The sequence below is a fragment of the Streptomyces cylindrosporus genome (assembly GCF_022698165.1).
Lineage (GTDB): Bacteria > Actinomycetota > Actinomycetes > Streptomycetales > Streptomycetaceae > Streptomyces > Streptomyces cylindrosporus.
In genome coordinates, this window is sequence record NZ_JALDAY010000018.1 from 112315 (window position 1) to 168406 (window position 56092).

Consider the following 56092-nt stretch of genomic DNA (forward strand, 5'->3'; position numbering starts at 1 on the left):
GTCGCCCGACGAGTCGGACACGTCCACACCCACGGCCACGCCCGCGGACGGACGCGGGGGACCGTCGGCGGGCCAGGTGCCGGGCACCAGGACCACCGGTCCGAGGGACCGCGACGCCAGGTCCGTCGCGGTCGAGCCCACGGTGATCCCGGCGTGCCCGCCTTCGCCGCGCAGCCCCACCACCAGCAGCTCGGAGTGCCCGCCCGTCGCGCGCAGCACCGGCCCCGGCGTCCCGGTGAGGCTGGTCGGCCGGGCCGTCAGGGCCGGATGCCGTGCGGTGAGCTCTGCCACCGCCCGCTCGGGCACGGTCCGGGGCCGGTACGGCCACTGCTCCACGGGATCAAGGGGCGGCGGGGGTGCCACATGCACCACTCGCAGGGGCAGCGCCCGCAGCAGCGCCTCGTGCGTGGCCCAGTCGGCGGCGGCACGGCTGCGTGCCGACCGGTCGACACCGGCGATGATCTCTCGTTGCATGGCCTGCCGCCTTCCGTGCCGTGGGCCTTCCACGCTCCCCGTGCGCTCCCCGTGTGCGCAGGGGCCGAACGGTCCCGGTCGGAGACCTGGCGGCCCATACCTGTCGGCGGGGCCCGGGACGAGGCTGGAGGCGAGGAGCAGACCGAGCGCTGGAGGTGCGCATCATGCTTCCGCCCGTCATCGCCGCAGTCGACGGATCCCCCGAGAGCCTGGCAGCCGCGGAGTGGGCCGCCCGTGAGGCGGTCCGCCGTGACCGGCCGCTGCGGCTCCTGCACGCCTGGAACTGGCACCCCCGCCAGGAGGACGGCGAACCCGCGACGGCCACCCAGCGGTACGTCGCGCGCCGCTGCCTCCGCGAGGCGGAGAACCGCGCCCGCCGTGCCTGCCCCGAAGTCCGGCTCGCCCCCGACGCGCAGGTGGAGGGCCCCGCCACCGCGGCCCTGCTGAAGGCCTGCGGGGACGCCGACCTGCTGGTGCTGGGCTCCCGCGGGCTGAGCGGGTTCACCGGCTTCCTGGTCGGCTCGGTCGCCCTGGGAGTCGTGGCGAAGGCCGAGCGGCCGGTGGTCCTCGTCCGGGCCGGCGAGGAGGCCGCCGACGAGCACCTGCCGGACAGCGACGGGGGCGGGTCCACCCGTACCCGCTACCGGGACGTCGTCCTCGGCATCGACCTCGGTGACCCCTGCGACGAGGTGATCGAGTTCGCCTTCGAGGAGGCCAGGCTGCGGGGCGCGCGCCTGAGGGTCGTGCACGCCTGGCAGCAGCCCTCCGCGATCTCGCTGGGCCCCGGCGACGTCGCCCTGGTCGACCCGCCCGAGCGGGCCGGGGAATGGCTGGGTTTCCTCTCCGCCGTACTACAGGTCTGGCGGGAGAAGCACCCCGGTGTCGAGGTCGTCGAGACCGTGACCGAGGGCCGTCCCCAGTCCGTACTGGTGCGGGCCGCCTCCGGAGCGGGGCTGCTCGTCGTCGGCCGCCGTACCACTGAAAGCCCCACGGGTCCGCGCACCGGCCCCGTCACCCATGCCGCCATCCACCACGTCGGCTGCCCCGTGGCAGTCGTCCCGCACGCCTGAGAGGCCACTGGAATGAGCAAGCCGACGAAGTACGTGTACGCGTTCGCCGAGGGCGGCCGGGACATGGCCGCCCTGCTCGGCGGCAAGGGCGCCGGACTCGCCGAGATGACCAGGCTCGGACTGCCCGTCCCGCCCGGCTTCACCGTCACCACCGACGCCTGCAAGGTCTACCTGCGCACCGGCGAGGAGCCGCCCGAGCTGGGCGTCGAGGCCGCGCAGGCGCTGGCCGGCCTGGAGCGGGCCATGGGCCGCGGCCTCGGCGCCCCCGACGACCCCCTGCTGGTGTCCGTGCGCTCGGGCGCCCGCTTCTCCATGCCGGGCATGATGGAGACCATCCTCGACATCGGGCTCAACGACCGCTCCGTCACCGGCCTCGCCAAGGCGTCCGGGCAGGAGAGGTCTGCCTGGGACTCCTACCGCAGGCTCATCCAGATGTTCGGCCACACCGTGATGGGCGTGGACGGCGACCTGTTCGAGCGGGCCATCGCCGAGCACAAGGAGCGCCGCGGGGTGGCCGACGACCACCTCCTGGACACCGGCGAACTCGCCGTGCTGACCGAGGAGTTCAAGGCGATCATCCGCAAGGAGACCGGCGAGGACTTCCCGCAGGACCCCGCCGAGCAGCTGGCCCGGGCCGTCCGCGCGGTCTTCGACTCCTGGAACACCGAGCGCGCCCGCGTCTACCGCCACCGCGAGCACATATCCGAGGACCTCGGCACCGCGGTCAACGTCCAGGCCATGGTGTTCGGCAACCTCGGCACCACTGAGACATTTAAAAGCAGCGGCACCGGAGTCGCCTTCACCCGCGACCCCGCCACCGGCGAACGCGGCATGTACGGCGACTACCTGCCCGACGCCCAGGGCGAGGACGTCGTCGCCGGAGTGCGCGACGCGCTTCCCCTGAGCGAGCTCAAGACGCTCGACCCGCGCTCCTACGTCGAACTCGGCGACCACCTGCGCACCCTGGAGAACCACTACCGCGACCTGTGCGACGTGGAGTTCACCGTCGAGCGCGGCAAGCTGTGGATCCTGCAGACCCGGGTCGGCAAGCGCACCGCCGAGGCCGCCTTCCGCATCGCCCACGACCTGCGTGAAGAGGGTACGATCAGCGCGGACGAGGCCGTGATCCGCGTCGACGGCGCCGAGCTGACCCGCCTGATGTTCCCCCGCTTCGACACCACCCCCGACGACATACCCCTCGCCCACGGCGTGCCCGCCTCGCCGGGCGCCGCGGTCGGCGCCGTCGTCTTCGACTCCGCCGAAGCGGTGCGCCGGGCGGCGGCCGGCGAGGCCGTGGTCCTGGTCCGCCGGGAGACCACCCCCGACGACCTGCCCGGCATGATCGCCGCACAGGCGGTGCTGACCAGCCGTGGCGGCAAGACCAGCCACGCCGCCGTGGTCGCCCGCGGCATGGGCAAGGTGTGCGTGTGCGGCGCCGAGGCACTCACCGTCGACCCGGACGCCCGCCGGTTCACCACGACGTCCGGGACGGTCGTACGGGAGGGCGACACCGTCTCCGTCGACGGCACCGCGGGCACCGTCCACCTGGGCGCGCTTCCCCTGACCGCGTCCGACGTCGGCCGGGCCCTGGAGAACGGCACCGCGACCGGCCCGCTCACCGAAGCGGTCCTGGGCGCCCTCGCCCACGCCGACTCCGTACGGCGCCTGGAGGTGCGGGCCAACGCCGACACCCCCGAGGACGCGGCGCGCGCCCGCAGCCTCGGCGCACAGGGGATCGGTCTGTGCCGCACCGAGCACATGTTCCTCGGTGAGCGCAGGGCCCTGGTCGAGGCGATGATCCTCGCGCCCGACGACACCGCGCGCGAGCAGGCCCTCGCCGCGCTGCTGCCGCTCCAGCGCGCGGACTTCACCGCCATCCTGGAGGCGATGGACGGGCTGCCCGTGACGATCCGGCTCCTGGACCCGCCGCTGCACGAGTTCCTGCCCGACCGCACCCAGCTCGCCGTGCGCCTGGCCGAGGCCGCCGAACCCGACCCGCGCGAGCGTGAACTCCTCGCCGCCGTCGAGCGCATGCACGAGCAGAACCCGATGCTCGGCTTGCGCGGCGTCCGCCTGGGTCTCGCCGTGCCCGGCCTGATGGCCATGCAGGTGCGGGCCGTCGCCGAAGCGGTCACCGCCCGCCTGAGCGCAGGCGGCCGCCCGCGCGCCGAGATCATGATCCCGCTCGTCGGCACGGTCGAGGAGCTGCGGCTGGCCCGGGCCGAGACGGAACGCGTCCTCGCCGAGGTGGCCGCCGAGACCGGTAGGGCCCTCGACTGCCCGATCGGTACGATGATCGAGCTGCCGCGGGCCGCGCTCACCGCCGCCCGCATCGCCGAGGCCGCCGACTTCTTCTCGTTCGGCACCAACGACCTCACCCAGACGACCTGGGGCCTGTCCCGGGACGACGCGGAGGCCTCCTTCTTCCCGCTGTACCTGGACAAGGGCGTCTTCGAGGTGTCGCCGTTCGACTCGATCGACCAGGAGGGCGTCGGGCGGCTGGTGGAGATCGCCGTCGAGGCCGGCCGTGCCGTCCGCCCGCGTCTGGAGACGGGCGTGTGCGGCGAGCACGGCGGCGACCCCGACTCGATCCACTTCTTCCACCGGATCGGCCTGGACTACGTCTCCTGCTCCCCGTTCCGGATCCCGGCGGCCCGGCTGGAGGCGGGACGCGCGGCACTCGCGGACGGCACCGAGCGCAGCGACAGCAGGTGACCCACGCCGGCCGCGCTCAGGTGCGGTCGCCCTTCGGCTTGCCCCGCTGGTCGGGGGTGCCGTGCGGCGGCGGGCTGAAGGGCTGCGGCGAGGTCGCGGGGGAGACCGGCGAGCCGGTGCGGTGACCGCCCTGCTCGGGGCGGAGCGCACCGGGATCGCCGGACGTCGGTTCGGCACCGGTGCGCAGCTGCTCCAGGCGGGCCGAGAGGAGTTCCGTCACCGGCAGCCGGTCGGCGTGGGCCTGCTCGTACGTCAGCAGGCTCTCGACCTCCTCCTCGGTCAGCGACCGTACGCGGCTCTCCAGGCCGCCGATCGGCAGGTGGTCGTAGTCGGGCAGGGGCAGGGTGCTGCGGATGGGGTCGGTCATGGGTCTCGATTCCTCCCGTGACGGATGTGACGGTCCCGGCGTCAGCCGACGCCCGGACCGCCGCTGCCGAACGACCCGCTGCCGCCCTCGCGCCAGCGGGGCCGCGGCTTCGACGGGGCGCTGCGGCTGGGCGAGTTGCCGTGCCCCGGCAGCTCGTGCGGGGTCAGCCGGGTGTCACTACGGGGCACCTCGTCGGGCTCACGGCTCTCCAGCACCTCGCGCACCGGACCCTCGTCCGGTACTCGCGGCTGCTCCTCCGGGCGCGGCGGGCGCGGCTCACGGCGCCGGATGCGGGCGCCCAGCACGAAGGCGCCCAGCAGCAGGGCCACGATGACCACACCTGCCGCGATGAGCCCCATCGCGGAGGCACTGCTTGCGGCGATGTGCGTCCATGTGCTGTTCATGGCACGCGAGTACCCGCCGCCTCCACCATGAACCCGTCCACCACGACTCCCCGCACGGGCCCGGGAACCCGGGGTTTGACGCGATGGTCACCGGCTACTCGCGCTGTGTGACTTCGACTACATCCCAGCAGGAGCTCTTCCGGTTCCTGGAGGACCGCTTCGCGTGCGCCCAGGCCTGCACCGAGTGCGCACGGGCGTGTGCGCTGCGCGCGAGCCTCGTGGATCCGGACGGGACACAGCAACATGAACTCGCACGACGCAAGGGCATCATGTGCGCGGAGGTGTGCGACGCGACCTGCCGCGTGCTGTCGGAGCAGAACCGGCTGGACGAGGCCGGCATGCGCATGCAGGTGGAATGGTGCCGCACCGTGAGCCTGGAGTGCGCGCACGTCTTCGACGCGCAGCCGAACGCCGAGGACGGCGCGAAGGCCTGCCGTGAGTGCGCACAGGCCTGCACGGACTTCCTCGCCACGCTGAACTGAAGCTCAGGACGCCCTGGCGCTCAGCGGGTGACCGAGCCGGACGTTCCAGCGTCCCGACCTGCCGCTGAGCTCGACGGCGGTGAGCGGCGGAACGTCCGTGCGCCAGAAGGCCGACTCCGGCGCACCGAGCGCCCGTACCACCGCGGCCCGTACGACCTCGGGCTCGGCAACGGCCAGCGTCCGCCCCTCCGGTACCGACCCGAGCCAGCCCTCGACCCGGTCGCACAGTGCCGACACCGACTCCCCGCCGTGCGGGGCGGATCCGGGGTCGGACAGCCAGCGGGCCAGTCCCTCGGGCTCCCGCTCGCTCACCTCGGCCAGCGTCGCCCCGCGCCAGCGTCCCGTGTCCAGCTGCGCCAACTCCGGTGCGTCCACGGCGTCGAGGCCCAGCGCGCCCGCCGTCTCGCGGCAGCGGACGGTGGGGGAGGAGACCGTCCGGACGGCTTCGGGGAGCGTGCCGGCGGCCGCCCGTGCCTGCCGCAACCCCGTGGCGTCGAGGGGGCATCCGTCGTCGAAGCGGGCCTCCCTGAGGGCCGCCGTGATCGCCGGTGAGATCAAGATCACTCGGCTCGTCATACGTCCACCCCGCGCTCGACATCCCTTCAAGTCCCTTGATCCACCGGCGAAAACCGCTCCCCAGGAGCGCTCACGCCGGTTTCACGCGCTCTTGGCCGCGCCCCGGCTTCGCGGTACGGTCTCGTGGATATTGACGACGGCACAGCGGAAGCCGGTGAGATTCCGGCACGGTCGCGCCACTGTATGCCGGGCACGCACCCTGGGTGCGCGCCGGGCAAGTCAGACCCGCCCCGTCGTCGTGTGCACCACCGAGACGGGACGCGAGTTCCCCAGGAGGGCCTGCCATGGCGCAGTCTGTCGCTCAGCCGACCACCACCCCCACCGCCGTACCGGCGAAGCTGCCGATCGGCGCGATCGTCCCCTGGGCGGTCTTCTTCGGCATCCTGATGCTGGTCCTGCTCTACTTCGTCGGCGCCGAGCAGGGCGCCACCACCGTGATGAGCGGAGACAACGTGCACGAGTGGGTGCACGACGCCCGCCACCTGCTCGGCTTCCCCTGCCACTGACGGCGGGAGAAGAACGTACGAGCCCATGAACTCGGCAACCGTCCGCAACCTCCTGGTGCGCGGCATGCTCGCGGGACTCGCCGCGGGCCTGCTCGCCCTCGTCGTCGCCTACTTCCTCGGTGAACCGCGCGTCGACGCGGCCATCGCCTACGAGGAGGCGCACTCGCACGAACACGGCGTCGAAACCGTCAGCCGCACGATGCAGTCCACCGCGGGCCTGTCCACCGGTGTCCTCGTCTACGGCATCGCGTTCGGCGGCATCGCCGCCCTCGCGTACTGCTTCGCACTGGGCCGCATCGGCCGCTTCGGGGCGCGCGCGAGCGCACTGCTCCTCGCGGCCGCCGGCCTGATCGCCGTGTACGTCGTGCCGTTCCTGAAGTACCCGGCCAACCCGCCGTCCGTCGGCGACCCCGACACCATCGGCAGGCGCACCGCGCTGTACTTCCTGATGGTCCTGCTCAGCGTCCTGCTCGCGGTCGCCACTGTGATCCTCGGCAGGCGCCTCGCGCCGCGCCTGGGCAACTGGAACGCGACCCTTGCGGCCGGGGCGTTCTTCCTCCTCGTGGTCGGGCTCGCGTACGCGTTCCTGCCGTCCTTCAACGAGGTCCCGAAGACCTTCCCGGCCACCCTGCTCTGGCAGTTCCGGCTGGCGGCCCTGGCCATCCAGGTCACCCTGTGGACCTCCTTCGGGCTGGTCTTCGGACTGCTCGCGGAACGGGAGCTCGCGCCGAAGCCGGCCCGCGCCACCACCGCCGCACAGGCAACACCGGTCGCTCACTGAGCACTTCACCGGCGAAGGGCCCCCGGACAGCGACCGGGGGCCCTTTCTCCATCCCGCGCCATTCCTTATTTCTGGAACACGTTCTACGGTGTGCGCCGTCAGGACCGGACCGGCAGGCCTGGAGGCGCCGTGCACCTCGAATACACGCCCGAGCAGCAGCGGCTGCGTACCGAACTGCGCTCGTACTTCGCCGAGTTGGTGCCCGACAACGCCTACGCCCGGCACGGCGACCCGGCCGCCCAGAAGCGGTTCTACCGCGAGACCATCCGCCGCCTCGGCACCGACGGCTGGCTCGGCGTCGGCTGGCCGAAGGAGTACGGCGGGCGCGGGCTGACCGCGATGGAGCAGTTCATCTTCTTCGACGAGGCCGCCCAGGCGGGCGTACCGCTGCCGCTGATGGCGCTCAACACGGTCGGCCCGACGATCATGCAGTACGGCACCGACGAGCAGAAGGCGTACTTCCTGCCGAAGGTCCTCGCCGGCGAGATCGACTTCGCGATCGGCTACAGCGAGCCCGACGCCGGGACCGACCTCGCCTCCCTGAAGACGCGCGCGGTGCGGGACGGCGACGAGTACGTCGTCAACGGCCAGAAGATCTGGACGACGAACGGCGACACGGCCGACTGGGTCTGGCTGGCCACCCGCACCGACGCGGACGCCCCGCCGCACAAGGGCATCTCCATGCTCCTCGTGCCGACCACCGACCCCGGCTACTCCTGCACCGTCATCCGCACCCTCGCCTCGCACGACACGACCGCCAGCTACTACGAGAACGTCCGCGTCCCCGTCTCCCGCCGGGTCGGCGCCGAGAACCAGGGCTGGCGGCTGATCACCAACCAGCTCAACCACGAACGCGTCACCCTCGCCGCACACGGCACCATGGCCATCCGCGCCCTCCAGGACGTGCAGCGCTGGGCGATGGAGACCAAGCTCGCCGACGGCCGCCGGGTCGTCGACCTCCCGTGGGTGCGCCGCCGCCTCGCCCAGACCCACACCAGGCTCGACGCCATGAAGCTCATGAACTGGCGCATGGTGAACGCCGTCCAGAACGGCACCCTCACCCCCCAGGACGCCTCCGCGGTCAAGGTCTACGGCTCCGAGGCCCGCCGGGACGCCTACGCCTGGCTGATGGAGATCGTCGGCGCCGCGGGCGAACTGAAGGAGGGCTCGGCGGGCGCGGTCCTGCACGGCGAGCTGGAGCGCGGCTACCGCTCGGCGGTCATCTTCACCTTCGGCGGCGGCAACAACGAGATCCAGCGGGAGATCATCTCGTGGATCGGTCTGGGGATGCCGAGGGTACGGCGTTAGCCTGCCCGTATGGGTGATCCGGGGCTGTTCACACCGAAGTCGGTCACATGGCAGATGCACGCCGACCCCATGATGTGGGTCGCCGGCGTCCGCGCGCTCTACCTCCAGGCGCTCCACCCGCGCGCGGTGCGCGGGGTCATGCAGAACTCCGACTTCCGCAAGGACGCCTGGGGGCGGCTGATGCGGACCGCGAACTTCGTCGGCACCACGACCTACGGGACGACCGAAGCGGCCGAGCGGGCGGGCGCCCGGGTACGGAAGATCCACAGCATGCTGGGGGCGACCGACCCGGACACGGGGGAGCGGTATGGCGTCGACGAACCCGAGCTGCTGCTGTGGGTGCACTGCGCCGAGATCGACTCCTATCTGCAGGTCGCCCGGCGTTCCGGATTCCGGCTCACCGACGAGCAGGCCGACCGTTACATCGGCGAACACCGCACGAGCGCCCGCCTGGTGGGCCTCGACCCCGACGCCGTACCCGCGAACCAGGAGGAGATGGCCGCCTACTTCGAGAAGGTGCGACCCGAACTCGCCGCCGGACCCGAGGCACGCGAAGTGGACGACTTCCTCCTCCGCCCGCCGACGCACCCCCTCCTCGTCCCGGCGCGCGAGGTGCTGTGGCGGCGCGTGGCACAACTGGCGTACGCCGCCCTGCCGCCGTACGCCCACGAGCTGTACGGCAGACCGGCCCCGAAACCCGGGACCGTCACTCTGCAACTGCGTGCCACGGGCAACCTGCTGCGCTGCGTCCCCGCACGTGTGCGCTGGCAACTTCCGCCCAAGCACATCATCCGCGCCATGTCACGGCTCGGCCCCGGCTCGCGCCCGGCACCGTACAAACTCGGACGATAGCTCGCCATACTGGACGAGCCAGGGGAGGGCGGGGCGCGGACCGGCGGGGGGCGATCGCGGGAGATGGGGGACAGCAAGCTGATCCAGGGCCGGTACCGGCTGCTCGACCTGATCGGGCGGGGCGGTATGGGCGAGGTGTGGCGGGCCCGGGACGAGTCGCTCGGCCGGCATGTCGCCGTGAAGTGCCTCAAGCCGTTGGGCCCGCACCACGACCAGGCCTTCACCCGCGTCCTACGAGAACGCTTCCGCCGCGAGGCCCGGGTCGCCGCCGCCCTCCAGCACCGCGGGATCACCGTCGTGCACGACTTCGGCGAGTCCGACGGCATCCTCTACCTGGTCATGGAACTCCTGGACGGCCGCAACCTCAGCCAGCTCCTGGAGGACAACAAGCACCACCCGCTCGCCGTCGCCGAGGTCGTCGAGATCGCCGACCAGGTCGCCGCCGCCCTCGCGTACACGCACCAACAGGGCATCGTGCACCGCGACCTGAAACCCGCCAACATCATGCGGCTCACCGACGGCACGGTGAAGATCTGCGACTTCGGCATCGCCCGCCTCGGCCACGACATCGGCTTCACCTCCCGCCTCACCGGCACCGGCATCGCGATGGGCACCCCGCACTACATGTCCCCGGAGCAGATCGGCGGTTCCGAGGTCGACCAGCGCAGCGACCTGTACTCGCTGGGCTGCGTGCTGTACGAGATCGCCACCGGCGCCCCGCCCTTCGACCTTGAGGACGCCTGGGCGATCCTCGTCGGCCACCGCGACACCCCGCCGCAGCCGCCGCGCAGCAGGCGCGCGGAGATCCCCGAGTACCTCGAGAAGGTCATCCTGGACCTGCTGGCCAAGCGTCCCGAGCAACGCCCGCACGACGCACGGGAGCTGGGCCGCCGGATCACCCTGGGCCGTACGACACCGGCGTACGTGCCGACCGTCGTCACCCCGCAGCCGAGCCTGCGTCCGCCGGAGAGCCCGCGTGAGGCCCGGCTGCCGTCCTGGACCCGCGGCATGACCACCGGCCACAAGGCGACCGGCGCCGGCCTGAGCACCACTCCTCCCGACGCCGGGGCCGGGCTCACCGGCGAGTGGATCCCCAGGCCCGCGGGCGGCCGGGCCGACGAACCCCGGCCCGACGAGCCCGCCACCCCCTCCCGGCAGGCGATCACCGCGCTCGCCGGACGCCACAACGCGGGCCTGAGCCTGGGCCGGCTGGGCCGCTGGGCGGAGGCCGGCGAGGTGCACCGTGCCGTCGCCGCCGAACGCGCCCACCTCCTCGGCCCCGACCACCCCGACACCCTCGCCAGCCGCTACGAGGTCGCCTTCACCCTCAGCCGCACCGGCCGCGCCGCCGACGCCCTCCAGGAGTACAAGCACGTGGCCGCCGCCAGGACCCGCGCACTGGGCGCCGACCACCCCGACACCCTCGCCGCCCGCCAGGAAATGGCCTACGTGCTGGGCCAGTTGGGGCGGCACTTCGACGCCCACCAGGTCTACACGTCGGTGCTCGCCGCCCGCGAACGCGGCATGGGCCCCGACCACCCCGACACCCTGCGCTGCCGCCACAACCTCGCCTTCAACCTCAGCCGCCTCGGCCGGCTGGAGGACTCGTACCGCATGGCCCTGGACGTGGCCGCGGCCCGCGCCCGCGTCCTCGGCGCCGAGCACCCCGACACGCTGGTCACCCGCTACGAAGTCGCCTACGCCCTCGGCCAGTTGGGCCGCTGGCCCGAGGCCCTGCAGACCTACCGCGAGGTCGCCGAGGCCCGCGCCCGGGCCCTCGGCCCCGACCACGCCGACACCCTCGCCGCCCGCTACGAGGTCGGCATCAGCCTCGGCCGCCTCGGCCGCAGCGCCGAGGCGCTCACCCTCTACCGCGAGCTGATCGACGACCGCGCCCGCGTCCAGGGCCCCACCCACCCCGAGACCCTGCGCGCCCGCCACGGCCTCGGCGTCAACCTCGGCCGCCTGGGCCGCTGGGAGGAGGCCCTCGCCGAGTCCCGTGACGTCTGCGCCATCCGCGAACGCGTGCTGGGCCCCGACCACCCGGACACGCTGGTCAGCCGACGCGAGGTCGCCGTCGGCCTCGGCTGGCTGGGCCGCTGGCCCGACGCCCTCACCGAGTACCGCCGCGTCGCCGCCGCCCGCGAACGCGTCCTGGGCCCCGACCACCCGGACACCCTCGCCAGCCGCAACGACGAGGCCCACTGCCTGGAACAGCTCGGCCGCGGCGCCGAGGCCGTCGAGCTGTACCGCAGGGTCGCGGTCCTGCGCCAGCAGCGGGCCTCGGGCGGGCGCTGACACCTGGCCGTACACCCCTGGCCGCCGACGATCATCACGTGTTACGAAGAACCATGACCGCACACGAGGGACACCGGACCTACGACGCCGTGATCGTCGGCGGCGGACACAACGGTCTGGTCGCCGCCGCCTACCTTGCCCGCGCCGGACGCTCCGTGCTGGTCCTCGAACGGCTGGACCGCACCGGGGGCGCCGCGATCTCCACCCGCCCCTTCGCCGGCGTCGACGCACGCCTGTCGCGCTACTCGTACCTCGTCAGCCTGCTGCCGAAGAAGATCGTGCGCGACCTCGGCCTCGACTTCCGCGTCCGCACCCGCACCATCTCCTCGTACACCCCGGTGGAGCGGGACGGCCGGCCGACCGGACTCCTCGTCGGCGGCGGCGACCGGCGCACCCGGCAGGCCTTCGCCGAACTCACCGGCTCCGACCGCGAGTTCGAGGCCTGGCAGCGCTTCTACGACATGACGGGCCGGGTCGCCGAGCGGGTCTTCCCGACCCTGACCGAGCCGCTGCCGACGCGGGACGAACTGCGCCGCCGGGTCGACGACGAGGAGGCCTGGCGGGTGCTGTTCGAGGAGCCGATCGGCGTCGCGGTCGAGGACCGCTTCGCCGACGACCTCGTGCGGGGCGTGGTCCTCACCGACGCCCTCATCGGCACCTTCGCCGACGCCCACGAGCCCTCGCTGGCGCAGAACCGCTGCTTCCTCTACCACGTGATCGGCGGCGGCACCGGCGCCTGGGACGTCCCCGTCGGCGGCATGGGCGCGCTGACCGACGCCCTCGCCGGGGCCGCCCGGGACGCGGGTGCCGTCCTCGCCACCGGCCACGAGGCGGTACGGATCGCCACGGACGGCCGAACCGCCGAGATCGGCTACCGCACGGCCGAGGGCGAGGGCGTGGTCGCCGCCCGGCACGTCCTCGTGAACGCCTCCCCGCAGGCCCTCGCCGAACTGACCGGCGACACCCCGCCCGAGCCCGCCGAGGGCGCCCAGCTCAAGGTCAACATGCTGCTCAAGCGGCTGCCGAAGCTGCGCGACACCTCGGTCGACCCGCGCGAGGCCTTCTCCGGCACCTTCCACATCGCCGAGGGCTACCAGCAGCTCGCCACCGCCCACGCCCAGGCCGCCGCCGGCGAACTGCCGGCCGCGCCGCCCTCCGAGATCTACTGCCACTCCCTCACCGACCCGACGATCCTCGGCCCGGACCTGGTCGAACAGGGCTACCAGACCCTCACCCTCTTCGGCCTGCACACCCCGGCCAGGCTCTTCGACCGGGACAACGACGCCGTACGCGAGGAACTCCTCAAGTCGACCCTCGCCCAGCTCGACGCCCACCTCGCCGAACCCCTCGCGGACTGCCTCGCCGTCGACGCCGACGGCCGCCCCTGCATCGAGGCGAAGACCCCGCTCGACCTGGAACGCGACCTGCGCCTGCCCGGCGGCAACATCTTCCACCGCGAGCTGTCCTGGCCGTACGCCCAGGAGCACACCGGCCGCTGGGGCGTGGAGACGGCCCACCCGAACGTGCTGCTGTGCGGGGCGGGCGCGGTACGCGGCGGGGGAGTGAGCGGGGTGCCCGGGCACAACGCGGCGATGGCGGTGCTGGAGGCGACCGGCGAGTGACGGACTCGCCGCGGGAGTTCTACGACGGTCTCGCCGCCGACTACCACCGCATCTTCCCGGACTGGGACGCGAGCATGTCCCACCAAGCCGCTGTCCTGGACGGGTTGTTGACCCGAGGCCTCGGCCCGGGACCGCACCGGGTCCTGGACTGCGCCTGCGGCATCGGCACCCAGGCGATCGGCCTCGCCCGGACCGGTCACCGGGTCGTCGGCGCCGACCTGAGCCCCGTCGCCGTCACCCGCGCCGCCGCCGAAGCCGCGACCCGCGGGGCCGTCCTGCCCACCGTCGCCGCCGACATGCGTCAACTCCCTTTCCGGCCAGGGAGCTTCGATGCCGTGGTCTGCGCCGACAACGCCCTACCGCACCTCCTGACCGTGCAGGACGTGACGACGGCACTCACCGCCATGCGGCGCGTGCTCCGGGCGGACGGCCTGCTGCTGCTCAGCGTCCGGGACTACGACGAGGCCCGCCGCACCCGCCCAGCGGCCACGCCACCCCAGGTGTCGTACGACTCCGACGGCCGCACGATCACCTTCCAGCTCTGGCACTGGCACGACGACGGCGAACGCTACGACCTGGAGCACTTCCAACTCCTCCCCGGCGCGCTTCCCGGTGCGCCGGAGTGGTCCGTGCAGGTCCGCCGCACCACCTACTGGGCGCTGACCCGAGCCGAGCTCAGCGAAGCCGCGACCGCGGCGGGATTCACCTCACCGGCGTGGCACGAACCGCCGATCAGCGGGTTCCACCAGCCCCTGCTCACCGCGAGAGCGGGCTGATCTGCCCTCCGCCGCAATAAATCTGACGGTGTATCAGAAAAGGCCTTCCGTCGGCCGGAGGACTGCGGCATTCTGCGGCCATGCAGACGGAGCTGAGCAAGAAACTGGGAGTCGAGCACGCCATCTTCGGCTTCACGCCGTTCCCCGCCGTCGCCGCGGCCATCAGCCGGGCCGGCGGTTTCGGCGTGCTCGGCGCGGTCCGCTACACCGCCCCCGACGACCTCAAACGCGACCTGGACTGGGTCGAGGCACATGTCGACGGGAAGCCGTACGGGCTCGATGTCGTGATGCCCGCCAAGAAGGTGGAGGGCGTCACCGAGGCCGATGTCGAGGCGATGATTCCGGAGCAGCACCGGAAGTTCGTGACGGAGACGCTCGCCAAGTACGGGGTGCCCGAGCTGGCCGAGGGCGAGGCGTCCGGGTGGCGTATCACCGGGTGGATGGAGCAGGTGGCCCGCACCCAGCTCGACGTCGCCTTCGACTATCCGATCCGGCTGCTCGCCAACGCCCTCGGCTCCCCGCCCGCCGACGTGGTGGCCCGCGCCCACGAGCGGAACGTGCTCGTCGCCGCTCTGGCCGGCAGCGCCCGGCACGCGCTCAAGCACCGGGAAGCCGGCATCGACATCGTGGTCGCGCAGGGGTACGAGGCCGGCGGGCACACCGGCGAGATCGCCTCGATGGTGCTCACGCCCGAAGTCGTCGACGCCGTCGACCCGTTGCCGGTCCTGGCCGCCGGCGGCATCGGCAGCGGACAGCAGGTGGCCGCCGCGCTCGCCCTCGGCGCCCAGGGCGTGTGGCTCGGGTCCCTCTGGCTGACCTGCACCGAGGCCGAGCTGACCTCCTCCGCCGTGACTCGCAAGCTGCTCGCCGCCGGCTCCGGGGACACGGTCCGCTCCCGCGCCCTGACCGGCAAGCCCGCACGTCAGCTGCGCACCGAGTGGACGGACGCCTGGGACGACCCGAACGGCCCCGGCACCCTCCCCATGCCGCTGCAGGGCCTGCTCGTCGCCGAGGCCCTCACCCGCATCCAGAAGTACGAGGTCGAGCCGCTGCTCGGCACGCCCGTCGGCCAGATCGTCGGCCGGATGACCAGTGAACGCAGTGTCCAGGCCGTCTTCGACGACCTCACCCGGGGCTTCGAACGCGCCGTGGACCGCATGATCCGCATCGCCGGAAGGAGCGGCAAGTGACCAGTACGCCCCCCGCCGGATTCTGGGCCCAGGCCACCCGCGACCCCGACCGCACGGTGCTCATCGCACCCGACGGCGAGGAGTGGACCGCCGGACGTCTGCACGCCGCCGCCAACCGCCTCGTCCACGGCCTGCGCGCCGCGGGGCTGACGCGCGGGGACGCCTTCGCGGTCGTGCTGCCCAACGGCATCGAGTTCTTCACCGCGTATCTGGCCGCCAGCCAGGCCGGCTTCTACCTCGTGCCGATCAACCACCACTTCGTCGGCCCGGAGATCGGCTGGATCGTCGCCGACTCCGGCGCCAAGGTGCTGATCGCCCACGAGCGGTTCGCCGAGCCCGCCCGGCACGCCGCCGACGAGGCAGGCCTCCCGGCCACCCACCGGTACGCCGTCGGCGAGGTCGAGGGCTTCCGCCCGTACACCCAACTCCTTGACGGGCAGCCCGAGTCGGCGCCCGCGGACCGCGAGCTCGGCTGGGTCATGAACTACACCTCGGGCACCACCGGCCGCCCCCGCGGCATCCGCCGCCCACTGCCCGGCAAGGCCCCCGAGGAGGCCTATCTCGGCGGCTTCCTCGGCATCTTCGGGATCAGGCCCTTCGACGACAACGTCCACCTCGTCTGCTCACCGCTCTACCACACGGCCGTACTCCAGTTCGCGGGCGCGTCCCTGCACATAGGCCACCGGATCGTCCTGATGGACAAGTGGACGCCCGAGGAGATGCTCCGCTGCATCGACACCCACAAGTGCACCCACACCCACATGGTCCCGACCCAGTTCCACCGGCTGCTCGCCCTGCCTGAGGAGGTACGGCGCTCGTACGACGTCTCGTCCATGCGGCACGCCATCCACGGCGCCGCTCCCTGCCCCGACCACGTCAAGCGGGCGATGATCGACTGGTGGGGCGACTCGGTCGAGGAGTACTACGCGGCCAGCGAGGGCGGCGGCGCCTTCGCCACCGCCGAGGACTGGCTGAAGAAGCCCGGTACCGTCGGCAAGGCCTGGCCGATCAGCGAGCTCGCGGTCTTCGACGACGACGGCGAGCGGCTGGCGCCCGGTGAACTCGGCACCGTCTACATGAAGATGAACACCGGCGGCTTCGCCTACCACAAGGACGAGGCCAAGACGAGGAAGAACCGCATCGGCGACTTCTTCACCGTCGGCGACCTCGGCTACCTCGACGAGGACGGCTATCTCTTCCTCCGCGACCGCAAGATCGACATGATCATCTCCGGCGGGGTCAACATCTACCCGGCCGAGATCGAGTCCGCCCTGCTCGCCCATCCGGCGGTCGCCGACGCCGCGGTCTTCGGCATACCGCACGACGACTGGGGCGAGGAGGTCAAGGCGGTCGTCGAACCGGCCCCCGGCCACGAGCCGGGACCCGACCTCGCCGCCGCGATCCTGGAGCACTGCTCCGAGCAACTCGCGGGCTACAAGCGGCCCAAGAGCGTGGACTTCATCACCGAGATGCCCCGCGACCCCAACGGCAAGCTCTACAAGAGGCGGCTGCGGGACCCGTACTGGGAAGGCCGCACCCGTCCCGTGTGACCGGGGGCTCCTTTTCGGCGGACGGAGCGAACGCGGCGCGGTGCCCGGGCGTCACAGGTACGGCACCGCAGCCACCGTCGGCCCTGGGGGACCCATGCGTACACACACCGCACGCGTCGGCAAGCTGCTGATCCCACTCGCCCTGCTCACCACCGGCCTTGCGGTCGGCTGCGGCGGCGAGCAGGCCGGCAGCCACGGCGTCGACGCGGACTCGACACGGCACGCCCGGGCTCGCGCGGTCGCCGACGCCTGGGCGGGCTCCGCCGCCGCGCAGATGTGGGCGAAGGGCTACTACCCGATGGGGGAGGTGATCGAGCTGCCCGAGGGCGCCTTCCACACCGGCGCCGACAAAGAGGCCTACGCGACACAGAACTTCGTCCTGGACGGCACCCTCCCCACGAGCGGGCAGCGGAAGGGCGAGGCGAAGTGGAAGGACGGCGGTTCGCTGCGGCTGCCGATGATGAGCGCCCGCGAGGCGTACGACAGCGTCGCCCGCGGCGGCAATGACGGACCCCATCTCACCGTGACCGGCGCGAAGTTGGGCACGACGACCCTGCTCACCAGCCGAGGCCCGGCCACCGTCCCGGCCTGGCTGTTCGCGCTGAAGGGGTACGACACCCCGCTCAAGCGGGTCGCCCTCAGCCCGATGAAGGCGCCCAAGGCCCCCATCGTGCCGGCCGCGGAGTCTCCGAGCGACGAACTGTGGCCGCTGGAGCGGCTGGTGGGGGTGTCCGGCGGCGGCCGCTCGGTCACCGTGCTCGCCGGGCACGGGGCCTGCGACGACGGTCCCGTGGTGGACGTACTGGAGACGGATGCCACCGTCGTCCTGTCCGCGTGGATCACCGGCACGAAGGACGGATCCTGTACCAGCCAACTGCTCTTCGAGGAAGTGACGGTGAAACTCGGCCGAGCGCTGGACGACCGGATTCTCCTGGACGCGTTCACGGGGCGCCCGGTGCAGCCCGGAAGCCGGGACTGAACCGGACGCCGCCGGGCGGTCAGCCGTGTTCGCCGACGCGGACGGTCCGCAGCGCGGGCGAGGACGCGATGTCCTTCTCGCAGAAGCGGGCCGTGACCCACTTCTCCTGGGAGAAGAGCCGTGTCTGGTCGTTGTAGTGGGGGGAGTTCGGGTTCTCGGACTGGCTGTACGTCAGCAGGGTGCGGGCCACCGGGCAGTCGCTGCCGTCCCAGCCGACCGCCTGGATGTGGCTGGAGCCGGTGGTGATCTCGGTGTAGCCGCCCTGCGCCGCGTTCCACACCGGCTCGACCTTGTTCCACACACCGAGCGCCTCCGTGCCGCCCGGAATCGGGATGCGCCGTCCGTTCCGCACGACGAACTGGTGCTCGCCGAGCCGGGAGTCGAGCGCGATGCCCGCCGCGCGGAGCTCGGTCACCGTGTCCGCGAGGGCCGCGGCGAAGCCGGGTGCGGTGGTGTTGAGGGTGTTCGGGGTATGGACCGGGTCCGCCGCCGAGAACGGGACCTTCCACCGCTGACCGGGCGACACCGAGGCGTTGAACTTCCGCCAGAAGCGGTCGAAGAGCAGCGCGCCCTTGCTGTCGGTGTCCATGGTCCGGCCCCAGGACGCGAGCACCGGACAGGCCGCCGAGACGTCAACGGCCTTGCCGTCACTGCCCGTTGCCGTACCGCCGGGCAATGCGGCACACGCCCGCGCCGCGTCGGCGGCGGCCAGGTCACCCGCGGGCGCCCGGTTGGTGAACTCCTGCCGCTGGAGGTCCCGGACGGTCAGCCCACCCCGCCTCGCCATCGCCGACACGTCCTCGATCGCGCCACGGGTCCGCACCGAGCGCTGCGTTCCGATGCTGCCGAAGATCCGCTCGTACCCGGTGATCGGCCGGTCGGCATTGGTCAGCCAGGCGCTGTCGTTGGAGTTCTCCGCGTACGGGGCGTCCTTGAGCGTGGGCATGCGGGAGGGCCCGAAGATGCCCGGTTGCACGGCGTCGGAGTCGTCGCCGGGTGTGCAGTCCGCACGGGAGCCGTCGAGGACCGCCAGGCCCGCCGCCGGGTAGGTGAGCTTGCCGAGGTCGGTCGAGCAGCTCGCCACCAGGTCGTCGGTGATGCGGGGCAGCACCTGCGACTGCGAGTAGAGCGAATGCCCCGAGGAGTCCGCGGCGATGGTGTTCACCCACGGGAGCCCCTGGTACTTCTTCAGCGAGGCGAGGACGTCCGCCGTCGAGCGCGCCTTGCCGAAGCCGAGCGAGGTGTCGCCGAACCGCAGGTTGGCGGCGTTGGGGTCGTTGAACGCGTACGCCGTCGTCGCGGTCCAGGGAAGTGGCGGATCGCCCTGTGGATCGGCGACGACCGGGCCGTAGCGCGTCCACCACTGCGTACGGGTCACGGACGGGCCGTCCTTGACCGCCACCGTCACCGTGCGCTTCGTCATCCGCTCCGGCTTGCCGTCGACCAGGTAGACCGTGGGGTCGGACGGGTCGAGGGTCAGCCGGGTGAGGTTGAACGGGACGCCGGTGGCGACGGTGTGGCTCCACGCCACATGGGAGTTGTAGCCGATCGAGACGGTCGGCGAGCCGAGCAGCGATCCGCCGGCCACATCGAGCTCGCCCGGGATGGTCTGCTGCGACTGCCAGAAGCGGCGTCCGCCGTGCCACGGGTAGTGCGGGTTGCCCAGCAGCAGACCGCGGCCGTTGGCCGTGGTGGCGCCGCTGAAGGCGACCGCGTTCGAGCCCATGTCCGCGTCGGCGGTGCGCGCCCGCACGGACTTGATGAGGGCCTGGGCGTCGACGCTCTGCGTGCCGGCCGTGGCGCCGGTGGGCGGCTGGGCGCCGGTGATCTCGTCCACGGATCCGCCCTGGCCGCCGATGACGGAGATGGCGTAGAAGCGCGCGGCGACGTCGACCGTGTCGATCGGCCGTACCCAGGTGGCGTCCTTGCACGCCGGGTCGGTGATCCGGTTCTGCCTCAGCCAGGCGTTGTATCCGGCGGCGAAGCCCCGCATCAGGTCCTTGACGTCACGGCTCGGGCCCAGCGGCGCGGGCTGCGCGAGCAGCTTCTCCACCGTGCGGGTGTCGCGGACCCCGCGGAAATAGAGGTCACTGGAGAGGTTGGTGGTGGCCGACGACAGCGAGAAGTCGCTCGTCCCGTCGGCCCCGAAGAAGCGCGAGCGGTCGCCGCGCACGGTCGTGAAGCCGTCGGCGAGCGTGCACACCTGGTCGGCGGCCTGCGCCCAGCCGGTGCCGAAGCCGAGGTCGGCATAGTCCTTGGCGACGATGTGCGGAATGCCGTACTCGGTGTAGCGGATGACGGCGGACAGTCCGCCGTGCGAAGGGTGTTCCTGGCGGCTCTGCTGCCCGGCCGCGGCCGCCGGCAGCGCGGTCGAGGCGGTGAGTAAGGCGACGGCCGCGACGACCAGTCGTCTCAGGCGGGTGCGCATGGTGCCTCCCAACGTCATTGGGGGAAGGGGCGGTTGAGCGCACCTGTGCGGGGCGACCCACCCAGGTGCTTGACCTGTCTCGGTGACGGACCGAGGATCATGAGTCATGACGCAGGGACAGGGCAGCACGGTTGACGGGGTGCTGCGACGCAGCGCCCGGCGCACCCCGGCGAGGGCCGCGGTGGAGTACGGCGACCGCACATGGACGTACGAGGAACTCGACCTGGCCGTCGGCCGCGCGGCGAGCGTCCTTCTCGGCGAGGGCCTCGCCCCGGGCGACCGGGTCGGCGCCTACGGCCACAACTCGGACGCCTACCTCATCGCCTTCCTGGCCTGCGCCCGCGCCGGCCTCGTGCACGTCCCGGTCAACCAGAACCTGACCGGCGACGACCTGGCGTACATCGTCCGCCAGTCCGGCAGCTCCCTGGTCCTCACCGACCCGGACCTGGCCGGCCGACTCCCGGACGACGTGCGTACGCTGCCCCTGCGCGACGCCGACGACTCACTGCTCGCGCGGCTCGCGACCGCCCCCGCGTACGACGGCCCCGAACCGCGCACCGAGGACCTGGTACAGCTGCTGTACACCTCCGGTACGACGGCCCTGCCCAAGGGCGCGATGATGACGCACCGCGCGCTGGTGCACGAGTACCTGAGCGCGATCACCGCCCTCGACCTCAGCGCCGGCGACCGTCCCGTGCACGCGCTGCCGCTGTACCACTCGGCGCAGATGCACGTGTTCCTGCTGCCGTACCTCGCGGTCGGCGCGACCAACATCATCCTCGACGCCCCCGACGGCGACCGGCTGTTCGACCTGATCGAAGACGGCCGCGTGGACAGCCTGTTCGCGCCGCCCACGGTGTGGATCGGGCTGTCCAACCGCCCCGACTTCGCGGACCGCGACCTGAGCGGCCTGCGCAAGGCGTACTACGGCGCGTCGATCATGCCGGTGCCGGTCCTGGAGCGGCTGCGCGAACGGCTGCCGAAGCTCGGCTTCTACAACTGCTTCGGCCAGAGCGAGATCGGCCCCCTGGCCACCGTGCTCGCCCCCGACGAGCACAAGGGCCGCATGGACTCCTGCGGCCGGCCCGTCCTCTTCGTCGACGCGCGGGTGGTCGACGAGGACGGCAAGGACGTACCCGACGGCACGCCCGGGGAGATCGTCTACAAGTCCCCGCAGCTGTGCGAGGGCTACTGGGACAAGCCCGAGGAGAGTGCCGACGCCTTCCGCGACGGCTGGTTCCACTCCGGCGACCTCGCGGTGCGCGACGCCCACGGCTACTACACGATCGTCGACCGGGTGAAGGACGTGATCAACTCCGGTGGGGTGCTGGTCGCCTCACGGCAGGTCGAGGACGCCCTCTACACGCACGAGGGCGTCGCCGAGGTCGCCGTGGTCGGCCTGCCCGACGAGCGCTGGATCGAGGCGGTCACGGCGTTCGTCGTCCCGCGCGGCGAGGTGACCGAGGAGGAGCTGATCGCGCACGCGCGCGAGAAGCTCGCCCACTTCAAGGCGCCGAAGCGGGTGGTGTTCGTGGAGGCGCTGCCGCGCAACGCGAGCGGGAAGATCTTGAAACGGGAGCTGCGGGACCGGTTCGCGAACACCGAGTGACAAACACCACAAGGCGTGACGTCATGCCTCATGACGTGGCATGACGTCGCAAGAAGCCGCGTTCCGTACCCGATCTCGCCGTCCGTGCTGCCGTCATCGTTCACCGCGCCCGGGAACATGGCAGGCATGCGTTGCTGCCTCCCCGCTCCCCTGGCGGCGCTGCCGGACCCCTGCGAAGTGCTCCGCGCCGGTGCCCTGCTCGCCCTGCGCGCCGCCTCCGCCGCCGCCCACCGCACCCGTCCCCACTCCAGCCACGTCGCCGTCGTCAACCTCGAACTGGTCACCCTCACCGAGGACCGAGCCGTCATCACCTGGTTCACCGGAATCCCCGGCACCGACGACGGCCTCGGCCACATGCTCCCCGCCCTCACCGACGGCGAAGTCGTCTACGGCACCCACCCGGGCCGCCTGAACCGCGTCGCGGGCGAGCACCGGCCCACGGCCCACCACCACGTCGAGCTGACCGGCCTGGAGCCGGGGCAGACGTACTACTACCAGGCCCGCTCCCGGGGCGTGGCCGCCACCCCCACCGCCCTGCACTTCGCGCGCGGCAACGCGGCCGGCACCTCGCTGCACGGCTTCGGCTCGCGCGGCGGCCCGTACGCCTTCACGACCCCCCAGCCCCCGCCCGGCCGCCACCTGCTCTCGATCGCGCTCTGCAACGACCTCCACCTCGGCGAGACCACGGCCGGCCTGGTGACCGGCATCCCCCTCTTCCGCGGGGTCTCACAGCGGCCCGGGCTCGCCCCGTACCCCGAGGTCATGGGCCTGGCCCTGGTCGAGGAGGCCCGCCGCCGCGGCGCCGACCTGCTGCTGGCCGCCGGTGACATCTCGGCCGGCGGCGCGCCGGAGGACCTGGCCCACGCGAGACGCATCCTGGACGGCTTCGGGGAGCACGGCCAGGACTACTTCGTCGTACGGGGCAACCACGACCGCCCGGGACCCGAGCACGGCGAGTCCGGCGACGCCTTCCGGCGCGGGTTCGCGGGCGACGGCGGGCCCGGGTACTTCGGCCACGACGTGGGCGGACTGCGCATCCTCGGCCTCGACACCTACGAGAAGCGGGGCAACGGCGCGGACTCGGGCGGCCTGGGGGAGGAGCAACTCTCCTGGTTCCGGCGCAGGTTGCACGAGAACCGCGACCAGCCCACGGTCGTCTTCGGCCACCACCCGCTGACCGTACGGGACTCCGTCTTCCCGGTCGCCGCCGGACAGCGCCTCAACCGCCGCCAGGCCCGCTCCATCCTCAAGGCCTACGCCGCCGCCCCGGGCGTCTTCCTGCACCACGCGGGCCACACCCACCGCAACAAGCGCACGATCCTGTCCCGGGCCCCGCACGTGACCCTGCAGGAGGTCAGCGCGGTCAAGGAATACCCCGGCGGCTTCACCCTCCTGCGCATCTTCTCGGGCGGCTACGCCCTGAACTTCTACAAGGTCCGCGGCGCGGAGGCCCTGGAGTGGGGCGAACGCAGCCGCCGCCTGGCAGGAGGCCTGTGGCCACACCACGCCCTGGGCCGCTCGGTGACGGACCGCAACAGCGTCGCCACCCACGACTTCTCCGGCGTAACCCGCCCGGCAGCGGCCATGGCGGGCAGCGGGGCACGGGGGACGGCGGTGCTACCCGGACAGCGGTCGGCACCCGACTGAGGCCACGGCTGGGTCTGCTAAGGCACACGGCACTGCCCGCCAGCGCCTGACCGGGGTGGTCGAGGCGTGGGCGGACGCAGTGGCGTTCTGGTCGGCTGAGCGGGTGCCGTGGATGCCGCCGGTTCCGCCGACGCTCCTACCGGGGTGGTCGAGGCGTGGGCGGACGCAGTGGCGTTCTGGTCGGTTGTGCGGGTGCCGTGGATGCCGCCGGTTCCGCCGACGCTTCCCACCCGCCTGACCGGGGTGGTCGAGGCGTGGGCGGACCTGATGGCGTCCTGGACGGCCGAGCCGGTCCCGTGGACGCCGTCGGACCCGCCGACGCTCCCCACCGCCCCCGGGCCGTCTGAGTTACAGCCGCTGCGGCGAGCGGGGATGCGGGCGGGGCTGCGGCGCCCTAGCCGGCGGAGCTGCGGCGGGCGCCGCGGCGGTCCGAGGCGCGGGTGCCAGTGCCCGCACGGCCGGAGCTGCTCGTGCGGCCGCCGGTGCCGCGTGCGCCTGATCCGGGCGGTGTGCGTCGGGTCGATCCGCCAGCCGATTTGCCCGTGCCCGAGCGGGAGCCGGTGCCGTTCGACGCGCCTTCCCCGGCTCGGCGCTCGGAGCCTCGGCCGCCCGTGCCCGCGGGGCTGCCCTTGGACCCGCCGGCCGCTGCTCGGCGGGCCGTACCGCGACCGCCGGCCGGAGCGTTGCCACCGGCGGCTGCCGACCCGGCCGCGGGCCGGCGATCCGAGCCCCGGCCCGCCGTGCCGGTGGCGGATGCCGTCGGCCCTCCGGACCCGGTGCCGTTCCGGCGTCGGCGGCTCGGGCGTCTGCCGGGTTCCGTGTCCGGCTTCCCGGCCTTGCGGGACGCAGGGGGCGTCGCCGGCTGAGGTACCTCGATCGTGACGGGCACGCCCGAAGGCTCGCGGGCGCCGGTGATCGTGGTCAGTTCCGTGTCGCTCGACGTGACGCGGGCCGTGCGGGGACGGATGCCCGCGTCCGACATCAGCCGGGTCACCTCCCGCTTCTGGTCGGGAAGCACCAGCGTGACCACACTGCCGGAGCCGCCCGCCCGAGCGGTGCGACCGCCACGGTGGAGGTAGTCCTTGTGGTCGGTCGGCGGATCGACGTTCACGACGAGGTCGAGGTCGTCGACGTGTATGCCCCGGGCCGCGACGTTCGTCGCCACCAGCGCGGTGACCTGGCCGTTCTTGAACTGCTCCAGCGTGCGGTTGCGCTGCGGCTGCGAGCGGCCGCCGTGCAGCGCCGCCGCCCGCACCCCGACGGCCAGCAGCCGCTTGGCGAGCCGGTCGGCGGACCGCTTGGTGTCGAGGAAGAGGATGACCCGCCCGTCCCGGGCCGCGATGCGCGTGGTGACGGCCTTCTTGTCGGTCTCGTCGAGGACGTGCAGCACATGGTGCTCCATCGTCGTCACCGCTCCCGCCGACGGATCCACGGAGTGCACCACGGGATCGGTCAGGAACCGCTGCACCAGCCGGTCGATGTTGTGGTCCAGGGTCGCCGAGAACAGCATGCGCTGCCCGTCCGGCCGTACCCGCTGGATCAGCTTGGTGATCTGCGGCAGGAACCCCATGTCGGTCATCTGGTCGGCCTCGTCCAGCACCGTGATGCGGACGTCGTCGAGCAGGCAGTCGCCCTGCGCCACCAGGTCGTTGAGCCTGCCGGGCGTCGCCACGACCACCTCGGCCCCGCGCCGCAGCGTGGCGGCCTGCCGGGTGATGGACAGCCCGCCGACCACGGTCGCCAGCCGTAGGTTCACGGCCGTCGCGTACGGCGTCAGCGCGTCGGTGACCTGCTGGGCGAGCTCACGCGTGGGCACCAGCACCAGGGCGAGCGGCGCCCTGGGCTCCGCGCGCAGTCCGGCCGTACGGCCCAGCAGCGCGAGCCCGAACGCGAGCGTCTTGCCCGAGCCGGTCCGCCCGCGTCCCAGGAGGTCACGGCCGGCCAGCGAGTTGGGCAGCGTGGCGGCCTGGATGGGGAACGGGGTGGTGACGCCCTGCGCGGCGAGGGTCTTGAGCAGCGCCGCGGGCATGTCCAGACCGGCGAAGTCCTCGACGGCGGGCAGCGCGGGAGTCGTGTTTTCCGGCAGCCGGAATTCCCGCGTCGGCGACGCGGACGGTGCAGGCGACGAGGCGCGCCGGTTGGACTTCTGGGGTCTGCGGGACATGCAGTTGTCAGCCTTCCTGGAAACAGCACAAACCGGGGTCCGCACCGCGATGGTGCGGACCCCGGCGAGTGGATACGCGTCCGGCAATCAGGCGGGGACGATGTTCTCCGCCTGCGGGCCCTTCTGGCCCTGCGTGACGTCGAAGGAGACCCGCTGGCCCTCCTGGAGCTCACGGAAGCCCTGGGTGGCGATGTTCGAGTAGTGGGCGAAGACGTCCGGGCCGCCGCCGTCCTGCTCGATGAAGCCGAAGCCCTTTTCCGAGTTGAACCACTTCACGGTTCCCTGTGCCATGACTTTCTCCTTCAGTAGGCAATCCAAAAGCAGAGGCCCCATCCGGAGATGCCGGTAAAACAAATAATGCGCCTGAAGGATAAACATTCCCGTCAGGCGCACATAGGTTCATGGGTACCACAACTGCAACGATCAAGATCGTATCACAGCTTGGGGCCCGGCGCCTCTTGGCCGCGCTCCCGCAGGTCCACGATCCGCCGGAGCTTCCCCATCGAGCGTTCCAGGGATTCCGGCTCGACGATCTCCACGGCCACCGACACCCCGATGCCGTCCTTCACGGCCGCCGCGATCGCCCCCGCCGCCGCGTCCCGCACCTCGGGGCCCGCGTCCGGCCTGGCCTCCGCCCGCACGGTGAGGGCGTCGAGCCGGCCCTCGCGGGTGAGGCGCAGCTGGAAGTGGGGCGCCACGCCCGGCGTGCGCAGCACGATCTCCTCGATCTGCGTGGGGAACAGATTCACCCCGCGCAGGATGACCATGTCGTCGCTGCGCCCGGTGACCTTCTCCATCCGCCGGAACACGCGCGCCGTCCCCGGCAGCAGCCGCGTCAGATCGCGCGTCCGGTACCGCACGACGGGCATGGCCTCCTTGGTGAGCGAGGTGAACACCAGCTCGCCCTCCTCCCCGTCGGGCAGCACCTCACCGGTGATCGGATCGACGATCTCCGGATAGAAGTGGTCCTCCCACACGTGCAGGCCGTCCTTGGTCTCCACGCACTCCTGCGCGACACCCGGACCGATCACCTCCGACAGCCCGTAGATGTCGACGGCGTCGATCGCGAACCGCTCCTCGATCTCCCGCCGCATCTGCTCGGTCCACGGCTCCGCCCCGAAGATCCCGACCCGCAGCGAGGTCGCGCGCGGATCGACGCCCTGCCGCTCGAACTCGTCCAGCAGGGTGAGCATGTACGACGGGGTCACCATGATGATCTGCGGCTGGAGGTCCTGGATCAGCTGGACCTGACGGGCCGTCATGCCGCCGGACGCCGGGATGACCGTACAGCCGAGCCGTTCGGCGCCGTAGTGCGCGCCGAGTCCGCCGGTGAACAGCCCGTATCCGTAGGCGACATGAACCTTGTCGCCGGGCCGCCCGCCCGCGGCGCGGATGGAACGGGCCACCATGTCGGCCCACAGGGAAAGGTCGTTGTCGGTGTAGCCGACGACGGTCGGCCGTCCGGTGGTGCCGCTGGAGGCGTGGATGCGGCGAATGCGCTCCTGCGGTACGGCGAACATCCCGTACGGGTAGTTCTCGCGCAGGTCACCCTTGCTCGTGAACGGGAACCGGGCCAGATCGCCGAGCGACCGGCAGTCCTCCGGCCGTACCCCCGCCTTGTCGAAGGACTCCCGGTAGAACGGCACATGCTCGTACGCGTGCCGCAACGAAGCCCGCAGCCGCTCCAGCTGCAACGCCCGCAGCGCCCCGGAATCCAGCCGTTCCCCCGAGTCCAGCAACTCCGCCGCATCCGCCATGGGGAGATCTCCCTAACCGCAACCATCTCAATACGGGCGACCGATCATTCGGTCGAGGTGTTCGGGATCAGTAATCCAGCCCGAGTCGGGGGCAGGCAAGGGGTCTGGCCGTACTTTCTCGCCGAGGTGTGAGAGGAACCCCGTTGCGACCCGACGCCGCCGCCCAGCAGGATCGGTGCCATGCCGATCTTCAGCGCACCCGACGGGACCCGGCTCGCGTACCACCTCCAGGGCGAGGGGAAGCCGCTCGTCGTGCTGCCTGGCGGGCCGATGTGGGCCTCCGCCTACCTCGGGGACCTGGGCGGGCTGAGCGCGCACCGGCGCCTCGTGCTGCTCGATCTGCGCGGCACCGGCGGGTCGGCCGTCCCCGAGGACCCGCGGACGTACCGGTGCGATCGACTCGTCGACGACGTGGAGGCGCTGCGCGAACACCTAGGACTCGACCGGATGGACGTGCTCGCGCACTCCGCGGGCGGCAGTCTCGCCATGCTGTACGCCGCCCGGTATCCGCAGCGCGTGGAGCGACTGGTGCTGGTCACGGCCATCCCCTGGGCGCTGGGCGGCGCGCCGACCGCCGAGGACCGGCTGGCGGCGGCGCGGCTCAGAAGCGGTGAGCCGTGGTTCGAGGCGGCGCTTCCGCTCTTCGAGGACTGGCTGGCGGGCAAGACCGAATACGGCCCGGCCATCGCTCCCTTCTTCTACGGCCGCTGGGACCGCACCGCCCAGCAGCACGAGGCCCGCGCCGGAGCCGAGTTCAACGAGGAGGCCGAGGAGATCTACGGCTCCGACGGCGCCTACGACCCACCGGCGACCCGCGCCGCACTCGCCCGCGTCACGGCCCCGGTACTCGTCCTGGCGGGCGGCGCCGACGGAGGCCCCCGCCCGGCCCTGGCCCGCACGGCCGCCGACGCCTTCCCGAACGCCGAGTTCGACGTCCAGCCCGGCGCGGGCCACTACCCGTGGCTGGACGACCCCAAGTGGTTCGTGAGGCGGGTGACCGGGTTCCTGGAGGGGCCGAGCATGCCTCAGCCCTGATCGCGTCCGGCACATCTGCCCTCGGCAGACTCGCCCCCGGAGTCACGCCCCTCACCGCTACCTTCCCTGCATGGACACCGAACCCCGCACCGTCAAGGCGAACGGCATCACCCTCGCCTATCGCACCTGGGGCCCTGAGGACGGACCGCCCCTCCTCCTGCTCCACGCCCGCGGCACCGATGGCGCCGACTGGACCCCCATCGCCGAGCGGCTCGCCTCCGCCCGGCCCCCGCGCCGCGTCTACGCCCCCGATCTACGGGGGCACGGCCGCAGCGACTGGCCGGGCGCGTACACGTACGAGGCGATGCGCGACGACATCCGCGCCTTCCTCGACGTCCTCCGCGTCGGGCAGGCCGACCTCGTGGGGCACTCGCTCGGCGGCGCGGTGGCGTACCTGCTCGCGCAGGAGGCGCCGGATGTCGTACGACGCCTCGTGCTGGAGGACGTACCGGCGCCGATCCCTCTCGACCCGCCCCGGCCGCCCGCGGAACGGCCCGACGGAGACCTGCCGTTCGACTGGGCGATGATCCGCGCCACCGACGAACAGCGAAACGCCCCCGACCCTGTGTGGTGGGACCACATGGGCCGCATCACCATGCCGACCCTGCTGATCGGAGGAGGGCACGACAGCCTCATCCCACAGCACCAGATAGCGACCCTGGCCGAACTCGTCCCGAACGCCCGACTGGTGACCATCGAAGCGGGCCATCTGGTCCACGAGAACCGTCCGGAGGAGTTCCTGGAGGCGCTGACGGACTTCTTGGCGGAGTAAGCCACGCCAGAGCCCCGACGTCTCAACGCCTCCGCAGCCGCCGACGCCGCAGCATGAGATGACCGGCAGCCAGCCCCAGCCCGACGACGGTGAGCCCAACCCCACCCACCACCTCGAAGCCGGCAGGCCCCGTGCTGCCACCGAGCCCTGCGTTGACGCCTCGCAAGGGGGCCGTGGTGGGGGAGGCGGTGGACGTCGTCGACGATCTGTGCCGGAGCCATTCGCAGGCGATTCCGTCGTTGTCCTCGTCCAGACGATAGGGGTCGCCGGGAAGGCTGTTGAACACCGCCTGCGCGTCTTCCTGGTACGTGAAGTTGTTGCAGTCCAGATCGGCCTTCGCATGGGCGGCGACGGCCGCTGGACCGGTCGTCAGGAGGATCGCGACTGCGGTGCCGCTGAGGGCGCGTATGCCTATGTTCATGGGGGTCCCTTCAGGCACGGTGAACTCGATCACCGTCACTGCGACCCTAGGAACGGCGACCCGTCCGGGCGCGTCTTGATACGCCGTCCGTAGTCGCCGCCGGACCCCCGTCAGTCGATCGGCTCACCCGCTCTGCGGCCCGTACGCCGTCAGGAAGCGGTCGCGGAACTTGTTCATGCCCCATTCCGGGGCGTTGGCCGCGGGCTTCAGGCCCTCCGTCCAGCCCCAGTCGGAGACCTTGGCCAGGACCTTCGGGTCGCGGGCGACGATCGTGATAGGGACGTCACGGTTGGCGGTGCCCCCGGTGACCGTGGGGACGGGCTGGTGGTCGCCGAGGAAGACGAGGACCGTGTTGTCGTCGCCGTAGCGCTGCATCCACTGGGTCAGGCTGTCCAGGGAGTACTGGATGGCCTTGCGGTACTCGGTCCGTACGCGCTTCGCGCTCTTCCAGACCTCGGTCGGATTCGTGCCCTCCTTCTTGATCTTGTAGAAGACCTTGCCGTCCCCGAGGTCCTTCCAGTCGATCATGTGGGCGATCGGGGACCACGGGTTGTGGCTGGAGGCCAGGATGATCTCCGCCATGATCGGGTCGCGGTTCTTCTTGCCGTGCTCCAGCTTCTGGAAGGCCTCCAGGCTGAACTGGTCCGGCACCGGCGTCCAGCTGAAGTACGGCCCCTGGTAGCCGAGATGCGTGGAGTCGTAGATGTGGTCGAGGCCGAAGTACTTGCCCTCCGGCCAGGACTTGCGCACACCCGGCACGATGCCCACCGTGCGCCAGGCTCCGGTCTTCTGGAAGTAGCTGGTGAGCGTCGCCCGGTCGCTGGTCGTCAGAGTCCGGTACCGCTGCTGGTTCTTCACCCACAGCCCGGAAAGGAACGTGGAGTGCGCGAGCCAGCTGCCCGCACCCGTCACGGGCGACCTGAGCCAGCCGCTGCGCGCCGCGAAACCCGCCGACTTGAGCCTGGCGTTGCCTTCCGCCAGCGTCTTGTCGATCTCCGGTGCCATGGACGGATCGTCGATCGCCACCCGGCCGTAGCTCTCGATGAAGGTGAGCATGACGTCCTTGCCGCGCAGCCCGGTCAGCAGCTGGTCGGACGGCGTGTTCGCGAAGGCGTCGACGGGGAGCTGCTTCTTGAAGACCTCGGCGTCCCCGAGGCCGTCGCGGACGTACTGCACACGGTTGGCCAGGTACTGGGTGTAGCCCTTGGTGGCCACGGTGACCCCGCCGTATTGCACGCCCAGCGTGAAGCAGATGATCCAGGCGACCCCGAGGACCAGCGTGGAGCGCACGGCCACCGGGCGGTGCCGGGCCAGCACCTCCGCCAGCCGCACCATCGCCAGCGCGCTCACCACCAGCACGGCGACGGCCAGCACGATCACCCCGATCACCGCGAGCAGCTCACCCGTGCGCCCGAACGAGTCCTTCAGGAAGTCCGCCGCGTCGCTCAGCAGGACCCAGTCGAAGACGAGGTCGAACGGCCGGGCCAGGGTCTGGTAGAAGCCCATGTCGACGCACTTGAGGATGGCGGACAGCCCGACGAACGCCCCTGTCACGACGGCCGTGATCCGCCGCGGTTTGGCCGGCAGCACGAGCAGGACGGCCGCGAGGAACACCGCCTCGACGGGGATGCGGAAGAACGACTCCAGCGTGAGCCGGTCCAGCCGGTTGGGGATCAGCAGCGCGACGAGCACCAGCACGGCGGCCAGCACGGTGGTGCCGATCCGGACGCCTTCCCCGACGCGGGGGAACTTCCGCCGCCAGCCGAACCAGCCGGGGCGGGTGGGACGGGCGGGGGAGGTGGGGCCAGAGGGCTCGGTGTCGGCCGAGGACTCCCCAGGGGGCGTGTCCCCGTCGGCATCAGGGTTTACGTCCCCGTCGCCGTCCGGCAGCTGTCGAGGGGGCGTGAGGTGCGACACCCGTAGGTCCTTCCGTGCGAAGCCCGGTGCTGGCGCGGCAGCCCGGGCCTGCAGATACGGGCCGCCAACCTCGCGTACGGCCCGGTGTAACCCACTGTTCAAACATCCGGGTCAACCGCGCGCAAAGAGTACGCCCGCCGGACTCCGCCCCGCTGCCTCGCGCGGGGTCGTGTCCCCCTCGCGTCGGGTCCCTATCGGTCGGCGGCCACCGCCACGTCCTTGGCCCACCGGTAGTCCGCCTTACCACTGGGCGACCGCCGTATCGTCTCGGCGATCACCAGCTGGCGCGGGATCTTGTACCCGGCGAGATGGCTGCGACAGTACGACTGGATGTCCTCCAGCGACGGACGCACCGCGCCCTCGCGCAGCTGTACGACCGCCGCCACGTGGTTGCCCCACTTCGCGTCCGGCACTCCGGCCACCAGCGCGTCGTACACGTCGGGGTGGGCCTTGAGCGCCTGCTCGACCTCCTCCGGGTACACCTTCTCGCCCCCGGTGTTGATGCACTGCGAGCCCCGGCCGAGGACGGTGACGATGCCCTCCTCGTCCACGGTCGCCATGTCGCCGAGCAGCACCCACCGCCGGCCGTCCTTCTCGAAGAAGGTCTCGGCGGTCTTCTTCGGGTCGTTGTAGTAGCCGAGCGGCACGTGACCGCACTGGGCGACGCGGCCCACCTCGCCGACCGCGACCGGCTCGTGCGTGGCCGGATCGACCACCTGGGTGCGGGAGTTGACGCGGATGCGGAAGCTCTGCCCGGCCCCGGAGTCGGCCGTCGCCGTGCCGTTGAACCCGGACTCGGAGGAGCCGTAGTTGTTGAGCAGCATGGTGCCCGGGAGCAGTTCCTGGAACTCCCGGCGCACGGTCTCCGACATCACCGCGCCCGACGAGGACACGCTGAACATCGACGAGCAGTCCGTGCCCTTCATGGGCCCGGCGAGTGCGTCGATCAGCGGCCGCAGCATCGCGTCGCCGACCAGCGACATGGCGGTGACCTTCTCCTTCTCGACCGTCCGCAGCACTTCCTCGGGCACGAACTTGCGGTGGAGCACGACCCGTTGGCCGAAGTTGAAGCCGATGAAGGAGGTGAGGGTGGACGTGCCGTGCATCAGCGGGGGAGTGGGGAAGAAGGTGATGCCGGAACCGCCGGCCGCGACCCGCTCGGCGACCTCCTCCGGCCTCTTCACCGGCTCACCGGTCGGCGCGCCACCGCCCAACCCCGAGAAGAACAGGTCCTCCTGACGCCACATCACACCCTTGGGCATGCCCGTCGTGCCGCCGGTGTAGATGATGAACTGGTCGTCGCCCGAGCGCGCGGGGAACCCCCGCTCCGGCGAACCGCCCGCCTCTGCCTCGGCGAAGGGTACGGCGGCGGCTCCCTCGCCGTCGCCGCCGACCCGCACCAGGTGCCGCAGCTTCGGACACCGCGGCAGCGCGGCAGCCACCCGCCCGTCGAACTCCGCGTCGAAGACCAGGGCCACCAGATCGGCGTCCCGGTAGAGGTACACCAACTCGTCCTCTACGTAACGGTAGTTGACGTTGACCGGCACGATCCGTGCCTTGAGGCAGCCGAACACCGTCTGGAGATACTCGATGCCGTTGTAGAGGTGCAGCCCGAGATGCTCGCCCGGGCGGATGCCGGCGTCGATCAGATGGTGGCCGATGCGGTTCGCCGCCGCGTCCAGCTCCGCGTACGTCAGCCGGCGCTCGGCCCCCGTACCCGGGTGGTCGACGTACACCAGGGCCTCGCGGTCGGGCACCACGTCGACGACCGACTCGAACAGGTCCGCAAGGTTGTACTCCACCGCTCCTCCTGACCCCGGCAGCCATGAACGAAGAGACGCGCATCCAACGGTTCGCCGGTCATCAGAGCAAAGGGGACGGCAAGTGGGAAGGGTTCGCGCCAAGAAATCTGACTGTCTGTCAGAAAACTCTTGAAGTGCCTCCCCGGCTACTGCAACCTGTTCTCGTTCCAGGAGAGGGGAGACGGCAATGGGTGGGACGGAACACCTCACCGTGCGGCGCGAAGGCGCCACACTGGTGCTCACGCTCAACAGGCCCGAAGCCAAGAACGCGCTCTCGCTGTCGATGCTGGTCGGTCTGTACGACGGCTGGGTCGAGGCCGACGAGGATGACGAGGTCCGCTCGATCGTGCTGACCGGGGCGGGCGGTTCGTTCTGCGCCGGCATGGACCTCAAGGCCCTCGCGGGCAAGGGCATGGAGGGCGAGCACCACCGGGACCGCTTCAAGGCCGACCCGGACCTGCACTGGAAGGCCATGCTGCGCCACCATCGCCCCCGCAAACCGGTGATCGCCGCCGTCGAGGGCCACTGCGTGGCGGGCGGCACGGAGATCCTCCAGGGCACCGACATCCGGGTCGCGGGGGAGTCGGCGACCTTCGGCCTCTTCGAGGTCAAGCGCGGGCTGTTCCCCATCGGCGGCTCCACGGTCCGGCTGCAACGCCAGATCCCCCGCACCCACGCCCTGGAGATGCTGCTCACCGGGCGCCCCTACAGCGCGCGAGAGGCCGCGGACATCGGCCTGATCGGCCACGTCGTCCCCGACGGAACCGCCCTCGCGAAGGCCCTGGAGATCGCCGAACAGATCAACGGCTGCGGCCCGTTGGCGGTCGAAGCCGTCAAGGCGTCCGTCTACGAGACCGCCGAGATGACGGAGACGGACGGCCTCGCCTCCGAGCTCAAGCGCGGCTGGCCGATCTTCGACACCGCCGACGCCAAGGAGGGCGCCCGCGCCTTCGCGGAGAAGCGACCGCCCCAGTACAAGCGCGCCTGATCCTCGAAGGAGGCAGTCCCCGATGCCAGAAGTCCTCAAGGCACCCCTAGCCGTCGAATTCCCTTTCACCCGTTCCCTCGGCCCCGTGCAGAGCGCCTTCCTGACCGGTCTGCGCGAGCGCGTCGTCCTCGGGGTGAGGACCGGCGACGGGCGCACGCTGGTACCACCCGTCGAGTACGACCCCGTCACCGCCGAGGAGATACGCGACCTCGTCGAGGTCGCGCCCACCGGCACGGTCACCACCTGGGCCTGGAACCACGAACCCCGGCGTGGCCAGCCGCTCGACACCCCCTTCGCCTGGGTCCTCGTCCGGCTCGACGGCGCCGACACCGCCCTCCTGCACGCACTCGACGCCCCCGGCCCCGACGCCGTGCGCACCGGCATGCGGGTGCGGATCCGGTGGGCCGAGGAGCGCGCCGGGTCCATCACGGACATCGCCTGCTTCGAGCCGTACGACGGCGAAGCGGCTCAACCGGCGGGCCACAACGGTGAGTTCGCCGACGCGATCACCGGCATCGTGGCGCCCGCCCGGCTCGACTACACGTACTCGCCGGGCCGCGCCCAGTCCGCCTACATCCACGCCCTCGGCGACCGGCGGATCGTCGGCGAGCGCTGCCCCTCCTGCCGGAAGGTGTACGTGCCGCCCAGGGGCGCCTGTCCCACCTGCGGCGTCGCCACGGCCGAGCAGGTCGAGGTGGGGCCGCGCGGCACGGTCACCACCTTCTGCATCGTCAACATCAAGGCGAAGAACCTCGACATCGAAGTGCCGTACGTCTACGCCCACATCGCCCTCGACGGCGCCGACCTCGCGCTGCACGGCCGGATCGGCGGCATCCCGTACGACCAGGTGCGCATGGGGCTGCGGGTCGAGGCCGTGTGGTCGGACGACGCGCGGTATCCGGACCACTACCGGCCGACCGGGGAGCCGGACGCGGAGTACGACACTTACAAGGAGCTGCTGTGATATGTGACATAGCACTGGTCGCCTTCGCCCAGACCGACCACCGGCGCACCACCGACGACCTCTCCGAGGTCGAGATGCTCATGCCGGTCCTGCACGACGTCCTCGACCGCACCGGCCTCAAGACCGCCGACATCGGTTTCACCTGCTCCGGCTCCAGCGACTATCTCGCCGGCCGCGCGTTCTCCTTCACCCTCGCCCTCGACGGCGTCGGCGCCTGGCCGCCGATCTCCGAGTCGCACGTCGAGATGGACGGCGCCTGGGCCCTGTACGAGGCCTGGACCAAACTCCTCACCGGCGAGGCGGAGACCGCCCTCGTCTACTCCTACGGCAAGTCCTCACCCGGCTCCGTGCGCGACGTCCTGACCCGTCAGCTCGACCCGTACTACGTCGCCCCCCTGTGGCCCGACTCCGTCGCCCTGGCCGCCCTCCAGGCACAGGCCCTCATCGACGCCGGCGACACCGACGAGCCCGCGCTGGCCGCCGTCGGCGCCCGCAGCCGCGCGGACGCCGCCGCCAACTCCCATGCCCAGCTGCGCGGTTCGGTACCGCAGGGCGACTATCTCGTACGGCCCCTGCGGACCGGCGACTGCCCGCCCATCGGCGACGGCGCCGCCGCCGTCATCCTCGCGGCCGGGGACAGGGCCAGGGAGCTGTGCGAGCGGCCCGCCTGGATCCGGGGCATCGACCACCGCATCGAGGCACACAGCCTCGGCGTGCGCGACCTGACCGACTCGCCCTCCACGCGCCTCGCCGCCGAGAAGGCCGGTGCCTTCGAACGGCCCGTCGACCTCGCCGAGTTGCACGCACCGTTCTCCTCGCAGGAGGTCGTGCTGCGCAAGGCGCTGCGGCTCGGCGACGACGTGCGGGTGAACCCCTCGGGCGGGGCCCTCGCCGCCAACCCGATGATGGCCGCCGGGCTGATCCGGCTCGGCGAGGCCGCCGCCGCGATCCACCGGGGCGAGTCCGACCGGGCGCTCGCCCACGCCACCTCCGGGCCCTGTCTCCAACAGAACCTGGTCGCCGTACTCGAAGGGGATCCGCGATGAGCAAGGAGCCCGTGGCCGTCGTAGGGATCGGCCAGACCAAGCACGTGGCGGCGCGCCGGGACGTCTCCATCGCCGGGCTGGTCCGGGAGGCCGCCCAACGGGCGCTGGACGACGCCGAGTTGACGTGGGCCGACATCGACGCCGTCGTCATCGGCAAGGCGCCCGACTTCTTCGAGGGCGTCATGATGCCCGAGCTGTACCTCGCGGACGCGCTCGGCGCCGTCGGCAAGCCGATGCTGCGCGTGCACACTGCGGGATCGGTCGGCGGTTCCACCACCCTCGTCGCCGCCAACCTGGTCGCGGCCCGCGTCCACGGCACCGTGCTGACCCTCGCGTTCGAGAAGCAGTCCGAGTCCAACGCCATGTGGGGCCTGTCCCTGCCCATCCCCTTCCAGCAGCCTCTGCTGGCCGGGGCCGGCGGGTTCTTCGCACCGCACGTGCGCGCGTACATGCGACGCAGCGGTGCCCCGGACACGGTCGGCTCGCTGGTGGCGTACAAGGACCGGCGCAACGCGCTGAAGAACCCGTACGCGCATCTGCACGAGCACGACATCACCCTGGAGAAGGTCCAGGCCTCGCCCATGCTGTGGGACCCGATCCGCTACTCGGAGACCTGCCCGTCCTCCGACGGCGCCTGCGCGATGGTGCTGACCGACCGGGCGGGAGCCGCCCGCGCGCCGCGGCCGCCCGCCTGGATGCTGGGCGGGGCCATGCGCAGCGAGCCCACCCTCTTCGCCGGGAAGGACGCGGTGTCGCCGCAGGCCGGCAAGGACTGCGCGGCCGACGTGTACCGGCAGGCCGGGATCGCCGATCCGCGCCGGGACATCGACGCGGTCGAGATGTACGTGCCGTTCTCCTGGTACGAGCCGATGTGGCTGGAGAACCTGGGGTTCGCCGACGAGGGCGAGGGCTGGAAGCTCACCGAGTCCGGGGTCACCGAGTTGGACGGCGATCTCCCGGTCAACATGTCCGGCGGGGTCCTGTCGACCAATCCGATTGGCGCCTCCGGCATGATCAGGTTCGCCGAGGCGGCGCTCCAGGCGCGCGGGCAGGCCGGAGAACACCAGGTGGAAGGGGCGCGCCGGGTTCTCGGGCACGCCTACGGCGGAGGCTCGCAGTTCTTCTCGATGTGGCTCGTGGGCAGCGAACCCCCGGACTCGTGAAGGTCTCCGGAAAGGTCCCCCTCACGTGGCCTGTCGGCAACAGAAACCGATCGCTAGGCTGGCCGCGGACGACGAATCGGGAGGAGCACGGACGTGGCCGAGAGCACCATCCAGCAGCACCCGCTTGCGGGCTGGGACAAGCCCGAGCTGGACCTCAGCACCGCCGACTGGCACTCGAGCAGCCGTGGCCTGGGGGATGTCCAGATCGCCTTTGTCGAGGGATTCATCGCGATGCGCAACAGCGGCCGCCCGGAAAGCCCTTCCCTGATCTTCACGCCCGCGGAATGGGGCGCGTTCGTGTCGGGGGCGCGGGAAGGGGAGTTCGACCTGACCTGATCCGGCGGGCCGATCCGGGGGTGTTCCTCTCCTTTTTCCGGACACGTGACCTTGGGCGCTCTTCCGGGGCCGAAGCCTGAGCGAGGCTGGCCCCGGGGGCAAGGTCGTATTCCGGAGGTGAGGTACCCATGAGCAACCTGCCGGTCGTCGCCGCTGTCGACGGTTCGGACGACAGCTTGCGCGCACTGGACTGGGCCCTGGACGCCGCCCGCAGACGCGGGACCGCGCTGCGGGTGGTCCACGTACGGCAGTACGCCCACTGGGCACAGCCCGACGTCCTGGTCGGCGGGCCGCCGGACCCGGGAGAGGACTCGGTCCTCGAACAGGTACGCGCCCATGTGGCGGACGTGGCCGAGCGGCCGGCCATGGAGTACCTCGGCCTGGAGGGCGCGCCGACCGCGCTGGTGCCCGAACTGGGCTCCACCGCCGAGCTGTTGGTGCTCGGCTCCCGCGGCCGTGGTGGTTTCGCCAGCCTCCTCCTCGGCTCCAACGGCATGGCCGCGGCACGCGACGCCGAGTGCCCGGTGGTGATCGTGCCGCGGCCCGGACGGGAGGTCCACGGTGACGTACCGGCCGAGCCCGGCCCGCGCGTCGTCGTCGGCCTCCAGGTGGACTCCCCTGACGAGGCGACCCTCGACTTCGCCTTCACCGAGGCCGCGCTGCGTGGCGCCCGCCTCCAGGTGGTGGCCGCCTACGCCTGGCCGCCGCAGAGCTGGGCGGCACCCGGCGAACTCGTGCCGCTGATGGTCGACCAGGACGCCGTTGAGAACGAGACGTGGACCCTCGCGGAGGGCTTCCTCGCCCCGCACCGCAAGAACCACCCCGAGGTCCGCGCCGACGCCCACGCCATGCCCGGCGACGCGGCGGGCTCGCTGGTCGCCGCCTCCAAGGACGCCGAACTGGTCGTGGTCGGCCGCCACCGCCGCCGGCTGCTGGCACCGGCCCGCATGATGGGCTCGGTCACCCAGGCGGTACTGCTGCACGCGGCGAGCCCGGTGGCGGTGGTCCCGCCGACGCCGGCGGAGGAATAGGCGAGAGGCCGACGATCACGACCCCAGCAGCCGCTTGCGGCGGCCCCCGCCGTCTGTCGCCCGCCTGAACGCCGCGCCTGCGCGCACTCCGACCGTGCCGGGCCTGCATTGATCGCGGGCGGCGGCACCCTCGTACAACGGCAGCCGGTCGTGTGGTGGACGACCTCACGGCGGCCCTCGCAGCTGCCGCGATCTCCGTCCTGGCAGGTCCCGGCCGTGCACGCCTGCGTGCCTGCCACGCGCCGCCAGGCATTACGAACAGCGGAGGCGGTCGGCCCGAGGCAGGGAATGGCCGAGTGGCCGAGCCGGCTCACGCAGTCTCAGTTCTGGCAGCCGCAGCCCGATGCCGACTTCGCCTCGGTGACGGTCAGGGCGGGGTCGGTGGCGGCTTCGGCCGAGGTGCAGCAGGCGTCGACACCGCAGCAGGCGTCGGTCGTGCCGGTGTCCTCGCTCGGGGTGTCGGTGGTGGCCGGCTTCGTGGCGCGGACGATGGCGGAGTGCATGCCGTCGGCGACCGGGTGGGTCGGAGTGATCTCGACGCCGGTGAAGCCCGCGGCTTCGAGGCCGGTGCGGTACTCCGCGAAGGAGAGCGCACCGGCGATGCAGCCGACGTAGTCACCGCGCTCGGCGCGCTGTTCGGGCGTGAGGGCGTCGTCGGCGACGATGTCGGAGACGCCGAGGCGGCCGCCGGGCCTGAGCACGCGGAAGGTCTCGGCGAAGACGGCCGGCTTGTCGGTCGACAGGTTGATCACGCAGTTGGAGATCACGACGTCGACGGTGGCCGCGGGGAGCGGCACGGCTTCGATGGTGCCCTTGAGGAACTCCACGTTGGTCACACCCGCCTTCGCCGCGTTGGACAGCGCCAGGGCGAGCATCTCGTCGGTCATGTCCACCCCGTACGCCTTGCCGGTGGGACCGACGCGGCGGGCGGAGAGCAGGACGTCGATGCCGCCGCCGGAGCCGAGGTCGAGGACGCGCTCACCCTCGCGCAGATCCGCGACGGCGGTGGGGTTGCCGCAGCCGAGGGAGGCGGCAAGCGCCTCGGCGGGCAGGGCCTCGCGTTCGTCGGCGGCGTACAGGGTCGAGCCGAAGTTCTCGTCGACCTCGACCGGCTGCGGCCCTCAACAGGCGGTGCCGCCATCGGTGACCTGCACGGCCGCCGCCGCGTACCGCTGACGGACGGTCTCGCGCAGGTCGGTGGACTGCTCGCTCATGAGTCACTCCCGGGTGACGGGCCGCAGGACGGGCCCGGAACGGCCTGTATTGACGTTCATTGATGCAAGCTTGTGCCTTGAATCGAAAAACGTCAACATAGAGGCATGTCGAAACAAGAGCTTGAGGTGCTCGGCCAGGACGCCGTCTGCTGCCCCGGCCTGTCCGCCGCGCCGCTGGACGAGGACCAGGCCGCCGACCTGGCGAAGATCTTCAAGGCCCTCGGTGACCCGGTCCGGCTCCGCCTCATGTCGATGATCGCCTCACGCGGCCAGGGCGGGGAGGTCTGCGTGTGCGAGCTGACCCCCGCCTTCGACCTGTCCCAGCCGACGATCTCCCACCACCTCAAGCTCCTGCGCCAGGCCGGCCTCGTCGACTGCGAGCGCCGCGGCACCTGGGTCTACTACTGGGTGCAGCCCGGCGTCCTGGACAAGCTCGGTGCCTTCCTGACCACGGCCCGGCCCGGCGGAGCCGCCGCGTGAAAGCGCCGCTCGGCCGCCGCGTCGCCGCCGAGGCGCTCGGCACCGGACTGCTGGTCGCGGTGGTGGTCGGCTCCGGCATCCAGGCCGGCGAACTGTCCCACGACGTCGGCGTACAACTGCTCGCCAACTCCCTCGCCACCGTCTTCGGCCTCGGCGTCCTCATCCTGCTGCTGGGGCCGGTGTCCGGCGCGCACTTCAACCCGGCCGTCAGCCTGGCCGCCTGGTTCACCGGGCGCCGCGATCCCGACGGCTTCCCCCTGCGGGACCTCGCCGCGTACGTGCCAGCCCAACTCGCGGGAGCGATCGGCGGCGCGGTTCTGGCCGACGCGATGTTCGCCCGGCCGCTGGTGAGGTTCTCCGCCCACGACCGGTCCGCAGGACACCTGTTGCTGGCCGAGGTCGTCGCCACGGCCGGGCTGATCATGCTGATCCTCGGCCTCGACCGGGTCGGCCGCGCCGCTCTCGCTCCGGCCGCGGTGGCCTCGTACATCGGGGCCGCCTACTGGTTCACCTCCTCCACGTCCTTCGCGAACCCCGCGGTGACGGTCGGCCGGGCCTTCACCGACACCTTCGCCGGCATCGCGCCCGCCTCCGTCGGCCCGTTCATCGCCGCACAGTTGCTCGGCGCTGCGCTCGGGCTCGCTGCCGTGGCCGTGATCCACGCACCGAGCGCAACCTCGGCACACCGCGAGACCGCCGTCCCGAAAGCCGAACCCGAACCCCGGCCCGCCACCCTCTCCTGACCGCACCTCCGCGAAAGGCTCCGCCATGAGCACGCCCCCACCACGCCCCTCCGTCCTGTTCGTCTGCGTCCACAACGCCGGCCGCTCCCAGATGGGCGCCGCCTTCCTGACCCAGCTCGCCGGAGACCGCGTGGAGGTCCGCTCGGCCGGCTCCGCGCCCGCCGATGCCGTCAACCCGGCGGTCGTGGAGGCCATGAAGGAGGTCGGCATCGACATCTCCGCCGAGACGCCGAAGGTGCTCACCACGGAGGCGGTGCAGTCGTCGGACGTGGTGATCACCATGGGCTGCGGCGACGCCTGCCCCGTCTTCCCCGGCAAGCGATACCTGGACTGGCAGCTGGACGATCCGGCGGGCCAGGGCGTCGAGGCCGTCCGACCGATCCGTGACGCCGTCGAACAGCGGGTGCGCGGTCTGCTCGGGGAGTTGGGGATTCCGGCCTCCGCATGACGACGGGCCGAGGAACCAGTCCGCCGACGGCGGGGCGGACGGGATGCGGTTCGCCGGAATCGTGCTGTGGGCGGCCGGCGCGGCGAGTCGGTCGTGGGCCACGAGGGCCGGGTGGCACCTCGGTGCCGGTCACTCCTCGGACCGATCCGCCGGATCCGCCGGATCGGGCACGGCGGCAGGCGGGTGCGGCCGGGACGGCAGGGCGGCGAAGGCCAGTACGGCTCCGCCCGCGGCGACGGCGGCCCCGACCGACAGCCCGAGTCCCATACCGCTGATGAACGCCGAGCGGGCGAGCCCGGCCAGCATCCGCCCGGCCGTACCGCCCACACGCTCGGCCAGCTGGAGTGCTCCGCCCAGCGAGCCGAGCACGCTGTCGGACACCTTGTCCGGCAGCCGGTACGGCGCGAGCGGGGGACCCATGCGGTCCTGGTAGCGAGTCGTCAACAGGCTGCCGATCACCGCCACGCCGAGCGCCCCGCCCAGCTGGACGGAGACACCGTTGGTGGCCGAACCCACCCCGGTGTCGCCCTGCGGCAGGGTGCCCATGAGGGAGTCGAGCGCGGCCGGGACGACGAGTCCGGCACCGAGCCCGAGCAGCAGCAGACCGGCCAGGACATCCCCGTAGGTGGCGGAGACATCCGCCGTGGACAGCTGCCACAGCCCGCCTCCGACGGCCGACAGCCCGACCCCGACCACCGCCTTGGTGCCCGCCCAGCGGACGAGGACGGGGGACAGCGGCGCGACCAAAGCCAGCAGTCCCGCCACGGGGAGGACCCGGACACCGGTGGCCAGGGCGCTGTAACCGAGGCTGAACTGCAGGTACTGGGTCAGCACGAACAGGGCTCCGAAGAGGCCGAACATCGCCAGGGACACGGAGGAGGTGGCGACCGAGAACCGGCGCTCACGGAAGAAGTCCAGGTTCAGCATGGGATGTGTGCAGGCCCGCTCCCACAGGGCGAAGCCCACCAGCACCGCCAGACCGCCACCGCCGGCGGTCAGGACGAGGGCCGAGGTCCAGCCGCGCACCGGCGCCTCGATGATCGCCCACAGAAGCAGGCCCAGCCCGGCGATGGACAGCACCGCCCCGGCCGGATCGGGCGGCAGCGCGGCCGGATTGCGCGAGTCCGGAACGAGCAGGTTCGCGCAGACCAGACCGATGACGGCGAAGGGGACATTGACCCAGAACACCGACCCCCACCAGAAGTGTTCGAGGAGCAGCCCGCCGGCCACCGGTCCGATCGCGATCCCGAGGCCGCTCGTGGCCGCCCACACGCCGATCGCCCGGCGCCGTTCGACGGGGTCGCGGAACACGTCGGTGATGATCGACAAGGTGGCGGGCATCATCATCGCCGCGCCCACGCCCATGGCCGCGCGTGCGGCGATCAGCATGCCCACGGAGCCGGAGTACGCGGCCCATGCCGAAGCGGCCCCGAAGACCGCGAGCCCGCCGGTGAAGACACGCCGTCGGCCGAACCGGTCCGCGCTGCTGCCCGCCACCAGCATGAGCCCGGCGAAGACCAGCGCGTACGCGTCCACGATCCACTGCAACTGGGTGGTCGTCGCTCCGAGTTCCTTCACCAGGGTGGGCAGAGCGACATTCAGAATGGTGTTGTCCAGAGTCACGATCAGCAGCGACACGCAGAGCACGACCAGCGCGACCCAGGGGCGGGCCGCTGCGGAGGGCTTCGGTGCCGCGGCACGTGGCGGTGTGTCTCGTAGATTCGTCATGGGTCCATGCAGCCCGAGGGTGCTCGTAGACCGACAGGTACCGAACGTCCCGGCGTTTGCCCGCATGGCCGGGGTACGGGTGCCGCCCGACCCGGCGCGTCGAAGCCCGGTGCCGTACGCCCGTCCGCGCGATGCGCATGCAGCGTGGTTGCAGCGTTGGGTCTCCTAACCTCGTCCTCAGCCAAGGGAGTTGAGGACCATGTCTCCATCCGTGACTCTGCGCGGCCTGCTCGGCCTGAGCGATCGGCCGGCTGCCTTGAGGGACTCAGTGCTGCTCATGATCGACTGTCAGAACACCTACCGGCAGGGTGTGATGCGACTCGACGGCGTCGAGGAAGCGCTGGCCGAGGCGGCCCGCCTGCTGGCTCGCGCCCGCGCCCGCGGTGTCCCGGTCGTCCACGTCATGCACGACGCGGGCGAGGGTTCGCCGTACGACGTCAGTGCCCCCATCGGGCAGATCAGCGACGAGGTCGCGCCGCGGGCAGGGGAACCCGTGGTCGTCAAGAACTTCCCCAGCGCGTTCTTCCGGACCGATCTGGAGAGGCGCCTGCGGTCGACGGGGCGCAGCGATCTGGTCCTGGCCGGGTTCATGACTCACATGTGCGTGAACTCCACCGCCCGCGACGCCTTCAACCTGGGCTACCACCCCACGGTGGTGGCCTCCGCCACCGCGACCCGGGACCTCGCCGGGACCGACGGCCCGACCGTGCCGGCCGCCACCCTCCAGGCGGCGTCCCTCGCAGGCATCGCCGACCTCTTCGCCGTCGTGGTCGGCAAGGCCGACGACATCGTCGACTGAGATGACCGCAACTCGGGCCGAGCGGCGGTCTGTTCGGCCCTGGTCGGCCGGCCGTGCCGCGCCTGTAGTGGAAGCAAGGACACGCGGCACCGCCCGTCGGTCCGCCCGAGCCGCGCCCGCCGCAGACCGTGTGCGGGCGACTGGAGCGGTACGGCGAAGCCTCCTCGAAGCGGACGTACGAACTCTCCCGTGAGGCCGCGAAGGGCCGCGGAAGGAGCCGCAGGAGCCAAGGAGGGCGAACGATGAACCTCAGTGGAGACTGGTACAACGAGCTCGGCTCGCACATGCGGATCACGGTGGACGCGACCGGCGGAATCAGCGGAACCTACGTCTCGGCCGCCGGCCATGCCGTGGGCGCGTACCCGCTGGTCGGACGCTACGACGCGACCGCTCTCGCGGATCACGGCACCCCGCTCGGATGGACGGTGGCATGGCACAACGGGCGGACCGACGCCGGATCCGTGACCTGCTGGAACGGCCAGTACCACGAGGACGGCGGGGAGCGGATCTGTGCCACCTGGCTGCTCACCGCGTCCGCGGTCGCCGCCGACACCTGGGAGGCCACGGCCGTCGGGCAGGACACCTTCACCCGTCGGCGTCCGCGGCCCGCCGGGGGCCCTCCCGGCGGCCACATCCACATCCCGTCGGTGCCGGCGAAGTGAGCCGGTGCGAGACGCATGCGGAGCGCGGCCCCGGTCGCGTCGGCGACGGGGCCGCGTCAGGTGTCCGGTCGGTCTGTGTCAGGCGATGGTGACGGTGTCGTCGAGGTAGACGTCCTGGACGGCGTGGAGAAGCTCGATGCCCTCGCCGACAGGTCGCTGGAAGGCTTTGCGGCCGGTGATGAGGCCCGTGCCGCCCGCCCGCTTGTTGACCACCGCGGTCCGCACCGCCTGCGCGAGGTCGCCCTGCCCGGCCGACGCGCCGCCGCTGTTGATCAGGCCCACGCGGCCCATATAGCAGTTGGCGACCTGCCAACGGGTCAGGTCGATGGGGTGTTCGGTGACGAGCGTGCCGTACAGGAGCTCGTCGGTCTTGCCGAACTGCAGCGCGCGGTAACCGCCGTTGTTCTCCGGCTGCTTCTGCTTGACGATGTCGGCCTCGACGGTCACGCCGAGATGGTTGGCCTGGCCGGTGAGGTCGGCCGACAGCGAGTAGTCCACGCCGTCCTTCTTGAACGCCGGGTTGCGCAGATAGCACCACAGTACGGTGAACATGCCCAGCTCGTGAGCCCGGGCGAACGCCTCGCCGACCTCCCGCAGTTGGCGGTCCGACTGCTCGGAACCGAAGTAGACCGTGGCGCCGACGCCGGCCGCGCCGAGGTCGAAGCACTGCTGGACGTCGCCGAACATGATCTGGTCGTGGTGATTGGGGTAGGTGAGCAGTTCGTTGTGGTTGAGCTTCACGATGAACGGGATCTTGTGCGCGTAGCGCCGCGAGACCGCCCCGAGCACGCCGAGGGTGCTGGCGACCGCGTTGCAGCCGCCCTCGACGGCGAGTTCGGCGATGTTCCTCGGGTCGAGGTAGCGGGGGTTCCTCGCGAACGCCGAGGCCGCGGAGTGCTCGATGCCCTGGTCGACCGGCAGGATCGACACATAGCCCGTGCCGGCCAGCCGGCCGTGGTCGAAGAGGGACTGCAGACCGCACAGCACCCGGGGCGAGCGGTCGGTCGCGGCCACCACCCGGTCGACGAAGTCCCGGCCGGGCAGCACCAGGTCCTCCTTGGGTATCCCCTCGCAGACATGGGTCAGCAGGTCCTTGGCGTCGTCGCCCAGCAAGGCATGGATGTCGGTCATCGTTCCGCCCTTCCTGTCACCCGGAATGCCGAGAGGCCCTCTGCCGCACGGAGGTTCACTTCCAACATGCGGTGCGACACCGTCGTACGGCAGAGACCGTTGGACCCCGCAGCGGGGTCGAACGGCCTCTGACGGCCGAGGCCTTCAGCCGAAGAACACCTCGAACTCGTCGTACAGCGACGGATCCACCACCTTGGTCGTGCCCCCGCTGTCGGCGAGCGGGACACGGATGATGTCGGTGCCGCGCAGGGCGGTCATCACGCCGAAGGCGCCGTCCTTGACCGCTTCGACGGCGTGCAGCCCGAACCGCGTGGCCAGCCACCGGTCGAAGGCGCTCGGAGTACCGCCGCGCTGGACGTGACCGAGGACCGTGGTGCGCGCGTCCGTGCCGGTCCGTCGTGCGATCTCCTGGGCCAGCCACTCGCCGATGCCGGACAGGTGCACATGGCCGTACTCGTCCAGAGTGCGGTCCTGGAGGACCATCCCGCCCTGCTTGGGGACGGCTCCCTCGGCGGCGACCACGATCGGCGCGTAGTTGATCTTGAAGCGGCTGCGTACCCAGTCGCAGACCTGGTCGATGTCGAACGGCCGCTCCGGGACGAGGATCACGTTCGCTCCGCCCGCGACGCCGGCGTGCAGGGCTATCCACCCGGAGTGCCGGCCCATCACCTCCACCACCAGGGTGCGCATGTGCGACTCGGCGGTGGTGTGGAGACGGTCGATGGCCTCGGTGGCGATGCCGACGGCCGTGTCGAAGCCGAAGGTGTAGTCGGTGCCGGGCACGTCGTTGTCGATCGTCTTGGGCACACCGACCAGATCGATGCCCTGACGGCTCAGTTCGGCGGCCGCGCCGAGCGTGTCCTCGCCGCCGATCACGATGAGCGCGTCCATGTGGTGTGCGGCAAGGGTTTCCTTGACGCGCCGTACACCGTCCGTGTGCTTCAGCGGGTTGGTGCGGGAGGAACCGAGGATGGTGCCGCCGCGCGGAAGGATCCCCCGGACCTCGGGGATGCCCAGCGGAACCGTCTCGTCCTGGATCGCGCCGAGCCAGCCGTCCCGCAGGCCGACGAAGTCGAAGCCGTACTCCTGGACGCCCTTGCGGACGACGCTGCGGATCACGGCGTTGAGACCGGGGCAGTCACCGCCGCCCGTCAGCACTCCGACCTTCATTGCTGCCCCCCTTCTCCGTACGGATCTGCCGTGCCGGCAGATCCGTGGAGCCCTGCGGCTCTCCTTCCATCGTGGGCGTCCGTGCCGGCCGGGGATGCGTCCCTGCGGCCCGCCCCCGAGGACCTTCGGCCCCGTGACCTCGGCCCGCGGCGGCCGGACCATGGAAAGGGGACGTGCGGAGGTGACGCCGATGGCCGACGGGACGATCACCGGCTCCCGCCGGTCGGCGGAGCCGGTTCCAGGGTGAGGAGCGAGCGATGGCGCACACTTCGGAATGGAAGGTCCACCTCTACCTCTTCGAGGACGAGGGCACGACGAAAGCACGGGTGGTGCTGGACACCGGGACCACCACACTGACCGGCCACGGCACCGCGCACTGCAGTCCCGCGGACACCGACGTGCCGGAGATCGGTGACGAACTGGCCGCCGGCAGGGCTCTGTACGACCTCGGCCGGCAACTGGTCGTCATCGCCGAAACGGACATCGGGGCCGAGGGAGCGCCCGTGGCCGAAAAGGAGCGGTCACCGGCCGTCGGCTGGCCCATGTGACCGGCGTCCGCCTCGTGACCGACGCGAGCGCCGCGGCCGGGTCCGCAGCGCTCGTCTCGTGCGTGCTCGATCGTTAGTGGGCGCTCACGCCCTGGTGGCGGGAGTCCGGGAGGCGTCGGCCCGGTACCCGATGTGGCCGGTGATCGAGACCACGCCGTCGACGTTCCGGCACAGCCGGATGATGATGGGGACCAGGCTGCTGACGTGGACGGATCCCCCAAGGGTGACCTGTCCTTCGCGCACCTCGACGGTCACGTCCGAGGGGGCGAGGTGCAGCGTGCGCTGCAACACGTCCCGGACGATCTCGTCGCGGACGGCGTCGTCCCGGCGCAGGAAGATCCGCAGCAGGTCGCCGCGGCTCACGATGCCCCTGAGCCGGTCCGCCTCGTCCACCACCGGCAGCCGCTTGATGTTCCGCAGCGCCATGACGCGGGCCGCCTCGACCACGGTCCACTCCGGGCGGGCGCAGACGGCGGGAGCCGACATCAGCTCCTCGGCCCTGGTTCCCTCTGCCTTGGCGCGTTCCCAGGCCTCCAGACGGGGAACCGGTGTGGCGCTCGCCGGATCGCTCCGGGCGGAGCACTTGCGCAACAGGTCGGCCTCGGACACCACGCCCAGCGGGTGGTCCAGTTCGTCCACCACGGGTACTGCGGTGATGCCGTGGTCCGCCAGCAGCTCGGCGATCTCCTTGAACGGTGTGTCCCGCCGGGCCCTGACGACGTCATGGGTCATCAGGTCGGCGACCGTACGGTGCTGCATGTCGCGCCTCCTTTCCCCGGTGTGACGGCCGACAACCGTCACATTCCAGCCGACTGTCCTCACACTTCCAGGGTGGCAGGAACGAGCCGTTCGAAGGAGAGTCGGACAGGACCCGTCTGGGGCTGTTCGGCCCGGTCAACGGGCTGTTCGGCCCTTCGGAGCAGGGTTCTGGAGCCCATGTGGAGCAACGCCGTTACGTGCCACCGTGGACGCAGGAGCGGTTCGAGGAAGCAGGTGTGGATCATGCATGCTCGACTCGGTGATGTGCTCATTGTCGAAAGCCCGACCACCGGAGTGACCAAGCGCGACGGCGAGATCGTCGGACTGCACCACGAGGACGGCACGCCGCCCTACGACGTGCGCTGGTCGGACACCCGTGAGGTGACGCTCGTGTTCCCCGGGCCCGACGCGCATGTCCGTCATGTCGTGCACGGTCCGGCCGATCCGGCCGCCGACCCGGGCCGGACGGGCACGGACTGAGGCCGACGGAGCGGAGTTTCCCATGACCAGGCGCTGAGGCCCGACCGACCGGTACGATCGCTCGCGCCGACCACCTGCGCGTCCGTCAGGCTCGGTACCAGGGGCGGGAATCGGGGATGCGGAGGCGGGGCGGGCATGTCGACGTCATCGGAGGACGTGCGGGATCCGCAGGCGAGCCTGCGCGATCTCGAAATGATGCTGGACGCGATCACCGACCAGGCGATCATCAAACTCGGCCCCGGCGGCGAGGTCGTCCGGTGGAGCCGCAGCGCCCAGGCGATGACCGGGTACGAGCAGCGTGAGATGCTCGGCCGGCCGGTGGCCGTCCTGCACACCCCGGAGGACCGCGAGGCCGGGCTGGCAGGACAGGAACTGGAGACGGTCCGCCGGGACGGGAGGCGGACCTTCCAGGGCTGGCGGCTGCGCAAGAACGGCGAACGGTTCCTGGCCCAGGTGACGCTGACGCCCGTGCGCGAGCAGGACGGAACGGTCGGCGGCTTCGTCAAGACGCTCAAGGACGTCACGGAGAGCGCGCGGGCCGAGTCGCTGTTCCACGGTCTGCTGGAGTCGGCCCCCGACGCCATGCTGATCGTGGGCCAGGACGCGCGGATCGTCCTGGCCAACCGGCAGACCGAGACGCTCTTCGGCTTCGAACGCGACGAGTTGACCGGCCGGGAGATCGAGGTGCTCGTGCCCGCCCGGTTCCGCAGCCGCCACATCGGCCATCGCGACGGCTTCCTGCACGATCCCCGGATGCGGCCGATGGGCGCCGGGCTCGAACTGTACGGTCTGCGCCGGGACGGCACCGAGTTCCCCGTCGAGATCAGCCTCAGCCCGCTGGAGACCGCCGAGGGCCGACTGGTGGCCGCCGCGATCCGGGACGTGACCGAGCGCCGGGAGACCGAGCAGCGGCTGCAGCGGCAGCGGGACGAGATCCTGGAGCTGTCCACGCCGGTGATCCAGGTGTGGGACAAGATCCTGGTGCTGCCGATCATCGGCACCCTGGACACCCTGCGGGCGACCCGGCTGACCGAGGGCCTGCTGGAGAAGATCGCCCGCACCCAGGCCGAGGTCGCCATCCTGGACATCAGCGGGGTGCCCACCATCGACACCCAGGTCGCCCAGCACCTGCTCAAGACGGTGCAGGCGGCCGCGTTGATGGGGACGGTGAGCATCATGAGCGGAGTGCGCCCGGAGACCGCCCAGTCCATGGTGCACCTGGGCATCGACATGGGCCGCCTGCGCTCCCGCAACACCCTCCAGGACGCGCTCCAGCTCGCGCTGGCGATACTGGCCGAACGGGCCGGTACGGCGGCCGCGGCCACGCGTGCGCTGTCCACGGGGGAGGGACGGTGACCGAGGACGTCGTACCGGTCATGCGCATCGGTGACACGCTGCTGGTGGCGCTGCAGGGCGATCTCGACGACACGACGGTGATCCGGATCGAGGAGCAGCTCACCCGGGAGATCGCGAACACCTCGGCGACCGGCATGCTGATCGACGTCAGCAGGCTCAGCGTGGTCGACTCCTTCATCGCGCGGGTGCTCGCCCGGATCGTGGCGATGGTACGGCTGCTGGGGGCACAGGCGGCCGTGGTCGGGATCCAGCCCGCGGTCGCCATCACCCTCGTGGAACTCGGTGTCCCGATGGGGCACTTGGACACGGCCCTGACGGCCGAGCAGGGACTGGCGCTGCTTCAGCGGCTCCGCCGCGACGACACCGGCACGGACCTGCCGTGACGACCGGGTCCTTCACGAACCACGAGCCGGACGTCTTCGGCATCGGCCACGAGGCCGACCTGATCCGCGTCCGCAAGGTGCTGCGCGCCGAGGCAGAGACGGCGGGCCTCAACCTGGTGGACGCCACGAAGCTGATCACCGCCGGCAGCGAACTCGCCCGCAACATCCTCAACTATGCCACCGGCGGGCGCGGCCGGATCCGCGTCGAGCAGATCCATCGCGAGGGCCGCCGGGGAGTGCGGGCCACGTTCAGCGACGACGGCCCGGGCATCGAGGACATCGACGCCGCGCTGACCGACGGATTCAGCACCCGGGGCAGCCTCGGCCTGGGACTGCCCGGCGCACAACGCCTGGTGGACGACATGACCATCACGTCCGACACCACGTCGGGCACCACCGTGGTGATCGTGAAATGGGAGCGCTGAGCATGCCCGGGGAGGGACGGCGCTGAGCGAGAGCGAGCACCAGCGGCACGAGATCCGAGCCGAGGAGGACGTCGGCGCACTGCGCCGGACGGTGGCCCGCACGGCCGTCACCCGGTCCGCGCTGCGCCCCGGCGTCGCCGAACTGGTCGCCACCGAACTGGCCACCAACCTGCTCCGGCACGCCCATCCCGGAGGGTACGTGCTGACCCGCGGGACCGGCGACGGCATCGAGCTGCTCTCCGTCGACCACGGTCCCGGGATGGCCGCGCCGCCCCAGGACGGGTACCCGGCGACGGCGCCCCCGGCACCGCGCGGGCGCGGCCTCAACGCCGGGCTCAACGTGATACGTCGTCATGCCACCGAGTTCGACTGGTACTCCACCCGGAACGGCACGGTGGTCTACGCGCGGCTCGGCGGCACGGCGCCCGCCCCGGCACAGCGATGGCGCTTCGGCGCCGTCAACGTTCCCCTGGGCGGCGACGGCGAGTCGGGCGACGCCTGGGCCGTGACCCCCGGTCCCCGGCCCGCCGCCCTGCTCGTCGACGGACTGGGGCACGGACCCGACGCGGCCCGCGCGGCACGCGCCGCGGTCACCGCCTTCGAACGGCAGCCGGTCACCGATCTCGACACCTTCATCCGGAACGCCCACGAGGAGATGCGCGCGACCCGGGGCGGTGTCCTCGGTGTCTGTCTGATCGACCCCGACCGCGGCCAGCTGACGTACGCGGCGGTCGGCAACGTCACCGGGCGGGTGCTCACGGGCTCCGGAAACGCGCACCTCCTGGACCGCCCCGGCACCCTGGGCACCCACCTGCCGGTGCCCCGCACCCGTCTTCAGCGCTGCGCCTGGGAGCCGGGAGCGACGCTCGTGCTGGTCTCCGACGGGATCCGCTCCGGCTGGAGCCCGGAGGACCACCCGCAACTGCTGCGGCGGCACCCGGCGATCGTCGCGGCCGTCGTCCACCGCGACCACTGCCGGCCCACCGACGACGCCACGGTTCTCGTCGTGCGCGACGAAGGGGGCGTGCCATGATGGGCGGGCATATGACGGACGAGGAAGGACGGCCGGTCATGGGGGACCCACGCGATCCCCAACTCCCGGACAGTGCGGAGCTGATCGCCGACCTGCGCCAGGAACTGGAGGACACCAACCGGGGCCTGATCGCCCTGCACACCGAACTGGACGCCGCCCGGCGCTCCGAGGCGCGGCTCGCGGCGATCGTGACCTCCTCCGACGACGCCGTGATCTCGGTGGATCCCGGGCCGGCGTATCTCCTGCAGACCTGGAACCCGGGCGCGCAGCGCCTGTTCGGGCACACCGACCGCCACATCCTCGGCCGGCCCGTGGACCTGCTGATGCCCCCGGACGCGCTCGGCGCCTTCCGCGCGGCGGTGCAGGACGTCCGCTCCCAGGGGCACACCGCACCGCACCGGAGCCGATGGCGACGCGAGGACGGCACCGAGGTCGACGTGGAGGTCACGGTCTCGGCCGTGCGCGAGACCGACGGGGTGCTGATCGGCTTCTCCACGGTGGCCCGTGACATCACTCAACAGCTGTCCGCCCAGGCCGAGTTGACGGCTGCCCGGGCCGAGCGTGAGGTGATGGCGGACCGTGACCGCATCGCTCGTGATCTGCACGACCTGGTCATCCAGCGGCTGTTCGCCAGCGGCCTGACCCTGCAGGCCGCGCTGAGCCGGATGGCCGGCCCGAAGGACAGCGCCGAGCGGATCGAACGGGTGGTCGGCGACCTGGACGACACCATCAAGACCATCCGCACCACCATCTACGGCCTGCGCGAGCAGGACCAGATCCGCAGCGCCGCCGGCACGCGCTCCCGGCTCGTGGCGATCGTCGAACGGGCCGCGGAGGTCCTCGGATTCGCCCCCGCCCTGCGCATGAGCGGCCTGCTGGACACCGACGTCCCCGCCGAGCACGCCGAGCACCTGCTGGCCGTGCTCGGCGAGGCCCTCTCCAACTCCGCCCGGCACGCGGATGCGACCGCCGTCGACGTCAACGTCGAGGCCGGCGGCGGAATCCTGCGCCTGGAAGTGGCGGACAACGGCTGCGGCATCGACCCGGCCGTCACCCGGCGCAGCGGTCTGGCCAACCTCCGGCGGCGCGCCGAGGAACGGGGCGGCACCTTCGCCCTCACCCCCAACCGGCCGACGGGCACGGTGCTGGTGTGGAGCGTGCCCCTGCCGGGAGATCACGGCTGACCGCCGAGGCCTCCCCGCGGACTCCGGGCCGGGGAGCTGCCGACGACCGGCAACTCGACACACTCCGTGGTGCGCACCACGTACCTCAGAAGGCGGCCGAACAGCCAGGGCATGCCCTCCATGCCCTGCTGCACGGTCACGACCCGGGCCGGCCCCAGTTCAAGTCGTTCGTCCCCCAGGCGCATCCAGCACCCGCCGGCGGCCTGGACGTTCTTCAACCAGTCCGACCGGCGCCCGAAGTTGAGACCGACGACCACCTTGTCCGCGCCGCGGAACGCCCGCAGCGGCGTGTGACGCACCCGGCCGGTGCGGCGACCGACGTGCTCAAGGTCGGCGAACCCGGCGTGACCGGCCAGGTGCAGCGTGGCGCGGTTGACGCGCCCTCGGGTCAATCGGCTCAGGCTTCGGGGAAACGTCATCAGGACTCACCGCGGTGTGGCGTCCGCAGGCGGGCGGTCGGCGGTCCGGTCCGGGGTGGGGACGGCGTCCTCCGGCAGGTGTGCGTGCGGTAGGTGTACGTGGATCGCGGTCGTGCCCAGAGCCTCGTCGAACCGTGTGCCCGTCACCGCCGAGAAGCAGTGCACGGCGTCCGGGCGGACCGTGACGCGCAGTTGGCACCCCTCGCGCTGGGTGGGCCGTCCCGGCAACCGGACGATCACCGGGGCGAGGCCCTGACCGACCTTCGCGGTGGCGTGCAGATAGGCGACCGCGCCCGTGTCCTCGACCGCGTCGACCACGAGGTTCAGACCGGGAGTCCCGTCGTCCTCGGACGGCAGCACGACGAACTGCTCCGGGCGCACACCGAGCACGACCTCCGTGGCGCCCTCGGCGCCGACGGCCCGCGTCATGTCCCGGGGGAGCGGCACGACCAGCCCGCCCAGCTGTGCCCCCTCCGAAGTGAGCGGGATCCGGAAGAGGTTCATCGCGGGCGATCCGATGAAGCCGCCGACGAAGGTGTTGGCGGGGCGCTCGAACACGTCCTTCGGTGTGCCCACCTGTTGCAGCACACCGTCCTTGAGCACGGCCAGCCGGTCGCCCATGGTCATGGCCTCGACCTGGTCGTGGGTGACGTACACGGTCGTGGTGCCGAGGCGGCGCTGCAGCACGGCGATCTGGGAGCGGGTCTGCACACGCAGCTTGGCGTCCAGGTTGGACAGCGGCTCGTCCATCAGGAAGACCCGCGGTTCGCGCACGATCGCGCGGCCCATGGCCACCCGCTGGCGCTGGCCGCCCGAAAGGGACTTGGGCTTGCGGTCCAGGTAGTCCTGGAGATCGAGGATGGTCGCGGCCTCCTGGACGTGCCGCCGGATGTCGGGTTTCGGCATCCGTGCGATCTTGAGGGCGAAGCCCATGTTGGCGGCCGTGGTCATGTGCGGATACAGCGCGTAGTTCTGGAACACCATCGCGATGTCCCGGTCCTTGGGCGGCAGATGGGTCACGTCCCGTCCGCCGATGCGGATCGCGCCCGAGTCGACCTCCTCCAGCCCCGCGAGCATCCGCAGGCTGGTCGACTTGCCGCAGCCGGACGGCCCCACCAACACCATGAACTCGCCGTCGGCCACGTCGAGATCGAGCTCGCTCACGGCCGGCCGGTCCATTCCCGCGAAGCGGCGGGTCGCCTTGTCGAAGCTGACGGAGGCCATGGCCTTCCCCTCCCCGAATCCTCTCCTCCCTCCAGCCTGGAACGGCCGACGCCGCCGCGGCAGGACCCGATCGACCCGCATCGGGTGCCGGTCGGTCCCTTGGGGTTCCCGGCAGCCCGGACAAGGCTGAACAGGAGGGGGTGCAAGGGGGGAGGATCCATGCCCGGTCCGCGCATGAGGCTCAACCGTTCCAGGCACCGGGACAGGGACGCCGCCAACACCGGGACAGTGCGCCTGGTCCCACCGGAAGCGGAACGCCCGGTCGCGGGAGACGCGGGAGACGATCCGGTCTTCGTCGACGCCACCGGGCGTCGCGGCCTGCGCCTGCGCCGCCTCGCCTACGCGGCAGGGGCACTGTGCGCCGCGTACACCGGGGTGCTGGCGCTCAGCCTCCTGGAAGCGACGCCGTTCGCCCCCAGGACCGTGCTGCCGGTACCGGGGCTGCCTTCGGAGAAGCCCGGCACCGTCCGTGAGCCGCCCGGCCACGGCCCGCCCACGGCCTCCACGTCACCCGGACCCGATGGCGCGTCCGAGTCGCCGTCCCACGTCCCGGAACCGCTGCCCGGCTCCTTGGACCCGTCCGCGAGCGGCGCAGGCCCCTCCGCGCCGGTGACGGACCCCGGCACGTCGTCCCCGCCCACCTCCACGCCCTCGCCCACCGCCCCCGGCACCAGCCCGACCTCGCCCGGCAGCAGTCCGTCGGGCGCGACCGCCACGGCTTCCGCCACACCATCGGACGCGGACCAGGCGACGACGAGCACCCCGACGTCGCCGACCGCTTCCGGCGCACCCACGGGAACCTGACCATGTCCGCGCGGCCGCAGCGGCGCACCACCGGACCACGGCGGACCCGCCGTGGCTCCACCTCCCGCCCGC

General features: G+C 71.8%; 52 protein-coding genes, 3 pseudogenes and 1 riboswitch (2 of these 56 running past the window's edge). Of the genes and pseudogenes, 36 read left to right on the top strand and 19 right to left on the bottom strand.

The annotated features are described in order from the left end of the window. Positions 1–474: the 5' portion of a universal stress protein gene (locus tag MQP27_RS45030; RefSeq protein WP_242776712.1), read on the bottom strand. The gene continues 357 nt to the left of window position 1, outside the view; 474 of the gene's 831 nt are visible here — the first part of the coding sequence; its start codon is at positions 472–474; the stop codon falls past the left edge of the window. Positions 475–638: 164 nt separating this feature from the next. Between MQP27_RS45030 and MQP27_RS45035 the strand changes: the two genes are divergently transcribed. Continuing rightward, a complete protein-coding gene (locus tag MQP27_RS45035; protein ID WP_242776714.1) occupies positions 639–1544 on the top strand; it encodes a universal stress protein in 906 nt (301 codons plus the stop codon). Positions 1545–1556: 12 nt separating this feature from the next. Beyond that, on the top strand, positions 1557–4259 hold the full coding sequence (gene ppdK, locus MQP27_RS45040; protein WP_242776716.1) for a pyruvate, phosphate dikinase: 2703 nt from the start codon (positions 1557–1559) through the stop codon (positions 4257–4259). A gap of 16 nt (positions 4260–4275) precedes the next feature. Here the strand turns inward: ppdK and MQP27_RS45045 are convergent, their stop codons facing one another. Together MQP27_RS45045 and MQP27_RS45050 are read right to left on the bottom strand one after the other, a co-directional pair. Beyond that, positions 4276–4626, bottom strand: coding sequence for a DUF8129 domain-containing protein (locus MQP27_RS45045; RefSeq protein WP_242776718.1), 351 nt, complete (start codon positions 4624–4626; stop codon positions 4276–4278). Between the two features lie 41 nt (positions 4627–4667). Then, complete coding sequence (locus MQP27_RS45050) at positions 4668–5030, bottom strand: DUF6479 family protein (RefSeq protein WP_242776720.1); 363 nt, start codon at positions 5028–5030, stop codon at positions 4668–4670. 107 nt (positions 5031–5137) lie between these two features. Here MQP27_RS45050 and MQP27_RS45055 point away from each other — a divergent pair, with 107 nt between their 5' ends. Beyond that, the gene (locus MQP27_RS45055) at positions 5138–5512 is read left to right on the top strand and encodes a four-helix bundle copper-binding protein (protein WP_242776722.1); all 375 of its coding nucleotides are present in this window, start codon (positions 5138–5140) and stop codon (positions 5510–5512) included. 3 nt (positions 5513–5515) lie between these two features. Here the strand turns inward: MQP27_RS45055 and MQP27_RS45060 are convergent, their stop codons facing one another. Then, a complete protein-coding gene (locus MQP27_RS45060; protein ID WP_242776724.1) occupies positions 5516–6088 on the bottom strand; it encodes a histidine phosphatase family protein in 573 nt (190 codons plus the stop codon). A 120-nt stretch (positions 6089–6208) separates the two neighbouring features. After that, positions 6209–6337: riboswitch (cobalamin riboswitch) on the top strand. A 35-nt stretch (positions 6338–6372) separates the two neighbouring features. Between MQP27_RS45060 and MQP27_RS45065 the strand changes: the two genes are divergently transcribed. From MQP27_RS45065 to MQP27_RS45110, 10 genes are all read left to right on the top strand, one after another. Next, the gene (locus MQP27_RS45065; protein ID WP_242776726.1) at positions 6373–6594 is read left to right on the top strand and encodes a CbtB domain-containing protein; all 222 of its coding nucleotides are present in this window, start codon (positions 6373–6375) and stop codon (positions 6592–6594) included. Positions 6595–6619: 25 nt separating this feature from the next. After that, on the top strand, positions 6620–7375 hold the full coding sequence (locus tag MQP27_RS45070) for a CbtA family protein (protein ID WP_242776728.1): 756 nt from the start codon (positions 6620–6622) through the stop codon (positions 7373–7375). Positions 7376–7504: 129 nt separating this feature from the next. After that, positions 7505–8683 carry an acyl-CoA dehydrogenase family protein gene (locus tag MQP27_RS45075; RefSeq protein ID WP_242776729.1) on the top strand — a complete coding sequence of 393 codons (1179 nt, stop codon included), beginning with the start codon at positions 7505–7507 and terminating at the stop codon, positions 8681–8683. A 9-nt stretch (positions 8684–8692) separates the two neighbouring features. Beyond that, a complete protein-coding gene (locus MQP27_RS45080) occupies positions 8693–9535 on the top strand; it encodes an oxygenase MpaB family protein (RefSeq protein ID WP_242776731.1) in 843 nt (280 codons plus the stop codon). A gap of 63 nt (positions 9536–9598) precedes the next feature. Then, positions 9599–11833 carry a serine/threonine-protein kinase gene (locus tag MQP27_RS45085; RefSeq protein ID WP_242776733.1) on the top strand — a complete coding sequence of 745 codons (2235 nt, stop codon included), beginning with the start codon at positions 9599–9601 and terminating at the stop codon, positions 11831–11833. Between the two features lie 53 nt (positions 11834–11886). Continuing rightward, the gene (locus tag MQP27_RS45090; protein WP_242776735.1) at positions 11887–13455 is read left to right on the top strand and encodes a phytoene desaturase family protein; all 1569 of its coding nucleotides are present in this window, start codon (positions 11887–11889) and stop codon (positions 13453–13455) included. Then, a complete protein-coding gene (locus MQP27_RS45095) occupies positions 13452–14231 on the top strand; it encodes a class I SAM-dependent methyltransferase (protein WP_242776750.1) in 780 nt (259 codons plus the stop codon). The genes MQP27_RS45090 and MQP27_RS45095 overlap by 4 nt, the downstream gene beginning before the upstream one ends. Positions 14232–14311: 80 nt before the next feature. After that, entirely contained in the window at positions 14312–15421 is a 1110-nt protein-coding gene (locus MQP27_RS45100) for a nitronate monooxygenase (protein WP_242776752.1), read from the top strand. After that, entirely contained in the window at positions 15418–16971 is a 1554-nt protein-coding gene (locus tag MQP27_RS45105; protein WP_242776754.1) for an acyl-CoA synthetase, read from the top strand. The genes MQP27_RS45100 and MQP27_RS45105 overlap by 4 nt, the downstream gene beginning before the upstream one ends. Before the next feature lie 94 nt (positions 16972–17065). Continuing rightward, positions 17066–17950 (top strand): hypothetical protein, encoded by an 885-nt coding sequence (locus MQP27_RS45110; protein ID WP_242776756.1) that lies wholly within the window; start codon positions 17066–17068, stop codon positions 17948–17950. A 19-nt stretch (positions 17951–17969) separates the two neighbouring features. On the opposite strand, the gene MQP27_RS45115 is transcribed toward MQP27_RS45110, so the two are convergent. Next, on the bottom strand, positions 17970–20378 hold the full coding sequence (locus MQP27_RS45115) for a penicillin acylase family protein (RefSeq protein ID WP_242776758.1): 2409 nt from the start codon (positions 20376–20378) through the stop codon (positions 17970–17972). Between the two features lie 106 nt (positions 20379–20484). On the opposite strand from MQP27_RS45115, the gene MQP27_RS45120 reads away from it, so the two are divergent. Both MQP27_RS45120 and MQP27_RS45125 read left to right on the top strand, forming a co-directional pair. Beyond that, a complete protein-coding gene (locus tag MQP27_RS45120; RefSeq protein WP_242776760.1) occupies positions 20485–21987 on the top strand; it encodes an acyl-CoA synthetase in 1503 nt (500 codons plus the stop codon). A gap of 126 nt (positions 21988–22113) precedes the next feature. After that, complete coding sequence (locus tag MQP27_RS45125) at positions 22114–23634, top strand: purple acid phosphatase family protein (RefSeq protein WP_242776762.1); 1521 nt, start codon at positions 22114–22116, stop codon at positions 23632–23634. 394 nt (positions 23635–24028) lie between these two features. Here MQP27_RS45125 and MQP27_RS45130 read toward each other — a convergent pair whose 3' ends face one another. From MQP27_RS45130 to paaK, 3 genes are all read right to left on the bottom strand, one after another. Next, the gene (locus tag MQP27_RS45130) at positions 24029–25798 is read right to left on the bottom strand and encodes a DEAD/DEAH box helicase (RefSeq protein ID WP_242776764.1); all 1770 of its coding nucleotides are present in this window, start codon (positions 25796–25798) and stop codon (positions 24029–24031) included. Between the two features lie 87 nt (positions 25799–25885). Then, positions 25886–26089, bottom strand: coding sequence for a cold-shock protein (locus MQP27_RS45135; protein WP_007502648.1), 204 nt, complete (start codon positions 26087–26089; stop codon positions 25886–25888). Positions 26090–26232: 143 nt separating this feature from the next. Beyond that, positions 26233–27555, bottom strand: coding sequence for a phenylacetate--CoA ligase PaaK (gene paaK, locus MQP27_RS45140; protein ID WP_242776766.1), 1323 nt, complete (start codon positions 27553–27555; stop codon positions 26233–26235). Between the two features lie 180 nt (positions 27556–27735). Here paaK and MQP27_RS45145 point away from each other — a divergent pair, with 180 nt between their 5' ends. Together MQP27_RS45145 and MQP27_RS45150 are read left to right on the top strand one after the other, a co-directional pair. Further along, positions 27736–28590 carry an alpha/beta fold hydrolase gene (locus MQP27_RS45145; RefSeq protein WP_242776768.1) on the top strand — a complete coding sequence of 285 codons (855 nt, stop codon included), beginning with the start codon at positions 27736–27738 and terminating at the stop codon, positions 28588–28590. A 70-nt stretch (positions 28591–28660) separates the two neighbouring features. Then, positions 28661–29362, top strand: coding sequence for an alpha/beta fold hydrolase (locus MQP27_RS45150; RefSeq protein WP_242776770.1), 702 nt, complete (start codon positions 28661–28663; stop codon positions 29360–29362). A gap of 22 nt (positions 29363–29384) precedes the next feature. Here MQP27_RS45150 and MQP27_RS45155 read toward each other — a convergent pair whose 3' ends face one another. The 3 genes from MQP27_RS45155 to MQP27_RS45165 all read right to left on the bottom strand — a co-directional run bounded on the left by MQP27_RS45155 (position 29385) and on the right by MQP27_RS45165 (position 33502). Further along, positions 29385–29816 carry an excalibur calcium-binding domain-containing protein gene (locus MQP27_RS45155; protein ID WP_242776772.1) on the bottom strand — a complete coding sequence of 144 codons (432 nt, stop codon included), beginning with the start codon at positions 29814–29816 and terminating at the stop codon, positions 29385–29387. Between the two features lie 90 nt (positions 29817–29906). Then, positions 29907–31700: an alkaline phosphatase family protein gene (locus MQP27_RS45160; RefSeq protein ID WP_242776774.1), complete on the bottom strand. Its 1794-nt coding sequence runs from the start codon at positions 31698–31700 to the stop codon at positions 29907–29909. 191 nt (positions 31701–31891) lie between these two features. Continuing rightward, a complete protein-coding gene (locus tag MQP27_RS45165; protein WP_242776775.1) occupies positions 31892–33502 on the bottom strand; it encodes an acyl-CoA synthetase in 1611 nt (536 codons plus the stop codon). 187 nt (positions 33503–33689) lie between these two features. Between MQP27_RS45165 and MQP27_RS45170 the strand changes: the two genes are divergently transcribed. From MQP27_RS45170 to MQP27_RS45195, 6 genes are all read left to right on the top strand, one after another. Beyond that, positions 33690–34490, top strand: a complete 801-nt coding sequence (locus tag MQP27_RS45170; RefSeq protein ID WP_242776777.1) for a crotonase/enoyl-CoA hydratase family protein — start codon at positions 33690–33692, stop codon at positions 34488–34490. Positions 34491–34512: 22 nt separating this feature from the next. Beyond that, the gene (locus tag MQP27_RS45175; protein ID WP_242776779.1) at positions 34513–35454 is read left to right on the top strand and encodes a Zn-ribbon domain-containing OB-fold protein; all 942 of its coding nucleotides are present in this window, start codon (positions 34513–34515) and stop codon (positions 35452–35454) included. Then, the gene (locus tag MQP27_RS45180) at positions 35454–36500 is read left to right on the top strand and encodes a thiolase family protein (RefSeq protein WP_372511449.1); all 1047 of its coding nucleotides are present in this window, start codon (positions 35454–35456) and stop codon (positions 36498–36500) included. The genes MQP27_RS45175 and MQP27_RS45180 overlap by 1 nt, the downstream gene beginning before the upstream one ends. Next, entirely contained in the window at positions 36497–37663 is a 1167-nt protein-coding gene (locus MQP27_RS45185) for a thiolase family protein (protein ID WP_242776783.1), read from the top strand. The genes MQP27_RS45180 and MQP27_RS45185 overlap by 4 nt, the downstream gene beginning before the upstream one ends. Before the next feature lie 93 nt (positions 37664–37756). Beyond that, entirely contained in the window at positions 37757–37999 is a 243-nt protein-coding gene (locus MQP27_RS45190; protein ID WP_030927201.1) for a DUF397 domain-containing protein, read from the top strand. Positions 38000–38127: 128 nt separating this feature from the next. Further along, a complete protein-coding gene (locus MQP27_RS45195; RefSeq protein WP_242776785.1) occupies positions 38128–39030 on the top strand; it encodes a universal stress protein in 903 nt (300 codons plus the stop codon). 467 nt (positions 39031–39497) lie between these two features. Here MQP27_RS45195 and arsM read toward each other — a convergent pair. Further along, positions 39498–40244: pseudogene (gene arsM, locus MQP27_RS45200) on the bottom strand (arsenite methyltransferase); the annotation flags it as partial. A gap of 105 nt (positions 40245–40349) precedes the next feature. On the opposite strand from arsM, the gene MQP27_RS45205 reads away from it, so the two are divergent. Genes MQP27_RS45205 through MQP27_RS45215 form a run of 3 tightly spaced genes read left to right on the top strand, consistent with a single transcriptional unit; the run spans position 40350 to position 41915 of the window. Next, the gene (locus MQP27_RS45205; protein ID WP_242776787.1) at positions 40350–40724 is read left to right on the top strand and encodes an ArsR/SmtB family transcription factor; all 375 of its coding nucleotides are present in this window, start codon (positions 40350–40352) and stop codon (positions 40722–40724) included. Then, positions 40721–41467, top strand: a complete 747-nt coding sequence (locus tag MQP27_RS45210) for an aquaporin (protein ID WP_242776789.1) — start codon at positions 40721–40723, stop codon at positions 41465–41467. The genes MQP27_RS45205 and MQP27_RS45210 overlap by 4 nt, the downstream gene beginning before the upstream one ends. A gap of 25 nt (positions 41468–41492) precedes the next feature. Then, positions 41493–41915 (top strand): arsenate reductase ArsC, encoded by a 423-nt coding sequence (locus MQP27_RS45215; protein WP_242776791.1) that lies wholly within the window; start codon positions 41493–41495, stop codon positions 41913–41915. Between the two features lie 129 nt (positions 41916–42044). Here the strand turns inward: MQP27_RS45215 and MQP27_RS45220 are convergent, their stop codons facing one another. Next, positions 42045–43643: an MFS transporter gene (locus tag MQP27_RS45220; protein ID WP_242776793.1), complete on the bottom strand. Its 1599-nt coding sequence runs from the start codon at positions 43641–43643 to the stop codon at positions 42045–42047. 199 nt (positions 43644–43842) lie between these two features. Between MQP27_RS45220 and MQP27_RS45225 the strand changes: the two genes are divergently transcribed. Then, on the top strand, positions 43843–44442 hold the full coding sequence (locus MQP27_RS45225) for a cysteine hydrolase family protein (protein ID WP_242776795.1): 600 nt from the start codon (positions 43843–43845) through the stop codon (positions 44440–44442). A gap of 242 nt (positions 44443–44684) precedes the next feature. After that, on the top strand, positions 44685–45104 hold the full coding sequence (locus MQP27_RS45230; RefSeq protein ID WP_242776797.1) for an avidin/streptavidin family protein: 420 nt from the start codon (positions 44685–44687) through the stop codon (positions 45102–45104). Between the two features lie 78 nt (positions 45105–45182). Here the strand turns inward: MQP27_RS45230 and MQP27_RS45235 are convergent, their stop codons facing one another. Together MQP27_RS45235 and MQP27_RS45240 are read right to left on the bottom strand one after the other, a co-directional pair. Next, entirely contained in the window at positions 45183–46235 is a 1053-nt protein-coding gene (locus MQP27_RS45235) for a class I fructose-bisphosphate aldolase (protein WP_242776799.1), read from the bottom strand. Positions 46236–46379: 144 nt separating this feature from the next. Next, positions 46380–47405 (bottom strand): 6-phosphofructokinase, encoded by a 1026-nt coding sequence (locus MQP27_RS45240; protein WP_242776801.1) that lies wholly within the window; start codon positions 47403–47405, stop codon positions 46380–46382. Between the two features lie 257 nt (positions 47406–47662). Here MQP27_RS45240 and MQP27_RS45245 point away from each other — a divergent pair, with 257 nt between their 5' ends. Next, positions 47663–47953, top strand: coding sequence for a dsRBD fold-containing protein (locus tag MQP27_RS45245; RefSeq protein ID WP_242776803.1), 291 nt, complete (start codon positions 47663–47665; stop codon positions 47951–47953). Between the two features lie 84 nt (positions 47954–48037). On the opposite strand, the gene MQP27_RS45250 is transcribed toward MQP27_RS45245, so the two are convergent. Then, a complete protein-coding gene (locus MQP27_RS45250; RefSeq protein ID WP_242776805.1) occupies positions 48038–48712 on the bottom strand; it encodes a CBS domain-containing protein in 675 nt (224 codons plus the stop codon). A 243-nt stretch (positions 48713–48955) separates the two neighbouring features. Here MQP27_RS45250 and MQP27_RS45255 point away from each other — a divergent pair. The 6 genes and pseudogenes from MQP27_RS45255 to MQP27_RS45280 form a co-directional block, all read left to right on the top strand. Next, positions 48956–49183, top strand: a pseudogene (locus MQP27_RS45255) (DUF1918 domain-containing protein); the annotation flags it as partial. A gap of 144 nt (positions 49184–49327) precedes the next feature. Beyond that, positions 49328–50548, top strand: a complete 1221-nt coding sequence (locus MQP27_RS45260) for a PAS domain S-box protein (protein ID WP_242776807.1) — start codon at positions 49328–49330, stop codon at positions 50546–50548. After that, complete coding sequence (locus MQP27_RS45265; protein WP_242776809.1) at positions 50545–50931, top strand: STAS domain-containing protein; 387 nt, start codon at positions 50545–50547, stop codon at positions 50929–50931. Before MQP27_RS45260 ends, MQP27_RS45265 begins: the two co-directional genes overlap by 4 nt. Continuing rightward, positions 50928–51356: an anti-sigma regulatory factor gene (locus MQP27_RS45270; RefSeq protein WP_242776811.1), complete on the top strand. Its 429-nt coding sequence runs from the start codon at positions 50928–50930 to the stop codon at positions 51354–51356. The genes MQP27_RS45265 and MQP27_RS45270 overlap by 4 nt, the downstream gene beginning before the upstream one ends. A 52-nt stretch (positions 51357–51408) precedes the next feature. Further along, the gene (locus MQP27_RS45275) at positions 51409–52389 is read left to right on the top strand and encodes a SpoIIE family protein phosphatase (RefSeq protein WP_504979100.1); all 981 of its coding nucleotides are present in this window, start codon (positions 51409–51411) and stop codon (positions 52387–52389) included. Between the two features lie 38 nt (positions 52390–52427). Further along, positions 52428–53573, top strand: a complete 1146-nt coding sequence (locus MQP27_RS45280) for a PAS domain-containing sensor histidine kinase (protein ID WP_242776815.1) — start codon at positions 52428–52430, stop codon at positions 53571–53573. Here the strand turns inward: MQP27_RS45280 and MQP27_RS45285 are convergent. The 3 genes and pseudogenes from MQP27_RS45285 to MQP27_RS45295 all read right to left on the bottom strand — a co-directional run bounded on the left by MQP27_RS45285 (position 53564) and on the right by MQP27_RS45295 (position 56010). After that, complete coding sequence (locus tag MQP27_RS45285) at positions 53564–53965, bottom strand: nitroreductase family deazaflavin-dependent oxidoreductase (protein WP_242776817.1); 402 nt, start codon at positions 53963–53965, stop codon at positions 53564–53566. The two genes, MQP27_RS45280 and MQP27_RS45285, sit on opposite strands and share 10 nt — an antisense overlap. 150 nt (positions 53966–54115) lie before the next feature. After that, positions 54116–55216 (bottom strand): annotated as a pseudogene (locus tag MQP27_RS45290) (ABC transporter ATP-binding protein); the annotation flags it as partial. Between the two features lie 338 nt (positions 55217–55554). Beyond that, on the bottom strand, positions 55555–56010 hold the full coding sequence (locus tag MQP27_RS45295; RefSeq protein ID WP_242776819.1) for a hypothetical protein: 456 nt from the start codon (positions 56008–56010) through the stop codon (positions 55555–55557). A gap of 12 nt (positions 56011–56022) precedes the next feature. Between MQP27_RS45295 and MQP27_RS51835 the strand changes: the two genes are divergently transcribed. Further along, on the top strand, positions 56023–56092 hold the start of the coding sequence (locus MQP27_RS51835) for a glycosyltransferase (RefSeq protein WP_372511448.1). 3218 nt of this gene lie beyond the right edge of the window; the window shows 70 of its 3288 coding nt (coding positions 1–70); it begins with the start codon at positions 56023–56025; its stop codon lies off the right edge, out of view.

What these genes read in the sequence shown, in the direction of transcription:
- MQP27_RS45245 (WP_242776803.1), top strand. Translation starts at nt 47,663, where the DNA reads ATGGCGCACACTTCGGAATGGAAGGTCCACCTCTACCTCTTCGAGGAC.
- MQP27_RS45280 (WP_242776815.1), top strand. Translation starts at nt 52,428, where the DNA reads ATGGGGGACCCACGCGATCCCCAACTCCCGGACAGTGCGGAGCTGATC.
- MQP27_RS45120 (WP_242776760.1), top strand. Translation starts at nt 20,485, where the DNA reads ATGACGCAGGGACAGGGCAGCACGGTTGACGGGGTGCTGCGACGCAGC.
- MQP27_RS45035 (WP_242776714.1), top strand. Translation starts at nt 639, where the DNA reads ATGCTTCCGCCCGTCATCGCCGCAGTCGACGGATCCCCCGAGAGCCTG.
- MQP27_RS45150 (WP_242776770.1), top strand. Translation starts at nt 28,661, where the DNA reads ATGGACACCGAACCCCGCACCGTCAAGGCGAACGGCATCACCCTCGCC.
- MQP27_RS45170 (WP_242776777.1), top strand. Translation starts at nt 33,690, where the DNA reads ATGGGTGGGACGGAACACCTCACCGTGCGGCGCGAAGGCGCCACACTG.
- MQP27_RS45060 (WP_242776724.1), bottom strand. Translation starts at nt 6,088, where the DNA reads ATGACGAGCCGAGTGATCTTGATCTCACCGGCGATCACGGCGGCCCTC.
- MQP27_RS45070 (WP_242776728.1), top strand. Translation starts at nt 6,620, where the DNA reads ATGAACTCGGCAACCGTCCGCAACCTCCTGGTGCGCGGCATGCTCGCG.
- MQP27_RS45215 (WP_242776791.1), top strand. Translation starts at nt 41,493, where the DNA reads ATGAGCACGCCCCCACCACGCCCCTCCGTCCTGTTCGTCTGCGTCCAC.
- MQP27_RS45100 (WP_242776752.1), top strand. Translation starts at nt 14,312, where the DNA reads ATGCAGACGGAGCTGAGCAAGAAACTGGGAGTCGAGCACGCCATCTTC.
- MQP27_RS45260 (WP_242776807.1), top strand. Translation starts at nt 49,328, where the DNA reads ATGTCGACGTCATCGGAGGACGTGCGGGATCCGCAGGCGAGCCTGCGC.
- MQP27_RS45205 (WP_242776787.1), top strand. Translation starts at nt 40,350, where the DNA reads ATGTCGAAACAAGAGCTTGAGGTGCTCGGCCAGGACGCCGTCTGCTGC.
- MQP27_RS45145 (WP_242776768.1), top strand. Translation starts at nt 27,736, where the DNA reads ATGCCGATCTTCAGCGCACCCGACGGGACCCGGCTCGCGTACCACCTC.
- MQP27_RS45230 (WP_242776797.1), top strand. Translation starts at nt 44,685, where the DNA reads ATGAACCTCAGTGGAGACTGGTACAACGAGCTCGGCTCGCACATGCGG.
- MQP27_RS45130 (WP_242776764.1), bottom strand. Translation starts at nt 25,798, where the DNA reads ATGTCCCGCAGACCCCAGAAGTCCAACCGGCGCGCCTCGTCGCCTGCA.
- MQP27_RS45085 (WP_242776733.1), top strand. Translation starts at nt 9,599, where the DNA reads ATGGGGGACAGCAAGCTGATCCAGGGCCGGTACCGGCTGCTCGACCTG.
- MQP27_RS45045 (WP_242776718.1), bottom strand. Translation starts at nt 4,626, where the DNA reads ATGACCGACCCCATCCGCAGCACCCTGCCCCTGCCCGACTACGACCAC.
- MQP27_RS45135 (WP_007502648.1), bottom strand. Translation starts at nt 26,089, where the DNA reads ATGGCACAGGGAACCGTGAAGTGGTTCAACTCGGAAAAGGGCTTCGGC.
- MQP27_RS45235 (WP_242776799.1), bottom strand. Translation starts at nt 46,235, where the DNA reads ATGACCGACATCCATGCCTTGCTGGGCGACGACGCCAAGGACCTGCTG.
- MQP27_RS45050 (WP_242776720.1), bottom strand. Translation starts at nt 5,030, where the DNA reads ATGAACAGCACATGGACGCACATCGCCGCAAGCAGTGCCTCCGCGATG.
- MQP27_RS45225 (WP_242776795.1), top strand. Translation starts at nt 43,843, where the DNA reads ATGTCTCCATCCGTGACTCTGCGCGGCCTGCTCGGCCTGAGCGATCGG.
- MQP27_RS45080 (WP_242776731.1), top strand. Translation starts at nt 8,693, where the DNA reads ATGGGTGATCCGGGGCTGTTCACACCGAAGTCGGTCACATGGCAGATG.
- MQP27_RS45115 (WP_242776758.1), bottom strand. Translation starts at nt 20,378, where the DNA reads ATGCGCACCCGCCTGAGACGACTGGTCGTCGCGGCCGTCGCCTTACTC.
- MQP27_RS45250 (WP_242776805.1), bottom strand. Translation starts at nt 48,712, where the DNA reads ATGCAGCACCGTACGGTCGCCGACCTGATGACCCATGACGTCGTCAGG.
- paaK (WP_242776766.1), bottom strand. Translation starts at nt 27,555, where the DNA reads ATGGCGGATGCGGCGGAGTTGCTGGACTCGGGGGAACGGCTGGATTCC.
- MQP27_RS45065 (WP_242776726.1), top strand. Translation starts at nt 6,373, where the DNA reads ATGGCGCAGTCTGTCGCTCAGCCGACCACCACCCCCACCGCCGTACCG.
- ppdK (WP_242776716.1), top strand. Translation starts at nt 1,557, where the DNA reads ATGAGCAAGCCGACGAAGTACGTGTACGCGTTCGCCGAGGGCGGCCGG.
- MQP27_RS45110 (WP_242776756.1), top strand. Translation starts at nt 17,066, where the DNA reads ATGCGTACACACACCGCACGCGTCGGCAAGCTGCTGATCCCACTCGCC.
- MQP27_RS45090 (WP_242776735.1), top strand. Translation starts at nt 11,887, where the DNA reads ATGACCGCACACGAGGGACACCGGACCTACGACGCCGTGATCGTCGGC.
- MQP27_RS45175 (WP_242776779.1), top strand. Translation starts at nt 34,513, where the DNA reads ATGCCAGAAGTCCTCAAGGCACCCCTAGCCGTCGAATTCCCTTTCACC.
- MQP27_RS45220 (WP_242776793.1), bottom strand. Translation starts at nt 43,643, where the DNA reads ATGACGAATCTACGAGACACACCGCCACGTGCCGCGGCACCGAAGCCC.
- MQP27_RS45195 (WP_242776785.1), top strand. Translation starts at nt 38,128, where the DNA reads ATGAGCAACCTGCCGGTCGTCGCCGCTGTCGACGGTTCGGACGACAGC.
- MQP27_RS45185 (WP_242776783.1), top strand. Translation starts at nt 36,497, where the DNA reads ATGAGCAAGGAGCCCGTGGCCGTCGTAGGGATCGGCCAGACCAAGCAC.
- MQP27_RS45125 (WP_242776762.1), top strand. Translation starts at nt 22,114, where the DNA reads ATGCGTTGCTGCCTCCCCGCTCCCCTGGCGGCGCTGCCGGACCCCTGC.
- MQP27_RS45240 (WP_242776801.1), bottom strand. Translation starts at nt 47,405, where the DNA reads ATGAAGGTCGGAGTGCTGACGGGCGGCGGTGACTGCCCCGGTCTCAAC.